The following is a 56,668-nucleotide window of genomic DNA, read 5'->3' on the forward strand; positions in this document are numbered from 1 at the left end:
AGTTTGGCCGCTTCCTTCTCCGTCGTCCCCGGCACGACGCCGTCCTCGATGTCGGCCTTCCTCGCCAGGTATGCAGGGCCGCCTCGGAGATGCCGAAGTCCTTGGCGATCTGCGCCGGCGGGGCCCCGTGCTTCCGGGCGACCGCGACGGCATCGCGCCGGAACTCGGCAGGGTAGGGCTTGGGCACGGGAACATCCTTCCTGCAAGGAATGAATCCTCACCAGTCAGGAGTCAACCGAACCGGGGGCAGTCCCGACGTTGCCCTTGAACTCAAGGCGAACCTTGCCGAGGCCGCTGAACCACATGTCGAGTTCCCCGTCCAGGTCTAAGGTGCCAGCCGTTTCGACTGAGAAGGCCTGGGTCTTCGAGTAGGGGAACGAGGTGAGGTCCCGCTTCTTACCAGTCACGCCTTGCATATTGACTGCGATGAGGCGCTTGTCTGTGAACACTAGAAAGTCGCGGATACCCCGGAAGGCGGCCACCGGGTTCTCACGTTGAATGAGCAGCACCAACGCCGACAGCTGACCCACACCTGCAGGTTTCCCCTGCTCCACGTGGGCTGAAAGGCCCTCACCCGCTGTTATCGGCCGGGCTGGTGAGTGCCTCCTACATATGAGGGGTAGGCAACAGTTTGAACAGGCCGCTCCTGAAACAGACGCCGTTCTACAAAAAAGTTCTTTCATACCAAACTTTTCTGAGGCTTTTTCAAAAATGTCTTCCGCTCAGCCGCTACTGACTGTAGGTTGTGGACAACAGACGGAGGTGCGGGGTGATTTCCAGCATGGCGGAAAAGCTGGGTGCCGGGCCAAGCAGTGGGCCTGATGCAGGCGGCGGAGAGGAACCGATCGGTTCCAGGCTGCGGCGCCGGCGCAAGGCGCTGCGGATGACGCTAAAGGACGTCTCCCAAGCGAGCGGACTGGCCGAGAGTTTCATTTCGCAGCTTGAACGGGGAGTGCATACCGGAAGCGTCCGGACACTTCAGAAGATTTCCGATGTCCTGGGGCTGGCCGTCGGTGACCTGTTCACTTCGTCGGAGGTCGCGGCCCCGAGGGTAAAGCGGTTTGTTGCCAGCGAGGGGTTCTCCTTCGGGGTCAATGCGAGCAAGCTGCGGCTGACGCCCCGGACCTTCGACCACCTCGAAGTTTTCCTGGGCGTGTTCGAGCCCCATGGCTCAACGGGCGTGGAGCCGTACTCCCACGGCGATTCGGAGGAACTGGTCCTGGTTGTTGAAGGGCAGGTCGACGTGACGGTCGGGGAGCAGACCTACCGGCTGGAGGCGCTCGATTCCATCCCCTACTTCAGCAGGGATGCCCACCGTGTCGTCGAAACGGCCGGTCGGCAGGCGAAGGTTCTCTGGGCCATGGCTCCGCCCAGTTTCTAGGGTGCCGGCGTGTACCTACCGGTCAATTTCGTCTAGACAGAAAGTACGCGAAGTCCCATGCGAATTGGTGTCGAATGCGGCGGTACGTTTACCGACCTGATAGTCCTGGACGACGATGGGCGGCTGGCGGCCACCGACAAGGTGTTTTCCGCCCCGGCCGAGCTGGCGCGGGCGGTGACCGAAGCCCTCGCCAAGCTCCCGGTCGCCATTGTCCAGGGCGCACGGTTGCTGCACCGCTCCATTGTGGCCACCAACGCCCTGATCGAGTGGAAGGGCGTCCAGGTCGGCCTGCTGGTGGCCAGGGGTTTCCTCGACATCGTGTTCCTGCAGCGCCAGGACCCGGTACGGATGTACGACCTGAAGCCCACCAAGCCCGAGCCGCTGGTCAGACGCGAGGACGTCTTCGAGGTTACCGAGCGGCTATCGGTGGTGACGATCTCGGGCGTGGCCATGGGTATCTGGAGCATTCCGGCGTTCGCGCTGATGCACACAGCGGTCCCCGTGAACCTCTACCGGGCCGTCGATGTCGCAATGTTCTTCGTGGGAACGTCCTATGGAGTTCTGGCCGGTGAAGTGGCCGAGCTGTTTACCCCGACCGTCCGGTACACCAGCATTGGACCTAACTACCACCTCTCAGGCGCGATCGGCGGCGGCTTGGCTTCGGCCGCCGCGACGGCCATGCTGGCAGCGGCCGGCAGCACCACCGGCGTGGTCATCGTCTGTCTGGCCGTGGCGGCCATCATGGTCTGGGCCTGCCTCCTGCTGCCCCGCTCCAACACGGCAAAGATTGTCACCCCTGCCGGTGCCGACGTCTGAGAAAGGCCACGGAAATGACCACGTCGTACGCAAACGGCCGACTCGGATTTTGGATGTCCAACGTGGAAGCGGAATCTCCAGAGTACGGCCAGTACCAGGGTGATTCGGACGTCGACATCGCCATCATCGGCGGAGGCCTCACCGGTTTGTGGGCGGCCTATTTCGCCAAACAGCTGGAACCGTCGCTGAAGGTGGCGGTCTTCGAGGCTGAGCGGATCGGATACGGCGCCTCCGGCCGTAACGGCGGCTGGGTCTCGGCCCTGGTACCGGGGAACCGCAAGAAGTTCGCGAAAGCGGTGCAGGGCGGCGTCGACTCGGCCAAGGCCTTTCAGCGTGAGTTCATTTCCTCGGTCAATACGATCTTGGCCACGCTGGAGAAGGAAGACATCCAGGCAGATCAGCACAAGGGCGGCACCTTGAGCGCGGCGCACACCGCTGCCGGGCTCAACCGGCTCAAGGCCAAGCGCAGCGCAGACCTCGCCTACGGACTGGACGAGTCCGAGGTCCAGCTCCTGAGCCCGGCGGATTTCCAGTCCAGGATCAACATCGCCGGCGTCCACGGGGGCCTCTACTATCCCGACGTCGCCCGGGTGAACCCGGCCAAGCTGGTCCGCGGACTCGCCGCGGCAGCCTCGCGGCTGGGAGTGGACATCTATGAGCACAGCCGGGTCATTTCCGCAGCCAGCGGGCTGCTCTCCTTGGGACGCGGTACGGTCCGGACCGGAAAGACGTTCATCTGCACCGAGGGCTATTCCGGCCCGTTCCTGGGCAAGCGCCGCCTCATCCCCATCAACTCGTCCATGATCGTCACCCGACCGCTGGATGAGGCGGCGTGGGAGCGGATCGGCTGGGCCGGGCTGGAATGCCTGAACGATTCGGCCCACACCTTTATCTATGCCCAGCGCACCGCCGACAACCGGATTGCGATCGGCGGCCGCGGCACCCCGTACCGCTTCGCATCCGGGACCGGGGGGCACGGCCAAACCGCCGCCTCGACGGTCAGGCAGCTCACGGGCAGGCTCGAAAGCTTCTTCCCCGGGATCCGGTTCGAACCGGAGCACGCCTGGTCCGGGGTCCTCGGGGTCACACGGGACTGGAACGGAGGCGTCAACTGGGACCCTGCTGCCGGCATCGGATCATCCATAGGCTATGCAGGCCATGGCGTCACCGCGGCCTTCGTGGGCGGCCGGACGCTGGCTGAACTTGCACTGGACCGCAATACAGTCCGGACCAGCCTGCCTTGGGTCGGCTACAGGGCCCGGAACTGGGAACCGGAACCGGTCCGCTGGCTCGGGGTGCACGCGATGTACAAGCTCTTCGGCATCGCCGACTCCTGGGAGGAAGCTAGGAAAGCACGGCAAACTTCGTTAATCGCGAAGTTCGGCAGCCGTCTTGCCGGACTGCACGAATAGCAACAATCCGTACATGAGGTGACCTGTGCACGGCGTGCCCGGCCTTCTCACCCTGCCGGGCACGCCGGTAATCCAGGCAATATATGTATGCATACCGGCAGCTGCAGAAGAAGCCAGCCTGTGTCTTCTTCAGTTGCCAGGCCACAACGCCGTCCTCATCCACGGCGGCACCGTCATCATGTCCACCTTCGACGCCGCCGAAGCGCTCCGGCTGTTCCAGGGCCGCGGCGGGGGCGCACGCACTTCTGCGGTGCACCGGCCAACTTCCAGTTCATCGCGAACCACCGCGCTACCGGGTGCCCCTCGAAGGATGCTGGTCGTGGCGGGCGGGAGGTCGTTAATGACAGAATCCGCCCCGCGGAATCCACCGCGGGATCGGACGTGCGCAGCCTGGGCATCGCGGCCCTCATCCTGGTTGTCGGTCCCGGGACAGTGGTCTTGGCACTGTTGGTGATCGGCCTCCAGTTCCCGGCCGAACTGTACATGGCATGCCACTGGGGCATCGCCAGGCTCTTCTTCACACCACGGGTTCTGATCGTGATGCAGCCCGCCTACCCGGTTGGCACAGCAACCCTCCTTATCAAGCGCCGGCTGGAAACGCTTATCCGAGCTGCAGCGGGCATCGCTGTTACCCTGGCGCTACCGGATGATCACCGCGCAGCCTGATCTGGGGACAGGCACGGCGAACAACAGCAAAGGAGGGACCGGTCTATCTCACTCAGGCACGTAAACGTGCTCGGCGGGTAAACCAATCCAACACGGCGTCTCTGGCACAGCTCTCGGCAGGATTGGCGAGGCCGGACAGCAAACGAAGGTTGCGGGATGCCCGGGGGCATCCCGCAACCTTCTAGCTGCGAAGACGGAGCATGTCCGGATCGTAAAGCGGCTCGGCGGCGACCTTGGCCGGAATCCGATCACCGAAATAACCAATGGCCAGTTCGGTGCCGGGGGCGGACAAATGGTCGGGAACCCATGCGTACGCGATTCCGGCATCGATGGTGTAGCCGTAGGCCGCGCTTGTTACGTAGCCAATGGCTGCGTCTCCATCAAGTACCGGTTCCCGTCCCGCTACGACCGCACCTGACTCCGTAAGGACAAGGGGAACGAGTTTGCGCTCTGCCGCTTCGCGCCGTTTCTCGACGGCCTTGCGCCCGACGAATTCCCGGTTGGACTTCAGGTTGACGGCGAAGCCAAGTCCTGCCTCAAACGGGTCATGTTCAAAGGTCATATCCTGGCCAAAGGAACGGTACCCCTTCTCCAGCCGCAGGCTGGTGAACGCCCCCCTGCCCGCCGCAATGACTCCCAACTCTTCTCCAGCTGCCCAAAGGGCGTCCCAAAGGCGTAGACCAAAATCAGCGGTCGTATACAGTTCCCACCCCAGCTCCCCAACGTAGGAGAGCCGCACGGCCGTGACCGGAATACCTGCGATGAAGGCCTGCCGAACCTGGAAATATGGGAAATGCTCGGAGTCGAGTTTCAGGTCGGTCAGTCTGGAAATGAGACTGCGTGAGTTGGGTCCCCACACGCCTACGCAGCAGGTGCCGCCAGTTACGTCACGGATGACCACCGCTTCACCATCACCGACGTGCCGGTGCATCCAGTCGAGGTCCAGCTGTCCATTAGCACCGACCTGGTATTTGTTTTCTCCCAGTCGAGCCACGGTTATGTCGCTGCGCACCCGCCCGCCTTCGTCCAGCATCAGGCAGTAGGTCACGGAACCTACGGGCCTGTCGACGCTTTTGGTGGTCAAGCGATCAAGGAAGGCCGTGGCCCCGGTTCCGCTGACCTCCAGCCGGGTTAGAGGTGTCATGTCAAAGAGGGCCACGTTCTCGCGGGTTGCCTTGGCCTCGGCGGCGACAATTGGGCTCCAGTACCTGGCCGCCCACGCATTTCTTTCCCGGACCTGCAGGCGCTTAAGGAGCGTCTCGTTGCTGCCGTACCACAGCGGCTGCTCCCATCCGTGTACCGGGACGAATTCGGCGCCCAGAGCGCGTTCCCGAGGATAGAACGCGCTGACGCGCAGGTTGCGAGGACTTTCGATCGGCTGCAGCGGATGCTTGATGGCATAGACATCGAGGTAGTTCTGGCCGGCACGATCAAGCACGTAGCTATCGTCAAGTTCGTGCGCTTCGAAACGGTTCAGATCACACTCATGAAGATCGAAAGATGACGAGTAACCATGCGTCAGACACTCGGCCACTGCCTTGGCCACGCCTGCGGAATGTGTAACCCAGACCGCCTCAGCCACCCAGAATCCTTCCACTTCCGGGGCCTGCCCGATCAACGGAAAGTCGTCAGCGGTGAAAGCAAAAACGCCGTTCATTCCCTGGGCTATCGAAATATTGGCTGTTTCAGGGAACAGACGGTTCGTTTCCTTCCAGGCTCCCTCGAAGTCCTCGGGTGTGAAGGGGAGCTGGCTGGGCATGACCTCGGCCTCGTCGACAGGCAGAAGCTCGCTGTAATGTACCGGGATGGGGCGGTGCTCAAACGAACCGATGTCCAGACGGTCGAAACGCTCACGGTAGTAGACCCCGCCGTCACCGTGGCGAATCAACGGTCCCTTGGCTTCGGCAGAAGCACCGGCAAGAGAGGGCAGCGGCTCCGAAATGGCGTCGCAGTGAGCCAGCGGCAGGATCGGCAGATTGAGACCCACCATTGACGCGATCTTCTGGCCCCAGATGCCGGCACAACAAACAACATAATCCGCGTCGAACTCGCCCCGGTCGGTCACTACGCCCGTTACCTTGCCGCCGGCAGTCCGGATATCCAGAACCTCGTGTCGTTCGAGGACCCTGACCCCATGTTCCCTGGCGCGCTCCAGCTGCGCGTTTACCGCTCGAACCGCTTTGGCGATCCCGTCGGTGGGCGTGTGGAGACCGCCCAGAACTATGTCCGCATTCAGCAGAGGCTGAATCTCCAGGCACTCTTCTGCAGACACCATCCGTGCTGCAACGCCACAGGCAGCTGCATAGCCTTGCCGGCGATGAAGCTCGGCCAGCCGCTCCGGCGTCGTGGCAATCTCAAGCCCGCCCACCGGAAGGAAACACGGCGCGTTTTCATAGGATAGGGACTTAAACTTATCGGCAGTGTACTGGGCCATCTTCGACATCGCCCTTGACGCATTTGTCTGAAAGAGCAGTCCCGGCGCGTGTGAAGAAGATCCCCCGGGCATGGGGAGGTCACCTTTTTCGAGCACCGTAACGTCGCTCCAGCCAAGTTGCCCGAGTTCGTCGGCCAATGCGGCTCCGACCACGCCCGCTCCAATAATCACGACACGCTTGTCCGTCATAAAAACTCCTCGAATATTGAGAACGGCGAACGCCTTGGTTCGCTGCCCAAGAACCCCACCGAGGGACAAATTCACCCGCAATTAGCGGCCAGCACTCCTCACCAGCACCTGACCGTCGTTTATAGGCTGGTGGCCGCGCTTCCCACGTTCCGCGTCTTAATAAATTATTATTGTGAGGTTAGCTATCCGGGCCGGCAGCGTCAATAGGCTCCAGGCATCCGGCGCGAGGCCCGGCACCCCCCAAAGGAGGGGTGCCGACGCGGCCTCGCACAGGACCTTGACCGGGGGATAATAAATTATTATTGTGGCTTGAGTCGCTCGGATGTTCGCGGTTCTTGGGACCAGGACGGACGGTTTCCCTTGCCTCCGGCTTCTTCGAGGAGCCCCTGATGCTGGGATGGGGGTCGCGTGGTCCCGGCATTCTCCCGGGTGGGAACGCCTTGGACTGGAAGCGGGCGCCCCATTTCACCATGGCCATAATTCAACCCTCCAGCCCGCGGCCCGCTCGGAGCATCGGGATGCTGCAGCGGCTTACCGCTTGACCCTTCCGGCGACCGATCACTTTGAACACCGTTCAAAGCCATGAAAGGACAAATCGAATGCTTGCTGCATACGCGACCAGGGTGGATCCCAATGATCCGATCAGCGGACTGGTTGTCGGCCAGAGGCCCGATCCGGAGCCCCGGGCCGGATGGGCAGTGGTGACCGTTAAAGCTGCTGCACTTAATCATCACGACCTCTGGACGCTTCGGGGGGTCGGCATCCGCCAAGAGCAGCTGCCGATGATTCTTGGCGGGGATGCCGCCGGCATCGACGAGAACGGAAACGAGGTTGTTGTCCACTCCGTAGTCTCCAGCCCCGAGTGGGCGGGGGATGAAACCTTGGACCCTAAGCGTTCGTTGTTGTCCGAAGTTTATGACGGAACGCTGGCAGAAAAGGTCCTGGTACCCAGCCGGAATCTCGTACCCAAGCCGGCGTCCCTGTCGTGGGCCGAAGCAGCATGCCTTCCTACGGCCTGGCTCACGGCCTACCGCATGCTCTTTGTCAAGGCGGGGCTCCAGCCCGGCATGACCGTTTTGGTGCAGGGATCTGCCGGGGGAGTGTCGACGGCCGCCATCGCACTGGCCAAGGCCGCGGGTGTCCGGGTATGGGTGACGGGCCGCAGCGAGCAAAAGAAGATGGCCGCGCTGGAGCTCGGTGCCGATCAGGCGTTCGATCCCAACGGCAGGCTTCCCGAAAGAGTCGACGTCGTCATTGACAATGTCGGCCAGGCGACCTGGGCCCACTCCCTCAAGTCCCTTAAGCCCGGTGGGACGCTTGTGACCTGCGGCGCTACCTCAGGCCCGAATCCGGGGTCTGATCTGTACCGGGTGTTTTTCCTTCAGCTCCGGATCTTGGGCTCAACGATGGGAACCCGCGACGAGCTTCAGCAGTTGCTCGCCCTCCTCGATACAACCGGCCTTCGCCCGATGATCGACTCCGTACTGCCTCTGGAGGACGCCGCAGCGGGGCTGAAGCGGATGAACGACGGCGACGTCCAAGGCAAGATTGTCCTCCAGCCGTAGCTGTCGGCGGGCAGATTGCCTTTGCGCTTGGGCAGGATTTTGCCGTGCACCCGGACCTGGGCGGCCCGCTCGACCGAGGGGACGAATAGTCCTTTTGGACCGGCGGGCCATCCTTGCAGCCGGGGCAACGGTCTAGGATGGTACACAAGATTTCGCGTAGACAGAAGGTTACCCGTGACAGGAACGAATGATGCTGCGATAGATCAAAATCGCCAAGCATCTCTTCAGCGTCAGGAGATACTTTCGGCCGCCGAACGGCTCCTGGCCAAGCGAGGGTTTGACGGGCTCCGGCTTCGCGACGTGTCGATCCATGCCGGTGTATCCATCGGCTTGATTCAACACTACTTCTATACACGCGATGAACTCGTGCGTGAGACTCTCGAGACCGCCAGCATTAGGAGGGCCTCGGAGTGGGCGGCAAGTGCCAGCCAGGCTGAAGACGGGCCCTCGAAAGTCAAGGCGCTGCTTCTGGGCTCGGTGACAGACAGGGAAAGATGCACGATCTGGCTGGAAACCTGTGCCGCCGCCAGCAGATACCCGGAGTTTCAGACTTTGACGGCCAACACGACGACAGTATGGCGGGACGCGCTGGGGCAGGCGATCGAACAGGGGGTTGCCGAAGGCCATTTTGAACTCAGTTCCCCGGTGGAGCATGTCGTAGGCATCCTTGTTGGCCTCATTGACGGCATGATGCTCGCCGTCGCCGTTCAGATTCCGAATTACACTCCCGACTACGTCAATTCGTTGCTGCTCGATGTGGCGCGGGCGCAGCTTGGCATGGACTTCCAGTCGTAAAGCCGAAACCCGAACGCACAACAGGAGTGTTTGGAAGCTGCCAGTCCAGGGAGATCAGAGATGTTACGGCGGGCACAACCACTTTGTCCTGGCTGGTTCTACCAACACCAGACACTGGTCTGATCGGACCAGAAGCGCACTCGGCCTTGGTGCGTCAGCGGATCAGGAGGGCCAGAAAGCAACTCGGCGGGAGGTGACCGGGCGTCTACGTGCCTCGCTGGTGATTCAGGGAGCGCAGTATTCGCCAACAAATCCGCTACTGGCTCAATATGTGGCCTGACTCATCGCCCTTGAACTGGAACAGCAGGCAAAAATCCTGGACGCGGGGCGGCAGGAAGGGGAAAGCTTCTCGCGGACCTTCGGGGCGGTGCCGTGGAGCTGAGCGTTCTGAATACTTTCCTGAAGCAACGACGCCGTGTCGGGGACAACGTGCTCGTTAGCATCACGTCAGGGACCAGTGGTGCGTATGATCCCGTCAGTCTTCATTTGGCCCTGCCTCTCAGGGACGCCGGCATTCCTTTGACTCCGGGGGACGGCGAATTCTTGGCTCTTGTGCCCGATGATGAGCAGGTCATCCATGCCATCTCGGAGCTTCTGGGGGCAGGAGCCTGCATTGGCTGCCGGTCAGACAACGCACCGTTGGCAGTCCTTCACGACGTGCTCGAACAGCGCAGCGAGGCGGGCCGCCCGGTCGAGCAGACCGCACCCGGCGCGCAGCCACTGCTGGACTCGGCGTCTGCTGGCTTCACTTAGCATCCGCTCGATCGAGGTATCCGGTCGTTGAAATAGTGCTGGATCCAGCCGATCGACACTTGTGCTTACCGAGCGGCATCCGCAAGCGGATCTTTTCAATATCACGGACCGTGTCCGGCCATCGTGCTGCGCGAAGGATCCGCATCGGCTTCCCCTGCACTGCCGGTTCATCACCCGTCAGGGCCGGGGCCTGTTCCGCTGCCATCGTGCTCCTTCTGCGTGCGCGAGTGGACCACTCAATGGATGCGGGATGTTGGCAGGTTCTTCAACCACGGCATCCATCTTGATCTTCCAATAATTTCTTATTATTGTGAGATCTGCGCCACATAAGCCCGGCCTGCGGGTGCTCCTCATTCTCTTGGTCGCTCACATACTCCTGGACGGAGATCTTCGATGCCGCCCCTCTCCCCGGCCCCTGTCATCTCTCGCAGAGACCTGACGCCGCTCTTTGACCCCGTGTCGATCGCCGTAGTCGGAGCAAGCAACGACCCGGCGAAATACGGCAATTGGCTCGCTTCCCGGGCGCTTGCCGGATCCCGCCCGGCTTATCTGGTGAACAAGACGCGGGCTAGCGTCTTGGGCCGGAGAGCATACCCGACTCTTGCGGACGTGGGTGAGCCCGTCGATCTGGTGCTGATAGCGGTACCGGCGGCCGGCTTCTACGATGCCCTCGATGAGGCCATCAACGCCCAGGTCAAAGCGGTAGTCGCGGTCACGGCCGGTCTAGGCGAAGCGGGGGAGCGGGAGCGGCTTCGCCAGGAAGCTGTAGTCCGCCGCCTTCGCGAAGCCGGGATATCCCTGCTCGGCCCGAACTGTCTTGGAGTCTTGGACCACACCACGGGCCTCGACGCGACGGTCAATGACTTCCCGTCCGGATCCATATCGATCATTTCCCAGAGCGGCAACGTGGCCATTGATGTAGCCGGGCACTTTTCGGGTCTCGGCCTGGGCGTTGCCAGGTTCGCAAGTCTGGGCAACTGTGCCGATCTGGACGTCTCTGACTTGATCGACAGCTGCGTCGATCATGGCGGCACCGAGGCAATCGGAGTCTACTGCGAAGGGTTCCAGGACGGACGCAAGTTCGCGCACGCTGCGGCCCGGGCGGCTGAGGCCGGCAAACCGGTCGTGCTGCTGTCCGTCGGGCGCGGTGCCGCATCGGCCAGGGGCGCCGCATCGCATACCGGTTCGATGGTGACCTCAGGCGTGGTCCTGGATGCGGTGTGCGAGGCCACAGGTACGGAGCTGGTGTCAAGCCCCAACGAAATGGCAAACCTGCTGCAGGCTCTGGTCCGAACCAATCCGTTGACGGGGAGACGCGTCGCTGTCTTGGCCGATGGCGGCGGTCACGCATCCTTGGCCGGCGACAGCCTCGAGGACGCGGGACTCCAAGTGGAAGAGTTCTCTCCCGAAATGCAGACTCAGGTGGCAGCAGAACTGCCTCCCACGGCTGCCGTCTCCAATCCCATCGATATTGCCGGCGGCGGGGAGCAGGACATCACCTGCTTCTCGCGGGTGGCCCGGCGCCTCATGGAGAGCCCGGAAATCGATGCGGTGTTGATGACGGGATATTTCGGCGGATACAGCCACTACGACATCGCGGTGGCACCTGCGGAAATTCAGCAAGGCCATGACATCGGCGCCCTCGCCGCCGAGACCGGTGCCAGCTTCGTGGTCCAGACGATGTTTGCAGATTCCGAGCCGGCAGCGGCGCTGCGCGAAAGCGGTGTTGCCGTCTACCGCAATGTCGAGGATGCAACGTGGGCGCTGGAGCGCCTGGCCCGACGCGTCCCTCGTGCTGTCGGACGCGTTCCTTCTCTTCCGCCTGCCGCTGCACCCCTGACCGAGACAGGTTACTGGCCTGCCCGGCGTACATTGTTGGACATCGGCATCCCCTTTGTGCCGGCTGCCGAGGTCGCAGACATCAGGGAGTTGCGGAGCGCAGCCGAACAACTGTCCTTTCCGCTCGTACTTAAGGCACTGGGAGACGAGCATAAGTCGGACCGCGGCGGTGTCGTCGTCGGCATAAAGGACAGGTACGAGCTTGAGCAGACCTGGGCAGATTTCCAGCATAGGCTTGAACCTCCAACCTGTTCTGTTGAACAGATGGCGGATCTCAGCGATGGAGTGGAGCTCATTCTCGGCATCCGACAGGATGCGGCATTCGGACCGATAGTTCTTGCGGGTATCGGGGGCGTCTATACCGAGCTGCTCAAGGACACTCGGTGCGCGCTCGGCCCGATCAGCACCGAGACCGCAAAAAATGTGCTGCTGTCACTGCGCGGTGCCGCTTTGCTGACCGGGTATCGGGGCAGGCCGGCCGTTGACGTTGATTCCGCGGCCCGGCTCCTGAGCGATCTGTCGGTCTTCGCAGCGGAACACCCGGAAATCGGTGAGCTGGAATGCAACCCCGTGGCGGTGACTCCCCGCGGAGTGGTAGCCCTGGACGCCCGGCTTATTCTCAGCCGCTGAGGGCGTGCCCACCGCCCGGCACTGCTGTGGGGAAGGAAGACGAATCCATGACCGAAGTGGCCGAAAAGGCGCACGTTACAAACCGAAGTCGTGAATACAGCCTCGTTCGCGTCGAGCGGCGTGGTCCTGTCGCCCTGATTACAATCGATCGTCCTGAGGCTCTCAATGCTCTGTACGAGGAGCTGATCGGAGAACTGGAAGGGGCGTTCGACGAGGTCGATCGCGATGATGAAGTGCGGGCAGTTGTACTCACGGGCAGCAGGAAAGCCTTCGCTGCCGGAGCAGACGTCGAACTCCAGCCGAGGGGCTTCACGAAAGTCTTCCTTGAAGACTTCAGAGGCAACTGCATACGGGCGGCCAGCATGCGAAAGCCCATGATCGCCGCAGTGGCAGGATACGCCTTGGGCGCCGGTGCCGAACCGGCGATGATGTGCGATTTCATTGTTGCGGCCGACACCGCCAAGTTCGGCCAGCCCGAAATCACATTAGGGGCGCTTCCCGGGGCGGGCGGCACCCAACGGCTGGCGCGGTTTGTCGGCAAATCCAAGGCCATGGAGATGGTGCTCACCGGCCGGATCATTGAAGCCGAAGAGGCCGAAAGGATTGGCCTGGTAGCCCGCATTGTGCCGGCCGAGGACCTGGTCGAAGAAGCAGCTGCAGCCGCCAGGAAGATCGCCCGTTTCTCCCACCCGGCCGTACTGATGGCAAAGGAAGCGGTCAACTGCGCGTTTGAAACCCCCCTTGCTGAAGGCCTGCGTCTTGAGCGGCGGCTGTTCCAGGCTGCGTGGGCCATGGACGGCCGGAAGGAAGGCATTCCGGCATACCTTGAGAAACGCCAGCCGCACTTCTCCCACCGCTGAACCGCCTAAGCACGGCGGCAGCCCTGGTGCGGAACCACTCGCCCGGACTGCAGGGCGGTCCCTGCCAGAGCAAAACGCAGCAGATCGCCGACCGATAAGCACCTAAGTTCGCCCGATATGAAAGGCATCAACCATGAACGACGTTGTCCTGTATGAAACCCGCGGGCCCATAGCACACATCACCCTGAACCGCCCCGAGAAGCTGAACGCGATCAACACAGAGGTCGTCCTTGAACTGAACAGGCGCATCGCCGAGGCGGGCGCGGACGACGATATCAAGGTTGTCCTTCTCGCCGCCAACGGCCGCGCCTTTTCGGCCGGATTCGACATCAACGATGAAATAGAAGATGGGACGGAGACGCCGTTGGAATGGCGGCCGGTTCTCAAACGCGATGTTGCCATGACCATGTCGATCTGGTCCTGCCCCAAACCCACCATCGCGGTTGTGCAGGGGTACTGTCTGGCTGGAGCATGTGAAATCGCCATGGCATGCGACATGATCATTGCCTCTGAGGATGCGCAGTTCGGAGAACCGGAAATCCAGTACGGTTCCGGCCCCGTTACGCTCTTGATGCCGTTCATCCTCGGACAGAAGAAAACCAACGAACTCCTGTTTACGGGTGACAAGATTAACGCCCGGGCAGCCCTTGAAGCGGGACTGATTAACCGCATTGTTCCCCGGGATGGATTGGATGCTGCGGCCGAAGAGCTTGCCATGCGTATAGCACCTACGCCCCTGGCCGTGCTCCGTCTTACCAAACTGGCGCTTAACCGAGCTTATGAAGCGATGGGGCTGCGCACGGCAGTCAACGCAAACATTGACATCTCGGCCATCTTGAACGGGGCCAACACGCCTGAACAGCAGGAGTTTGACAAGGTCGCGGCCGAGCAGGGGCTCAAGGCTGCCCTGGCTTGGAGGGATGCCCGGTACATGGTGGGATCGGCCTAAACCGCCGGCCGAGGCAGGCTGCTTCCCAAGCGGGGAGGCGACAGTCGACCTGGTTATGCCGGATGGGTCGGCGGTGTGGGTTTGGTTGGATCAGGGCAGGGGGCGCATCATGGTGCACAGGCAGGACAAAATAGACCTGTATCCAGAGGCTGGATGCGCCGCGGCGCTACCCTGATGCAGCCCTCTTCCCCAAGACCGGCCGGCCCCTCCCAGTAGCAGCCATACCCGCCCCTTACAGACACATGACATGCAGTCCGGACGGCCACAAACACTGCACTCCGGCCAACGGACATCCCGCCCGCTCGATCTGCCGGGGGTCAGTACCCAACCCCTGATGGCGCATCGTAGCTGGTCCGTACATCGCGTGAAGGAGAAACAATGCTTGAACGAGCCGGCGCACACGCCTTTCGCTACAACCTCCACGAGGGTTCCCCCCTTCAGATGCAGTGGCTCTTCTACGGCCAATCCGAGCTGCCGGTGGCGGTGCAGGCCTGGGAGTTGCCTCCCGGAGGATTCGAGGGCATGCATTCACATGCCGAACCTGATCGCCCCCTTGAGGAAATCTACGTGGTCACTGCAGGCACCGGTCAGATGACTGTCGATGGGCACGTCTACCCCGTCTCCGCCGGCGATGCCGTGCTGGCCAGGGTTGGAACGGAGCATGACCTGCGCAACACCGGTGACGAGCCATTGAAAGTGCTGGTTATCTGGGGCGAACCCGGCTCGGCGGACTACTCCAGCTTCGGATCGGCCAAGAGGGCGTTGGCGGCCAGAACCGAAGCAGATGAGGCGACGGATGGCCATCGCACCAGCCAGGTGGCTTCGGCTTCATCTGCTTCGAGCAGACGCGGGCCCGACATCGTCTAAATGTACTCCCTGAGAGCCGGGTACGCGGCTGGCCGGTGGCTGGCCCTGGGCGAGGTGTGTCCCCGGGGATGGTTGCACCGGGGAGCCAGGCGGGAAGGCAGCGGTAGGCTCGGCGCCGGAAGCATGCGGCCCGGCACGGGACGATTCCTCGGCCCTGCTCTGGTTGTAGCGTTCGGCCTTGCCGCTGGCCAGGAGACGGTAGAGGTGGGTGGAAAGTGTGCCTTATGTCCGGGCCAGCGCGGCGGACCCGCTCATCCGGTGTCCGGTCCCGGCCGCGCTGCAGACTGCAGGCCGCGGGCACGTGAAGGCACGTCTGAGGAAGCACGCACCCCGGGCCACAGACCGGCTCACCGGCGCCGCCAGCGCGACGCGGCCGCCGGGTCGAGGCCCTCGTAGAGGCCCGCCCTTCTTCACCAGGTCCTGACCTCGATGCCGGCGCAGGAACAGGAGGCTCAAAGCGTCCTGTTCCTCTCGTCGTTCGCCGCCCTGCACCACCCGCGCCCACGGGCGTACTACGACCGCAAGCGGGCCGAGGGCGGACGCCACCACCAGGCCCTCATCACCTTCGCCCGGCACTGCTCCGGGGTCCTCTTCGGCATGCTCCATGACGGAAGCCTGCTATGAAGATCCCCAGCCCGCGCCCATCTCATCGGCCGCCTGCCGAAACCGTGGAGGCACCCCCGGCTGCTGCTGCGTGGGTTTACCGGGGGAAGTCGGCGCTGATGTTGGCGCGGCGTTCCGCTGCTTCGATGACGTTGCGGAGCAGCATGGCCCTGGTCATGGGGCCAACTCCGCCAGGATTGGGAGAAATCCATTCTGCTACGCTGCCGGCGGCAGGCTCCACGTCCCCCTTGAGGGTAACTTTGCCCGTCGCCTCGTCCACGGTGCGCGAGACTCCCACGTCAAGCACGATAGCGCCCGGCTTTAGCTGATTCGCCTTGACCATGCCCGGCACACCTGCTGCCGCTATCACTACATCGGCGCGTCCGAGGTGCGCTGAGAGGTTGACCGTACCTGTGTGCGCGAGAGTGACCGTAGCGTTGACTGCACGGCGGGTCAGCAGAAGACCCAGCGGACGGCCAACCGTAACACCCCGGCCGAGGACGAGAACTTCCCGTCCTTTAAGGGAGATGCCATGACGGTCAAGCAATTCGATGATGCCCAAGGGGGTGCACGGCAGTGGCGAGTCGAGTGCGTCGTTGACGTTGAGGACGAGCTTGCCGAGGTTGACCGGGTGCAGGCCGTCGGCGTCCTTGCCAGGGTCGATTCTTTCCAGGATCCGGTTCTGATCGATGTGGGGCGGCAACGGCAGCTGCACGATGTAACCGCTGACTGCCGGATCATTATTCAATTCATCCAGCACCGTTTCGAGTTCGGCTTGAGGGATGTCGGCCGGCAAATCACGGCGGATAGATTCAATTCCAACCTCGGCGCAGTCGCGGTGCTTTCCCCCCACATAGGAATGACTGGCCGGGTCGTCCCCTACAAGGACCGTTCCAAGGCCTGGCCTGATTCCCCTGACCTTGAGAGCGCGCACCCGGTCAGCCAGCTCGGCCTTGACCGTAGCGGCCGTGCGTTTCCCATCGAGGACGCGGACCCCGCCGCTGACCCCGTCGCCGGCGTTCTGCGTGTGCGGTACCGGGTGCTCTCTCGTAAGCTGCTCCATGACTCTCCTGAGTTGGTTCATGATTGTCCTAACGGCCTGGTGCTGTTAAGGCACCAAGACGACTCATTGCTGGATAGGAAAACTGGTGCCGGCAGCGGTCATCCGGCTGCCGGCACCGGGCTTCGGGTCTAGCCGCGTAGCCGCTCGCCCTTGGGATCGTAGAAGGGACGGCGGGAAACTGTGGCCGGGAACATCCTGCCCTTTGACTGAACCTCGAACCGGCCGGAGAAATCGGTTTCCGGGTCAACCGCTGCGATTCCAACAGCCCTTCCGAGGGTGTGGCCGTAGCTGCCGCTGGTCAGCCTTCCAACTGCGGATCCGTTGCAGTACAGCGTTTCATCATGGACGAACAGCGGTTCGGGGTCATCGAGGGCGATGTAGACCGTACGGTGCTTTGGGGCGGCCGGATCGAGCTTGGTCAACGCGTCGTGTCCGACAAAGCCGCCGGGCTTGTCCATCGCAACTGTGAACCGCAGCCCGGCCGAGTAAGGGTCGTCAGCGGGCCCAATGTCATGTCCCAGGTGGCGGAACCCTTTTTCGCTTCGCAGCGAATCCAAGGCATGGTATCCGGCGAGCCGGACCCCCAGGTCCTGTCCTGCTTCCCAGAGGGCGTCGAACACGTTCACAGCCAGGTCTGCCCCGGCGTAGATCTCGTAGCCGAGTTCGCCGACGAAACTCACCCGCAGGGAGTAAGCGTAACCATCGGCGATTTCTACCCTGCGCCCCTCGGTGTATTTCTGTGCAGCGTCGGACCAGTCCTCGGGCGAAACGCGCTGCAGGAGTTTGCGGCTGAGGGGACCCATGACACCGATGGTTGCCAGTCCCGCTGTGGTGTCGAAGACCGCTGCCGCCTTGCCGCTGGCCAGCCGGGTCAAGTACGCCCGGCTCTTCTGCCGGCTGAAGGACGGAGTAACCACCAGGAACCGATCCCGGGCCAGTCGTGTGATGGTTCCATCCAGTTCAATGCCTGCGTTGTTATTGAGAAAGAGCGTATACACGGCTTTGTTGATCGGAACGTCGACGTCTGCCGTGCTCGCCAGCTGACAGACAGCCAGGGCGTCCGGTCCTGCGACCTCGAATTTCGCAAACGGGCTCAGGTCGAACAGTACCACCCCTTCACGGGCTGCTTTGTGTTCGGCGGCTACCCGGTCGAACCACTCGGTCCGGCCGTAGCTGTACGTGTAGACGGGACGAGTCCCAGGATCCCCGTACCAGTTGGCCCGCTCCTGTCCGTTGACTTCCCCGAAACAGGCGCCCAGTTCAGCCAACCGGGAATGGAGAGGTGTGCGCCGGACGTTCCTGGCCGTTTCGAGTTGCAGGTGCGGCCAGTGCATCGCGTAGAGGCGGCCAAGACCTTCCCTCGTGCGTTCATGAAGGTACCGGCGGTTGTTCTGATGTTCGGAAAAGCGCTGAACGTCCACCGATGATGAGTCGAAACCAGGTGCGCCGGTGATGATCCACTCCGCCAGCTCTTTGCCCACGCCGGGGGCATAGATGATGCCCTGGGAGTTAAACCCTGCCGCGACAAACAGGTCTCGGATCTCGGAAGTTTCCCCCAGGATGAAGTTGGCGTCAGGGGTGAAGCTTTCGGGAGCGTTCAAGAACCGGTCATAACCTGCTGCGGCAACCGCCGGCACGGTGGCTTCGGCCTTGCCTCGGATGGGCGCGAAGTGCTGCCAGTCAGGGAGAAACTCCGCAAAGCCATCCGTGGATATTTCCTTGACGGCGCGTGGCAGGCCTTCGGGTTCGAAGGCCCCGACCAGGAGGTGACCATCCTCGGGGCGGATGTAATAGCTGTTGTCGAGGTCGCGGAAGACGGGAAGCTCGGGGACGGCGCCCTCGATCTGCTCCGTGCGGACGTGGACATGTTCTGCTGGGTACAGCGGCACGGTAACACCGGCAGTGGCGGCAAGATCGCGAGTCCAGAGCCCGCAGGCGAGGACGACGCGGTCGCAGCACACTGTTCCCCTGCTGGTTTCGACTCCCGTTACCGTGCCCTCGTCGTGCAGAATTCTGTCGACTGCTACATGCTCGCGGATTTGCGCCCCGCGCTGATATGCCATTTTGGCGAAGGCGAGCGCGGCGTAGCCGGGATTGAGGTAACCGTCATCGGGCAGCAGCATCGAGCCCAGCACTCCTTCGGTGCTGGCAAGCGGCCAGACTTCTTTGAATCGCTTCTCGTCAAGCATCTCCGTCCGAACGCCTTGCTGCTCCGCGACGTCGCGGGCGTAAAGGATCTCGTCGAGCCGGCCTGGGGTGCGCGCAATGTTCAGGGAACCGGAGGGGCGGAACGAGATGTCGACACCTGATATCTGCTCGAGTTCCCGGTAGACCTCCAGGCCGTACTTTGCCAGGCCGGTCATGGGTGCCGAACTGCGCGCGCCGGTGACCAGGCCGGCCGCGTGCCAGGTTGTGCCGCTGCCCAGTACGTTGCTTTCCAGCAAGAGCACATCGCTTTCGCCAGCCAAAGTCAGGTGGTAGGCAATGCTGGCACCGACAATGCCTCCGCCAACAACAACGGTGCGCACCCGCTGCGGCAGAGGTTCAGTGGATGTATCGGTAAATACCGCGGCACTGATTGTTCGGTCGACAAGCCTGTCCATATTCCTTGCTCCTAATCGCTGAAAGACTTCTAATTGGCGGGACCATTACTTGAAAACCACTGTCCGGCTGCCGTGCAGGAGGACGCGGTGCTCGGCATGCCATTGAACGGCTCTGGCCAACGCAAGCCGTTCCGCGTCCCGCCCGGTGACGACCAGGTCCTCGGGCCCGTAGTTGTGATCGACCCTGAGGACCTCCTGTTCGATGATTGGCCCCTCGTCCAGGTCGGCAGTTACATAATGGGCCGTCGCGCCCACCAGCTTGACGCCGCGGTCATGGGCCTGGTGATAGGGTTTGGCACCCTTGAATCCGGGCAGGAACGAGTGATGGATGTTGATCGCCTTGCCAGCCAGTTCCCGGCACAGATCGTTGCTTAGGACCTGCATGTAACGGGCCAGTACCACGAGGTCTACCTGGTGCTCCTTGATGAGCGCCAGGAGCTTGTCTTCGGCTGCGGGCTTCGTCTCGGGCGTCACGGGGATATGGAAGAAGGGAATTCCGTGAGTTTCGGCCATCGGCTCGAGATCACGATGGTTGGAGACGATGAAAGGAATATCGACCTTCAGCTGCCCGGTCCGCCAGCGGAACAGCAGATCGTTGAGGCAGTGTTCAAATTTGGACACCATGATTGCCACCCGAGGCCGTTCTGTGCTGTCAGTCAGGGACCAGGACATCCCGTGGGTTTCAGCCGTCGCCTGGAATGCCGACTGCAGGGACTCAATGGAGGTCTTTCCGGGGTATGAAGCCTGTACCCGCATGAAAAAGCGGTTCTCCGCAACGTCGTCGAATTGCTGGCTGGTCAGGATGTTGCATCCGTGGGCCAAGAGAAAACCGGAAACCGCGTGAACGATTCCCATCCTGTCCTCACAGCTGATCGCCAAAACCAACTCGCGGTTGCTTACGTCTTCCACAGAAACTCCTAAATGTGTGAAACAAGCAGATTCTCCTGCCCGCTCATCGGCAGGCAGAGGGAAAAGGGAACAGGGCCGCCATTCGGCCGCCAGACCGCGGCTCCATTTCTCTCCCGCCGGCGTGGCCGGCAGCCGGCCAGGGATAATTTCCTAAAGCACAACGGTGGGGCGCCGGAAAACAGCAATCTATGGTTCAAATGCAGGACCTCTTACACCTCCTCATATGAATAAATAACGGCGCCGTTGGACGCCGACGCAGACCTTGGCATGCAGGTTCGTGCCGCCTGCGCTTCCGGCGCCCCGCGCGGCACGATGCCACGGTACGGATCCGCCCAGACAGGCTCTGCCCCAAGGGGAAATCGGCGTCGAACGCCCCTCTATGCCAAGAAGTTCAGGACCGGCCGGCCGTGGCGTTGTTCCTATCTCCCAAGCAACAATCCTTGAACTGGACAAAGCGGTCAGCCGCTGCCCGATAACCGGTTACTGACGGGGGAGCATACGGTCGGGACGGGCCGCAAAATGCACGGGATCCGGCCCTGTGGCACCTGCTCCCGGAAAGAACCGCCGTTCCGGACACCACACCAAACCGCTGATGCGGTGGTCCGGAACCAGCAGGGAGCCCTGTCGGCCGGCAGCAGTGGCCGCCGCGTCACTCCGAAGGGACTACCGCTACATGCTCCGGCGACCACGCCACATCAACACGATCACCTGGGCCGAGGCCGCTGTGCTCATGTTGCCGCGGAACACGGCTTTCAACTTCAAAGCCGGCATCTGTATCAACGTAATACCGGTACGAGGTGCCGAGGTAGATGACATCCTTGATGGTTCCGCTCAGGCAGGACCCACGCTGTCCCTGGGTATGGGCGGGGGAAATCGACACCTGCTCCGGTCGAAGAATCATCCCCAGGGAGGAGCCTTCGCGGAAGCGAGCAGCTGTACCGGCCGGGAGCATGAGGGCCAAAGTATCCGTGCGCAGCATGCCATGTTCCAGGACGCCGCGTAGGATGGTGGATTCACCCATAAAATCTGCAACGAACACCGAAGCCGGCCGCTCGTAAAGATCCTGCGACGTACCGAACTGCTCAATGCGCCCGTTGTTGTAGATAGCAATCTGGTCGCTCATGGTGAGCGCCTCTTCCTGGTCATGCGTCACGAAAACCACGGTTGCACCGATTTCCTTGGAGATGCGCTTGATCTCGATCTGCATGCTCTCACGCAGACGCTTGTCCAGGGCACCCAGCGGCTCATCCATCAAAAGCAGCTCCGGCTGGAATACGATGGCCCGCGCCAAGGCTACCCGCTGCTGCTGGCCACCCGAGAGCTGCCGCGGGTAGGACGTGGCGCGCGGGGACAGTTCAACCAGCTCCAGAGCCTCGTGGGCTTTGGCCAGGGCCGTCTTCTTAGTCATGCCGCGCACTTCCAACGGAAAGGCGACGTTCCTGACCGCAGTCATGTGAGGGAACAGCGAATAGTTTTGGAACACCATGCCGATGTTCCGTTTCTCCGGGGAGAGCGACGTCAACTCCCGGCCCCGCAACCTGATGGATCCCGAGTCGGGTTCCAGAAAGCCCGCAATCATATTCAGCGTGGTGGATTTCCCGGAACCTGACGGACCGAGCATGGTCAAGAACTGCCCCTTCTCCAAGGCGAAGGACACGCCGTCGACGGCGTTGCCGGCCCCGAAGTCCTTCGAGACGGCATCGACGATAAGGGTCGGGCCGTCATTCGCAGGGCCTGTGACAGGTCGTGATCCTGCTGTTTTGATCTGCATTATTTCCTACTTCCTTGTGCGCTGTAGGCGGAACATGCCTACCAACGCCAGGGTCGAAACCACCATCAGGACCGTGGATAGTGCGGCAAGAACCGGGGTAACGGTGGTGCGGGCCTGAATCCACATCTCAACAGGAAGGGTCCTGAAATTCGGGGAAACCAGGAACGTCGAAACCACCACCTCGTCCCACGACGTAACGAATGCAAACAGGGCCCCTGCCACAATCCCCGGCAATATCTGCGGGAAGACGACCCGGCGAAAGCGGGTCCATGGACGGGCGCCGAGAATGGCGGCGGCTTGTTCCTGACTCGGGTCGAACTGGGCCAGGCTTGTACTGACCGCGACGATTACAAACGGAATCGACAGCACTGCGTGGCCGATGACGAGTGACTGTAATGTCCCAAAGAGACCCAGCTTAAGCATCAAGATGTAGACCCCGATGCCAATGATCACCGGCGGGATGATCAGCGGCGCCATGCTGGTGCCCTGCATGAAGGCCCGGACCCGCGGGCTGAGCTTGAACAATCCGAAGGTCGCCGCGGTGCCAAGGACAGTGGCCAGAATGGTAGACAGCGCGGCGACCTGCAGGCTCACGCCGGCAGCCCTGGCCCAGTCCTTTTTCTCTACGAGCTCCTGGTACCACTTCAATGTCCAGTGCCCGCTGATCCGGCCGAGCGATGAAGAGTCGCTGAAGGACATGGGAATGATTAGCAGCGTCGGTAGGATCAGGTAAAGTCCCACGAGCGATGCGACGGCCGTCAGCGCAATCCACCGGACCGAGATGTCCCGTTTTTTCCGTGGCCGGGCGGCAAGTGCTTCATCCACCCGTGGTGCTCCGATGCCAGCAATATCCTGTGTGTTGGTACTCATGTCCTCGTCCTCCGGCTTGAGACCCTCCAGACGGCTGCGAGCAGTCCCATGGACACCAAGGTCCCGGCCAGCAGCAGCATTCCAAGTGCACTCGCCCTGGTAGAGCCGATTTTCTGGGTTTCCTGGATGAGAAGCTCGCCGACCATCATGTTCTCCGGTGCGCCGAGCATTGCAGGAGTGATGTAGAAGCCCAGGCTCAGGACAAATACGAGCACGCAGCCTGCCGCAATCCCGGGCAGCGACAGGGGCAGGAACACCCGCAGAAACCTCTGCAGCGGGGTTGCGCCCAAGCTCCGGGCGGCTTGGAGCTGTCCCCTGTCTATGTCGGACATCGTGTTCACCAGCGGAAGCACCATGTACGGAAGTAGCACATGGACCATCCCGATGAGCACACCAACAGGGGTGCGAATGAGGGGTATGGGGCTGCTGGTTAGCCCCCACGCCTGCAGGAACGTGTTGATGATTCCGCTGTCCTGCAGCAGGCCGACCCAAGCAAAGGTCCTGCTCAGCAGGCTGACCCAGAACGGCATCAGGACCAGGATGATCATCAGCAGCTTCAGTCGGGGGCCGACCCGGTTCAGCACATATGCGTACGGGTAGGCAACGAGCAGGCAGACCAGCGTCGTCACGACGGCCACCCAGGCCGTGTTGCGGAATACCCGCCCATACACCGCGGAGTCAAAAATGGCGGCGTAGGTTCCAGCGCCGGCCTTCATTGACTCCTGGTACATCATTCCGAGCGGTATGAGGAAGAATGCACAGAAGAAAAGGAATGCCGGCAGGAAGAGCAGCCATCCGCGCAGCCTGTCCCTCCTGTTGCGAAGGGCCGAACCTGCGGACATTACTGCGCGATCCAATCGTTGAATCGCTCGGCGATCTTCGCGTAGTTAGCGGCCCAGTAGTCGTCGTCAACCTTGATCTGCTTCTCGAGATGGTTGGTCGGGCGGTTCACTTCGCTCGTGACCGTCGGGTCCTTGGCCGCCTCTTTGTTCACGGGTCCGTAGACCATCAGCTGGGACCAGGCGACCTGCTTCTTCTTGTCGTTCATGCAGTTGATCAGCTTGTTCGACAGTTCGGCGTTCTTGGCACCCTTGGGGATCCCCCAGTAGTCGTCGATCTGAAGCCACTGGTCGTAGGAGACCTTGACCGGGGCCCCGTCGGTTTTGGCTGCGTCAACGGCGCGGCCCACCCACACCAAGCCCATTGCGGCTTCCCCTGAAGCAAGCATGCTCTGTGAAGCGGCGCCGGTTTCCCACCAGATGATGTCCTTCTTGATGGTGTCCAGCTTGGCAAAGGCCCGGTCGAGATCCAGCGGGTAGAGATCCTTCGGCGCCACGCCGTCGGCAATCAGCGCAGCTTCCAGCACGCCGGAGGAGACGCTGCGGTAAAAGGTCCGCTTGCCGGGGAAGGTCTTTGTGTCGAACAGGTCGGCGAAGGAATGCGGTGTGCCGGAGATTTTGTCCGTATTGTATGCGACCACCGTTGCTTCGATGTCCGAGCCGACACGATACTTGTCCGCGTAGCCGTCGACGAGCTGGGATTTATCAACGATGGAGTAGTCAATCGGCTCCAGGTAATCTCCGCCGGCCGCATCGCTGCCGAAGTCATTTGTGAAATTAACCACATCCCACGGGACATTATTGGCCTCAACCGCGGTGCGGATCTTGGAGAAATCCGTCGGCTCATCCGTTTTGATATTGACGCCCAACTCCTCGGCGCAGGGGGCGAAGTACTCCTTCTCGTGCGCCTGCTGATACGGGCCGCCGTAGTCAAGGACGGTCAGGGTGGTGGCCGCAGAGCCTGCCGCTTGATCCGAACAGCCCGCGGTTGCGATGACCAACATCCCCGCCAGGCCAATTGCACCGTGCTTCATTCCGCGAAAATTCTTCATGGGGCTAAAGCTTCCTTTTCTTTGCCGCCTGCCCAAGCATGGGCCGAACTGTTCATAATCAAATAATTGCTGCTACTTAATTTGACTAAGCTTTGAACCAAGTTGGGAATGTTCGTCAATCAAACCGCGTGTTCGAATATCAATTGCTTGGATTTGTGGAAGTAGCTTGCAGACATATCTTTGAAAAGCTGTCGCTGTTCAGGGATGTTTCCACATCATTTCGGCCATTTTTCCAACACGTAGGTCCCCGCCAGGTACCCCTGATCCCCCTTCATCCCGGGCCACGCCGACCTGTTCCAGTAACAGTAATATTTTATTATGGGAGGGTCAATAGGTTGGTAGAAACGGCTCAAGAAGCTCTTCCGCCGGGGACGCAAACTGTTCTCACTACAGATTCCGCCTCGAAAGCATCACCATCGAGGACCGGACAACCTTCCCCTGAACGGACTCATCTCCGTTGCGGGCCGTAAAGCTTAGGACCGACAAGATGCTCACGATGGCAATCGACGGGAAGCTACGAAGGCGCGCTGATTTGATAAGCAATGTTGACCCCCCAGTGCTACTACGCGAAGAGCGTTGAGAAGCTGTCCGCTCGAAACTGATCGCACCTCTAAGTTGTGGACTGGCAGAGGTGGAGCTGGCTGAGCGCGTCTTTGGTGCATGCATGTCTGATGCTCCCGTCAGGTTGGGCCGACGGGAGCATCAATGTCTCGATTCAGGCCGAGACTCGGACGGCTGTTCCTACTGCCGCCGTCCTCCAACCACAACCGTCGCCCGGATCTCGACCTTCATCCCCTCGACCAACAACACCCGGCCCCTGTCAGCATGCAAGCGGAGAACGGCCTCGAGGTGGCGGAAGGTCTTCCATCAGGACGATGAACTCGTCCCCGGCGTATTCGCCGGCGAAGTACAGCCCGCCCACGTGCTTGCGCAGCAGTTCCAGGCCGGTCTTCTGCCAGGCGGCTCGGGTTCTGCGTAGGCGCCGCGGGCCAGCGGGTCCTCGGCCCAGTGGACAGCAGCGGGTCGGCGTTCGCGATGTCCAGATCGGTGCGCATCTTCCCGACGCATCATTCCGGCCCCCGCGCCCCGTCTGCGCAACTCCTGAAATTGCCCCTAGCCAAAAGTGAACCGCGTCACTAGAATCAACATTCTAGAACTTTGAATCCAGAACACTCACCAGCCGTAGCACCGCAATCAAGAGGTCCGACGGGCCTGAAGGGAAATGACTCAATGACGCTTGCAGTGGCCGCAATGTCCCACGCTCCCTCGTTCGGGAACGTGGATCCGGGCGGGGGGATCTTCGCCGAAATCAATACCGCCATTGATGAGGTCCGCACGTTCGTCGAGGACTACGCCCCCGACGTCACCATCGCGTTGGGGCCGGATCACTTCAACGGCGTGATGTACGAGATGATGCCGCCGTTCTGCGTCGGCGCCCAGGCCAACGGGGTGGGGGACTGGGGCACCGCCGCAGGACCGCTGCCCGTGGACGGGGAAACCGCCCGGGAGCTGCACCGGATCATTCTCGAGGACGGCATCGATATCGCCCGGTCCGAGCGCCTGCAGGTCGACCACGGCGTGCTGCAGCCGCTCGAGTTCATCTACGGTCACGGGTTCACCCATCCGTTCGTGCCGGTTTTCGTGAATTCCGTGGGCCTGCCCCTGACGCCCATGAACCGGGTCCGCCTGTTCGGCGAGGCCCTGGGGCGCGCGGCCCGGAAACTGGATAAGAAGGTGCTGATCCTCGCCTCGGGCGGGCTCTCGCACAACCCGCCGATACCGGTGTGGGGCTCCGCGCCGGACGAGGTGAAGGAACGGCTCGTCCATTCGGAGATGACCCCGGAGCAGCGCGCAGTCCGCGAATCCACCATGATCGAAAACATCCGGAAGTTCGCCGAGGGGAAGGCCACGACCCAGCCGCTGAACGCCGCGTGGGACACCAAGATCCTGGATGCGTTCCGCGGCGGCGACCTGAGCGTCGTCGACTCCTGGACCAACGAGTGGTTCGGCCGCGAAGGCGGCAGCGGCGCCCATGAGGTGCGGACCTGGATTGCGGCCTTCAGCGCGCTGGCGACGCAGGGCAGCTACAGCTTCGTGGTCGACCGGTACTGGCCGGTCGAGACCTGGGGTGCCGGTTTCGGCGTCGTCGCGGCCATCACGGACGGCGCCGCATGAGGCCGGAGCTCCCGACGTTCTGGCAGGAGATCGGAGACCTGCCCCACAGCGTGAGCTACGTCCAGGTCGGCGCCTGGCGCACGCGGGTGCTCTCCGCGGGCGAGGGCGGGGACACGGTCGTGTTGATGGCCGGCACCAGCGGCCACATCGAGGCCTTCACCCGGAACATTCGGGCACTGGCCAAGACGCACCGGGTCATCGCCTACGACTACCCCGGACACGGTTTCTCGACGTTGGCCGAGGCTGACCTGGAGATCCCGGACTACGAGGAGCACCTGGCCGGGCTGCTGGACGCCCTGGGCCTGGACCGGGTGCACCTGTGCGGCGAGTCGCTGGGCGGGTGGATCGCCCTGAAGTTCGCCCAGTCGCATGCCGAACGGATGAAGACGCTCATCCTGAGCGCCCCGGGCGGACAGGTCATCGGCGGGCAGGCCATGGACAAGGCGCGCTCGGTCAGCCGAGACGCCGTCGAAGACCCGACGTTCGAGAACGTCAAAAGACGGCTGCAGGTGGTCATCCACGATCCGGAGCTGATCACCGACGAACTTGTGCGCATCCGCCAGGCCGTCTACAGCCGGGAGGGGTTCGCCCGGTCCATGGGTCACATCCTGGCTTTGCAGCAGCCCGAGATCCGTTTCCGCAACCGCGTCACCGAGGAAGACTATGCGGCACTGAAGGTGCCGACGCTGCTCGTCTGGACCGACCACGAGCCGTCCGGCGGGATCGAGGCGGGCGAACGGTTCGCGGCCGCCATCCCCGACGGCGAACTGCTCGTCATCCGGAACGCCGCCCACTGGCCGCAATGGGAGGACCCGCGGGCCTTCAACGAGCGGGCCGTCGATTTTCTCGCCAGGAAAGGCTGATCAAGGTGTCCCAAATCATCCGGAAGCTCGCCGATGACCTCTACGAGGCGCGGCGGAACCTCACGCCGATCGACCACATCCGGCATCAGCTCTCCGACGGCGATCTCGATGCCGCGTACGCGATCTCGGAGATCAACACGCAGCGCCGGGTGCAGGAACACGGGCTCAGGCGCGTGGGCCGCAAGGTGGGCCTGACCAACCCGATGGTCCAGCGGAAGGCCGGCGTGGACCAGCCCGACTACGGGATCGTCCTGGAGGACATGGTCTTCGCCGACGGCGTCGTCCGCCCCCGGTCCGCCTTCATCAAGCCGAAAATCGAAGCTGAGCTCGCCTTCGTCCTCAAGCAGGATGTGCTCCGCGCAGACCTCGAGTCGATCAAGGCCGCGATCGACTACGTCGTTCCGGCCATCGAGCTCGTCGACTGCCGGTACCACAACTACGGCATGAGCATCCTGGACACCGTGGCCGACAATGCCGCGTGCGAGGGACTCGTCACCGGTACGGTCCGCAAGGCTTATGGGGAGGTCGACCTGAACGAGGTGGAGATGGTGCTCTACCGCGGCGACGAGGAGGTCACCCGGGGCGTCGGCAAAAACGTCCTGCAAGGGCCGATCAATGCGATCCGGTGGCTCGCGGAGACCTCCTTGCGCGTGGGCAAGCCGCTGCGGGCCGGCGAGATCCTGCTCTCCGGATCCATCGGCATGATCGTCGACTGGGACCCGGACATCACCTACACCGCCGAATACTCGCACGGATTCGGATCCGTGTCGGCCAGGCTCGAAGGAGGCCGCTAATGCCTGAAGTGACAAATGAGATCCGCGTCGAGATCGAACAGCTCGTCGCCGAGCACCACTGGCTGCTCGACCACGGCCACGCCGACAGGCTCCACACCCTCTACGCCGAGGACGCGGTCTCCGTCGGCCCGCTCGGCACCATGGTCGGCCGCGAGGCCATCAGGTCCTGGGGCGAACGCCGCGTGAAGATCGACGCCGGCGTGGTCCGCCACTTCTCGGGCGGAACGCGCCTGGGCTTCGAGGACGGCGTCCTGTGCGGCACCACCTACTACATGACCTTCCGGGACAGCCAGCCCGATCCGCTCCATCCGGCCAGTGTGGGCGAATTCCGCGAGCAGTACGTGCGGACCGACGGGCGGTGGCTGATCCGGCGCCGCGAGATCGTTCCGGTCTTCGGCGGGGACAACGCCGCCGCCCATGCGCAGCGCGTCGCTGCAGGAGGCGGCGAATGAGCGCCCGGGAGGCTCCGGTGCCGGCCCTGCTGCACGTCACGACACCGTCGATGGCCGTCGTCGAAAGTGCGCTGGATGCAGGGTACGACGGCGTCATTATCGACCTGCAGCACGGCGAGGTCGGACTCGACGCAGCGTGCAGGATGCTCCGGGCGATCCCGCGCGGCAACGCCCATGCCTTCGCCCGGGTGGCCAGCATCGATTCCGGTGCCATCGGGCGGCTGCTTGACAGCGGCGCCCGGGGCATCGTCGCTCCCACCGTCGAGACGGGCGGCCAGGCGCGCGCGCTGGTCTCGGCCACGAAGTACCCGCCGCTGGGCGGACGCAGCCTCGGCCCGAGCCGCCCGGCGCTGTACGGGGGCGGGGACTACTGCGCAGCCGGCAACGCCGCAGTGGCGACGGTCGTGCAGATCGAATCGGCTGCCGGCGTCGAGGCCGCCGATGACATCCTCGGCGTTGACGGTGTCGATTCGGTCTACGTCGGGCCCGCCGACCTGGCGGTCTCCTACGGATTGCCGGGACGGCCGGACTGGACCAGCGGTCCGGTTGCCGACGCCGTCGTCCATCTGGCCGAACGGGCCCGGGCCCACGGCGTGACGCTTGGCCTGTACTGCAGCGATCCGGCGTTCGCGGCGGAGCAGGTACTCCGGGCCGGGCTGGACTACGTGGGGTTGGGCATCGACCTGATGTTCGTGGGACGGCACGCCCGCGCAGCCGTCGCGGCGTTGAAGGAGGCGTCATGATCGAGCAGACGGACATTCTGATCATCGGGGCGGGACCGACCGGGCTGACCCTGGCCAACCTGCTGGGCCAAAGCGGCATCCGGACGGTCCTCGTGGAGGCGAGGACGGAACTGATCGACTACCCGCGTGCCGTGGGCATCGATGACGAGTCCCTGCGGGCGATGCAGGCGATCGGGCTGGTCGAGGAAGTGCTCGAGCACACGGTGCCGGACCAGCAGATCCGGATCGTCAACGGCGCGGGCAAGGTGATCGCCGGGATCAACCCGACCACCCGGGAGTTCGGGTGGCCGCGCCGCAACGGGTTCGTGCAGCCCCTCGTGGACCAGGTCCTGCTGGACGGCGCCCGCCGCTTCGGCTGCGTCGACGTCCGGCTCGGCGTCGAAGCCACGGATCTGGTCCAGGACGAGGACGGCGTCACTGTCACCGTACGTTCGCAGCAGCAGGAGGCGTCGGTCCGCGCCGCCTACGTGGTCGGCTGCGAGGGCGGCCGCTCGTTCACCAGGCAGAAGCTCGGGATCCCGTTCACCGGGCAGACCCGGCAGCAGCGCGGCCTGGTGATCGACGTCGCCAATGACCCGCTGGGGACCCCGCACGCCGTCTTCGGCGGCGATCCGACCCGCGGCTACGCCACCCTGAGCCTGCCGCACGGCACCCGCCGCTGGGAGTTCATGCTTTTGGAGGGAGAGAGCGACGAACTGGCCACGAGCGACGAGTTCCTCCACCGGCTGCTGAAGGACCACGTCGCCGATCCTGCCTCGCTGGATGTGATCCGCCGCCGCGTCTACGCCCACCACGCCCGTATCGCGGAGCGGTTCCGCCTGGGCCGGGTCCTGCTGGCCGGCGACGCCGCGCACGTGATGCCGGTGGTGGCAGGGCAGGGCTGGAACTCGTGCATCCGGGACGCCTTGAACCTGGGTTGGAAGCTGCCGGCCGTAGTGCGCGGCGTGGCGGGCGATGCGCTGCTGGACACCTATGCCGAGGAGCGGCGCGACCACGTCAAGGCGATGGTCGAACTCTCGGTCGGCATGGCCAAGGTGGTCACGAACCGGAGCAAGGTCACCTCCGCCGTGCGTGACGCCGCCGCCGCGGTCATCGACCACCTGCCCAAGCTCAAGTCGTACGTCTCGGGGCAGGGATTCAAGCCGATGCCCAAGTACACCCGCGGCGTGGTCGTGCCGAGCCGGTGGCCGGATTCGAAATCCGTGCCCGTCGAGGACGGGATCCAGCCGGGCGCGGGCACGCTCTTCCCGCAGCCGCGCGTCCAGGCGCCGGGGCACGGCGACGTCCTGCTGGACGATGCCACGGGCGCCGGGTGGCGGGTCTTCGTCTGGAACAACGACCCGGCGAACTTCCTCTCCGACCAGGTGCGCGTCCAGCTGGATGCGCTGGATGCCACACTGGTCCAGCTGGTCCCGTCAACCCAGCTGCGCTGGGCTGCGGACAGCGCGTCACCGGGCGTCCGGGTTGCCGGGGACGTGTCCGGGAGCCTGAAGTCCTGGTTCCATGCCCGCCCCGTTTCGGCCGTCGTCGTCCGTCCGGACCACGTAATTGCCGCGGAATGCCTGGCCCAGGACCTCGACAACACGCTCCGGCAGGTCTTCGCCAGCGCCTGCCTGCTGCCGGCGGCCGGCGCGGCAGCAACGAAGGCCTGCCCGGCCGAAGCCGGGGGCGGGGGAGCGGGAATCGGCACGCATAACGATGCCCGCCAAGCCCTTGCCTCTGCCCGCGCGACAACACATTGAGTCCATAGAATATTTTTTCAAACCAAGAATGCGTAATTGTCGCTATAGTGGTGCTTTGCTCGAGCCCCACGGACATCTCATTGCGCTTCGTTCACTCAAGGAAGAGGGAACACCATGAAAACAACGACCACCCGCCTGCTGTCCGCAGGCGCTCTCGCCGCTGCCTTGATGCTCTCCGGCTGCGCCTCCGGCTCGATCTCGGGAGGGAACGCCGAGGCCGCGCCGAGCGGCGGTTCGGCGAACTCGGACCTCCGCGACGTCACGATCGGCCTGTTCCCCTCGTCGGCCGTGGGCGCAATCCAGCTCGGCATCGACAAGGGCTACTTCAAAGAGGAGGGCATTAATCTCAAGATGCTCCTCGGACAGGGCAGTGCCGCCCAGCTGCCGGCGCTGAGCTCCGGCAGCCTCGAGTTCATGCTGGCCAGCCCGACGACGCCGCTCGTGGCGGCTGCCCAGGGGCTCGACGTCAAGATCGTGTCAGGGTACGCCCGCAACCGCCCGGACATGGTGGAGGACTCCGTGGCCGTCCTGGTCGGCCCCGGCTCGGACATCCACCGTGCCAAGGACCTGGAGGGCAAGACCGTATCCATCAACGCGCTCGGCAGCATCGGCGAGATCGGCATCAAGGAGGCCGTGGAGCGCGACGGCGGCGATCCCGGCAAGGTGACCTTCGTGCAGCTCGGCTTCAATGAGGTTGCGGCCCAGCTGGAGAGCGGTGCGATCGACGCCGGCATGGCCGGTCCGCCGTTCATGCAGCAGATCGTCGCAGACGGCGGTGCCGTCATCAGCGACTTCATCCAAAAAGCCGGGCTCGGCGGCGCCGAACTGGTCATCGCATCCAGCGGTGCCTTGACCAAGAACGACCCGGAGCTGGTGGAGGATTTTACCGCCGGGCTCGATAAGACCCTGGACTACGCCGAAAAGCACCAGGACGAGGTGCGCGATCTGCTGCCGGCGGCCCTGGGCACCTCGCCCGAGGCCGCAGCCAAGACCGAGTTCATCGAGTGGAACGCCGAGCTCGACGTCGACGCCCTCAACCAGTTCGCGGACCTTATGACCAAGCACGGTGTCCTCGAGACCCGCCCCAACGTCGAAAACACGGTCTGGACGAAGTAGCGGCACCGGAGTGCGGCGTCCGGCGACCGGCCGCCGCACTCCACCGTTCCAGTTCGACCGTGAGACTTGAAAGGGGGACTGGTCACGATGGCCAACCCAGCAATGTCAGCGTCACCAGCCGCTCGACGAAACATCCTGTGGCTCAAGATGGGGCCGGCGGCGCTTGGGACCTTCGGGTTCCTCGGATTTCTCGGCCTCTGGCAGATGGTGTCAACGTTCGGGATCGTCGATCCCCGGCACATGCCGCCGCCGGCCGCGGTTTTCGAGCGGTTCGCCGCCAACTTCGCCTACACCGAATTCTGGGTGGCGACGGGCCATACCCTGCGTGCCTGGCTCCTCGGGGTGCTGATCTCGACGGCGGCCGGGCTGATCCTGGGCGTCATCATCGGATCGAGCCGGGTCCTGGTCCGTGCCACGCATTCGACCATCGAGTTCCTGCGGCCGATTCCAGCCGTTGCGCTGATTCCCCTTGCCGCCTTGCTCTTCGGCCCGCGCCTCGGATCCGAGCTCATGATCATCATCTATGCGTGCTTCTGGATCATCCTCATCCAGGTGCTCTACGGCATTGCCGACCTCGATAAGGTCGCTCTCGATACGGCGCGGACCCTGCTCATGACTTTTCCCCAGCGCGTCCGGTACGTCATCTTCCCGACGCTGCTGCCGTTCCTCATGACCGGCCTGCGGCTGGCGGCAACGGTGGCCCTCATCCTCGCCATCAGCGTCGAGCTGATCGTGGGCACCCCCGGACTGGGCCAGGAGGTCGCGTTCGCACAGATCAACGGCTCGGCCCCGGCGATCTACGCACTCATCATCACCAGCGGCCTGCTCGGCATCGGGATCAATACCCTCATGCGGTTGGTGGAGCGCAAGACCCTGTTCTGGCACGAATCGGTACGCGGAGGGAAAGCAGCGTGACACTACTGAAGAAAACCGGGTATTTCCTGGGAATCCCGCTGCTCCTGCTGGCTGTGTGGACCGTCTATACATCAACCACGACGAACTTCTTCATACCCGAGCCCGCCAAACTGATGGACCGGTTCTTCAAGATCTGGTTCTCCGAACGCTTCGTCTCCGACGTGCTGCCAAGCCTCGGCCGCCTCCTGGCGGGCCTCGGGCTGTCCATCGTGATCGGCGTCGCCGTCGGGGCGGTCATCGGCTACGTGCGGTGGATCCGGTGGCTGTTCGAGCCGCTCTTCGAGTTCATCAGGGCGATCCCGTCGACGATCCTGATCCCGGTGCTGCTGCTGCTGATCGGCATCAACGACACCATGAAGATCACGCTGATCGTCCTGAGCTGCGTCTGGCCGATCCTGCTCAACACGGTCTCCGGCGTGACCTCCATCGACGAGGTCCTGCAGAACACCGCCAAAGTGATCGGGCTGACGAAGTTCGACCGGATGCGCTACCTCGTGCTCCCGGCGGCCTCCCCCCAGATCATGGCCGGAATCCGGCAGAGCCTGGCCGTCGCGCTCATCCTGATGGTGGTCTCCGAGATGTTCGCCTCCACCGACGGCATCGGCCACTGGACCATCAACTTCCAGAACCGCGTGGCCATCGCGGAGATGTGGAGCGGCATCCTGCTGCTCGGCATCATCGGCGTCGTCCTGTCGGTGGTCTTCCAGTGGTTCCAGAAGCGGGTTCTCGCTTGGTACGAAGGATTGAAGGAGAACGAAAATGACTAAGGCACAGAAGCCGGTCCGGCTCAAGGTCGACCAGGTCCGGAAGATCTACCAGACAGGAGCCGGCACCGAATTCGAGGCCGTCAGGTCCCTGACGTTCGATCTGCACGACGGCGAATTCGCCTGCCTCGTCGGCCCGTCCGGCAGCGGGAAGACCACGCTGCTGAAGTGCATCGCCGGTCTCATGCGCACCACCTCGGGCGAGGTCGTGCTGGACGGGCAGACCGTCAACGGTCCGGCCAAAGGGATGGCTGTCGTATTCCAGGAGTACGGGCGCAGCCTGTTTCCCTGGATGACGGTCGAGGCCAACGTGGACCTGCCGCTGAAGACCAGCGGGGTCCCCAAAACGGAGCGGGCCGAGCGCGTCCGCGATGCCTTGGAATCCGTGGGGCTGGACAAGGCCGGGGCGAAGTACCCCTGGCAGCTCTCCGGTGGCATGCAGCAGCGCGTGGCCATCGCCCGGGCGGTGGCTTCGCAGCCGAGCGTGCTGCTCATGGACGAGCCGTTCGCCGCCGTCGACGCCCAGACGCGCGCCGACCTCGAGGACCTGGTGCGCAGGATCTGGCGGAAGCACCACATGACCATCCTGTTCGTCACCCACGACATTGACGAGTCCGTCTACCTGGCCGAACGCGTGCTGGTACTCTCCAGTTCGCCGACGGTCATTCAGAATGACATCGAGATCGATCTGCCCCAGGAACGTGACCAGCTCGTCACCCGGTCCGCGGCCCGCTTCGCCGAGCTGCGGGCCGAGGTCTACGAGCGCGTGCAGTTCGCCAAGACCAACGTCCACGCCGTGGTCGAGCCGGCCCGGCTCGCGGAGGCGCACGCATGAGCACCACCGGCGCCGACGTACTGCAGGTCCCCAAGGACGATCTGTTCTGGCAGGACAACTATGAGCCGGTCACCGAGTCCGACGCGGAGCTGCTGCGGATCGTCGAGGGGGCCGACCTGCCCGCGCTCCTCGCGGCCCTCGCGGCGGCCACCGGCGACACCGGCGCCCTTTCCCCGGACCTGCGGCCGCCGCTGACGCCCGTGGACACGGTCAACCACCCGCACGGCGGCATGAGCGAAGCCCAGCAGGAGCGTGGCAGGCAGCTGGCGCTGGCGGGTTTGCGCCGGCTGCGCGACGAGCGGATCACCGGCGTCGACACCCTGCCCGACGCCGTCGTGACCTCCATCCTGGAGTACCTTGCCAACGGCCGCCGCGAGTGGATCGGCATGCTCAAGCACGAGCTCGACCTGGCGCCGGACAAGGGCGGCGTCCCCCAGTGGCAGTACGACGACGTCGCCGCCGGCCGGGACTTCTCCGTCCTGATCGTCGGCTCGGGTGTGGCCGGCATCGCCGCCGCCTACCGGTTCGCCCAGGCGGGCGTCCCGTTCACGATCATCGAGGCCGGCGAGCGCCTGGGCGGCACGTGGCAGAAGAACCGCTACCCGGGGGTGCGCCTCGACACGCCGACCTTCGGCTACTCCTACTCGTTCGCGCAGCGCCCGGACTGGCCGCACCAGTTTGCCGAAGGGCACGAGATCCGCGAGTACCTGGAGACGGTGGCCCGCAAGGCAGGCCTCAGCGAGCGGATCGAGTTCGGCAGCCGGCTGGTCCGCGCCGAGTGGGACGAGGCCGCCGGCACGTGGGCGGCGACCACCCGCACCCGGGACGGCGCCGAGCAGACCCGGCGGTTCAATGCCGTCGTCAGCGCCACCGGCCAACTCGATATCCCCAACATCCCGGAGTTCCCGGGACAGGACTCGTTCACCGGCATCGCGATGCATTCGCAAACTTGGGACGAGTCCGTCGACTGGCGGGGAAAGCGCGTGGCTGTCATCGGCACCGGCGCCAGCGCCTACCAGATCGTCCCGGCCGTTGTCGACGATGTCGGGAGCATGGTGGTCTTCCAGCGGAGCGCGCCCTGGATGCTCCCGGCACCGGCCTATCACGAGGGCATGACCGACACGTTCGCGTGGCTCGTCCGCAAGGTGCCGCACTACGCCCAATGGTTCCGGCTCTGGGTCACGCTCCTGGGGATTCCCGGGCGCTTCCACACCGTCCGCGCGGAAGAAGGCTGGCCGGCGGCGCCGCTGAGCGTGTCGAAGAAGAACCACGAGGTCCGCGAGGAGCTGCTCGGCCGGCTCGCCGAGCAGTTCGCAGGGCACCCTGAACTGCTCCAGCACGCCATCCCCGGCTATCCGCCGGGCGCCAAGCGGATGCTGCGGGACAACGGGGTCTGGGCCAGGGCGCTCACCGCGGACCAGACGACGCTCGAAACCTCCCCGATCCGGGAGTTCACCCCGGACGGCATCGTGACCGAGGACGGGACCGAACACCGCGTCGACATCGTCATTTACGCCACAGGCTTCCGGCCCTCGGAGTACCTCGAGGGCATCGAGATCGTCGGCCGCGAAGGACGGGAGATCCACGACTTTTGGCAGGGGGACGCGCGCGCCTACAACGGCGTTACCGTCCCGGGGTTCCCGAACTTCTTCATGGTCTACGGGCCAAACGTCGGCGGCGTCGTCGCGGGGAGCCTCCACTTCATGCTCGAGCGGGCAAGCGAATACTCGCTCAAGGCGGTCCGCGAGGTCCTCGAGCGCCGGGTGAAGGCGCTTGACGTCAAAGAAGCCGCACTGGACCGGTTCGTGGAGTGGGTCGACCGGGAGAACCGGAAGATGGCATGGGGGCAGCCGTACGTGCGGACCTGGTACCAGAACGGCCGCGGCCGCGTCTCGCAGATCTGGCCGTACACCAACGTCGAGTACTGGAACGTCACCGAGTCAGTGAGGCCGGAGGACTATGACTTCCTTTCCTGAGCGGCACCTGCTGACCGGCGGCCGTCCCTCCGCTGATTCACCATCACGTGATGGCGTATCGTCGGCGTATACGGACGGTAGCGAGAAGAAGGAAAATCCACCCGTGGCGAAGAGAAGCCGTGTCCATCAAAGCACCCCGGAAAATGAGCGCGCCATCCTGGAGGCCGCGTTGACGCTCGCCGTCACGGCGGGCTACGAGGGCACCACGATGGCGGAGGTGGCGCGCCTGTCCGGGCTGCCGACGGGCTCCGTCTACTGGCATTTCAACAACAAGGAACAGCTCTTCTCCGAACTGATCGAGTACTGCTTCGAGAAATGGAAGAAGGACCACACCGGCCCCACCAACCGGGACCTGCTCCGGAGGAGCATCGCCGGCTCTGCGGGCGGATCGACCGATCCGGAGAACAAGGCGGAGGCGTTCTGGATCCTGGCGCTGCTCTTCGCGCTGGAGAAGCGCCTGGCGGACAACGCGGCCCGCAAGAAGTACCTGGAGGTCCGCAAGCAGATGTTCGAACTCATGGTCGAGCGGGTCGAACCCCAGATCCCCGACGCCGTACTGGCGGCCGACCCGGATTTTGCGCGGAAGATGGTGGTCCTCGGGCGGGCCCTGACGGACGGTTTCTATATCGCCGCGTCCGCCGGTGACGACATCGACTTCATGGAGTTCGCGGACCTGTCCGCGTCCGCGGTGGAGGCTCTCATCGCCCGCCAAGCCGCGCTGGTCACCGGGGAGCCGGAGAAATGACGGAACCGCACAAGGCGGCCGTGGTCATTGCGGGCGGCTCGGGCATCGGCGCCGCCGTCGTACGCGAACTGGCTGCCCACGGCTACCGCATCGCGGCGCTCTCGCCCTCCGGGAGGGCACGGGCGCTCGCCCAGGAGTGCGGCGGCGTGGGCCTGGACGGCTCGAACCGTTCGGCCGAGGACCTGCAGGCGGTCGTCGATCTGGCGCTGTCCGAGTTCGGCCGCGTCGATACCGTGGTCAACGGGTCCGGGCACGCGGCCTCGGGCCCGGTGCTCGAGCTGACGGATGCGGACTGGGAGGACGGCATGAACGCCTACCTGATGAACGTGATCCGGATGTCGCGCATCATCACACCGCACTTCGAGGCCGCCGGCGGCGGGTCGATCATCAATATTTCGACGAGCTCGCCGTTCGAGCCGAACCCGCGCTATCCGGTGTCGGCGACGTTCCGTGCGGCGCTGGCCTCGTTCACCAAGCTCTACACGGACGAGTACGGGCCGGCGGGGATCCGCATGAACAACGTGCTGCCGGGGTTCACCAAGGAGGATCCGGGCACGGTCCCGCCCGAGTGGACGCAGCGGATCCCGCTGCGCCGTGCGGCGAGCGCCGAGGAGATTGCCAAGGTGGTACGGTTCCTTGCCGGCGATGATTCGAGTTACATGACGGGCCAGAACATCCGCGTCGACGGCGGTGTGGCGCGCGCCGTCTGAATTCCGGCTGAGGGGCGCCTCCAACGAGCGCTGGGGCGTACGCTGCCACAGCCTCGGACACTACGCGCCCGGAACGTGAAGAGTCCCGCCGAACTGCGTCGGCAGGACTCTTCACCGGTGCTGGCCCCGGTCAAACGCGGACGATAAGCCGTCCCTGCCTACCGTCGCTTCCCGCCCGCCACGGCCGTCGCCTGGATCTCGACCTTCATGCCCTCGACCAGCAGCGTCCCGGCGCCGACGGCCGTGGAAGCGGGGAACGGATGGGAGAGGAATTCGGAGCGCACCTGCTTGAACACCTCGTAGTCGGCCGGGTCGGCGATGTAGACGGTCATGGCGGCGACGGCGTCCAGGGTCTCGCCGAACTGGGCGAGCACGGCCTGGAGGTTGCGGAAGGTCTGGCGGGTCTGCTCGGCGGTGTCGGTACTGACGAGGTTGCCGTCCTCGGTGAAGCCGCCCTGCCCGCCGGTGAGGATGGTGTCCCCGATGCGCACGGCCTGGGCGTACTGGGCGTCCTTGGCCCAGGGCCACGGTCCGTGCAGGGTTTCGATGGTGGTTTCGGCTGCCATGAGGGGTGTTCCTTTCGTATTACGTATTGAGAGGGGTCAGTTGAGACGGTCTGCGACCTGCCGGGCGGCGTGTTCGCCGCTGCGCAGGGCGCCTTCCATCAGGCCGATAAACTCGTCCCCGGCGTATTCGCCGGCGAAGTACAGGCCGCCCACCGGCTTGCGCAGCAGGTCCAGGTCGGTGTCCTGCCAGGCGGGTCCGGGTTCGGCGTAGGCGCCACGGGCCAGCGGGTCCTCGGTCCAGGTGGACAGCACCGGTTCGGCGTCGGCGATGTCCAGGTCGGTGCGCATTTTCCGCACCAGCTCGGCCCAGGTCTCCGGCCCCTGCGTCACGTCAATGCGGTCCAGTGCGCCGGGGGAGCCGGCGAAGCAGCTGATCACGGGCGGGACAACGCCACCGAGCCGGCGGGCGGTCCAGGTCCAGAACCGGTTGTGCACGCTCATGATGGCGCTGGTCTCCGGTTTGGCGTCCAGCAGCAGGTGCAGCTTGGCGGCATGGCCCTGGGTGAGCCTGCCGAAGGCTTCCCGCTTCCAGGCCGGCAGGTCGACCTCCACGCCCCCGCCGGTGAGGACCCCGAGCGGCAGGGCGACGATTACGGCGTCGTACTCAAAGGTGCCGGCGGCGGTCACCACGCGCACGCCGTCGGCCGTCTGCCGCACCGCCTGCACGGGGGCCTGCAGCCGGACCCGGTCGCCGAGGAACCGGTGCATGGCCAGGGCCAGGGCCTGGTTGCCTTCGCCGATGCGCCAGCTGGGCACTTCCTCGAAGGAGGAGACATTGCGCAGCACGGAGGCATTGACGGTCCCGGCCGCGCTGGCGGCGGAGATTTCCACCCGGGCGCTCAGGCACTCGCGCACGTCGTCGTCGACCTCCAGCCGCTGAAGCAACTCGCCGGCGCTGACCCCGGAGGCGCCGGCCATCTCGGCCGCGCGCCGGCCGGCTTCGGCCAGCTGTCCGGTGGTGATGTCCGGGTATTCATAGGTTTCGCGGATGTAGTAGCTCATGCCGGTTTCGCTCAGGGTGAGGCCGAAGCGCCCGCACAGGGTGGTCAGCCGTTCGTAGCCGGTGAGCACGAATTCGGCGCCGCGCTCGATGGTGACGGGGCCGGCGGGGTGGTCCAGCTGCTCGGACCAGACCCGCCCGCCGACGCGGTCGCGGGCCTCGAACACGGTGACGTCGACGCCGGCGTCGGCCAGGGCGGTGGCGGCGGCGAGTCCGGCGAAGCCGGCGCCGAGGACGGCAACGGTGGGGGAGTGGGGCTGGGGGTTGTGCATGGTTCTCTCTTATTCAGGGGGATCAGTGGCTGGCGGTGAACTGCCGGGACCGCGGGGAGGGCAGGGACGACGTGGCTTCCAGGGACTGGCCTTTGGTCTCCGGGGCCCAGGCCAGGCAGACCAGGAAGCCGGCGACGGTGATGATGGCGCCGATGAGCATAGTGGGGCCGACGCCGATGGAGGCCAGGCCGATCGGCAGCAGGTAGGTGCCGGTGGCGGCGCCGATCCGGCTGATGCCGACGGCGAGCCCGACGGCGGTGGCCCGGATCTCGGTGGGGAACAGCTCGTTCGGGTAGACCCATTCGAGCAGGCTGGGGCCGCCGGAGGTGAAGGCGTAGAAGCAGAAGGCCAGGATCACGAACCAGGCCGGGCCGGCGGGGAAGAGCCACAGGGCGATCAGCGGCAGGGCCATCAGGCCCAGGGACACCACGGTCATGGGGCGCCGGCCCCAGCTGTCCATCAGCTTCAGCGCGGGCAGGTTGCCAAGCACGAACAGGCCGCTGATGACGGCGGAGCCGACGATGTCCAGGCTGCCGCCGGCCAGGCCGAAGGCGAGCAGGATGGCCGGGCCGAAGGTGTAGAGCGCATACTGCGGGGTGATCTGGGCGAAGTAGAGGGCCCCGCACATGATGGTCCGCTTCAGGTAGCCGCCGCGCAGCAGCATCCGGAACGCGGCCGTGCCGGAGAGGGCGGCCGGCTCCTCGGCCGGGTGGACGGCGGAGAGGTCCAGCCGCTTGCCGTAGACCTGCTCGATGACGTCCTCGGCCTCGGTGATCCGGCCCTTGTTCAGCAGCCAGCGCGGGGATTCGGGGATGCCGCGGCGGGCGAGCACCACGATCACGCCCAGGATGGCGCCGCTGAGCAGCATCCAGCGCCACAGCCCGTAGCCGCCGGAGAGTTCGACCATGGCCCAGCCGACGGCGAAGGCGAGCATGGCGCCCAGGCTCCAGGAGATCCCGGTCAGGCCGATCATGAAGCCGCGCTTCTTGCTCGGGGTGAACTCGGTCAGCAGCGAGGTGGCGATCGGGTAGTCGGCGCCGATGGCCAGGCCGAGGATGAAGCGCAGCGCGATCAGCTGCCAGGCATCGGTGACGAAGGTGGCCAGGAAGCAGGCCAGGACCAGCACGGTCAGGTCCAGCGCGTACATCTTCTCGCGGCCGATCTTGTCCGTCAGGGCACCGAAGATCGTCGCGCCGAAGAAGATGCCGATCAGCGAGGAGGCGCCGATGAGTCCGGCCTCGACCGGGCCGACCTGCAGATCGGCGGTGAGCCCGACCAGGGCGACGCCGATCAGGCTGAGCACGTAGCCATCCAGGAACGGCCCGCCGCAGCAGGCAATGAGGAGTTTGCGGTGGAACTTCGAGACCGGGGCCTCGTCCATGATGTTCAGCGAGCTCAACAGGTCTCCTTTGACGGCTCGTTGCGGGTAATTTGCTGCATCGACAGTACGTGGGTGTGAGCACCCGCACTATCGGTCTGCAGTACAGGTACCTTTTACTTTTCGTGCTGCGGTACAGTCTGGGTATGAGTGAGAGCCTGCGCGTGCGCAACCTGGTCGGCATGGAAGCACTCGGCACCTCGCTGTTGGCCGGCGCGGACGGGCTGGACCGCGTGGTGCTCTGGGCGCACAGCTGCGAGATGCCCTCCCCGGAGCGCTGGCTTGGCCCGAACGAACTGCTCATGACCATCGGGCTGTGCATCCCGCCGGGCGAGGCAGATCAGGTCGAGTTCATCCGCCGCCTGCACCAGGCCCAGCTGGCCGGCGTCACCGTCGGGGATGACCAGATGGCACCCGAAATCACCCCGGGCATGCTCGCCGAGGCGGATAGGCTCGGTTTCCCGGTCATGCTCACCGCGCACACGGTGCCCTTCGCCGTCATCGGCCGCACCGTGGCCGCGGCGAACTCCACGACGCAGACCCAGCAGGTGCTGACCCTGAGCCGCCTCTACCACGCGCTGATCAAGGACACCGGCGCGCCGGAGGAGTTCCTGCAGAACCTGGAGCGCGTCTTCAACGTGCGCATGGCCGTGCTGGACACCGCGACCAATGCGGTGCTGCTGCCCGGCTCCCTGACCCTGGATCCGGAGACCGTCCAGGCACTGGCCGGGCTCGCCGGAACGGCCCCGGGCGCGGGCACCGTCCGGCTCGGGGCGGTGGGCGAGGACCGGTTCAGCGTCTGGAGCGTGCCCAGCCGGCGCCGCACCCTGCTGGTGGTAGACGAAAGCCACGGCTCCATGCTGGACGCCTTCACTGTGGTCCACCTCGGCCAGGCCGTTTCCGTGGAAGCGGACCGGCGCGCCGCCCGGGCGCTCGCCGACGGCGCCAAGGGCGCCGGTGTCGTCGCCGCCGTCTACGCCGGGGATGCGAACCTGACCAGGCTGGAGGCCGAGGCCGCGGAGCTGGGCCTGGACACCGCGGACCTGACCGTGCTGGTCACCGTCGACGGCGACAACGGGCTGCTCGGCGAGGCCCTGTCCCTGGCCGGCATCGTCCACGGCTCGGTGCTTCGCCGCGGCTACCTGGTCACCTGCCTGGCCACCCGCGACGTCGACGCCGCGTGCGCCGCGCTGCTGCTGCACGGCAAGCGGGTGGGAGTGTCGGATCCGTTCGAGGGCCTCGGCGGGCTGCGCGAGGCGGCGCTGAACGCGCAGTGGGCGCTCGGCACCGTGCGGGATACCGCGCAGGGGGTGATCCGCTACAACGACGCGGAGTTCTCCGTGCTGCCGCGCTCGGAGGGCGAGGCGCACGAGGTGATCCACCGGGTGCTCGGACCGCTCATGGACCGGGACGGGGAGGCCTCGGTGCTGGTGGAGACGCTGTGCAGCTACCTGGATCACGACCGCAACTGGACGGCTGCCGCGGCGCAGTTGGGCATCCACCGGCAGACGCTGGGGTACCGGCTGCAGCGGATCGAGAAACTCACCGGCCGGAGCCTGAAGAACACCCGCGACCTGGCCGAGCTGTGGATCGCCCGGACGGCGCTGAAGCGGGCGTAAAGCAGCCGGCGGTTCCGGCCTCCGTCTCGGCAACGGGCAGGATCGCCGGCCCAAAGACGTAGAGCGGGGACCGGGACGTGGTCCGGACGCGGAGAGCCCCCGCATATGAAGGTCTGCTTTGGCCGGGCTTTTGCCGGAACTTTGCTCCGGTACTGCGGGAGTCTGGTAGTCCGGGATTTCGATCCGGGCGTGGGAAGCCCGGCGGCGTAGCCCAAAGAAGGCCCGGCGATGGTGGATTGTGCGCTTTCGATTCGACGGTATCCTCGGCTTTTGAATATCGAGTGAGGTGTTCGGCCGGACACTGAGGCCGCACATCGAGTGGATGAAACGCTGGGCGAAGGGCATGGCGCGGGTGCAGGAGGCGCAGAACCCTTCTCGGGCGGGGTAGGTTGAGAAAAAGGAGAGTTCAATGAGCGGGAAATTGCGTTGGGGCGTCCTGGGTGGCGCCCGCATCGTCCGCAAGACAATTCCGGCGCTGCAGGAAACGAAAAACGGCGAGGTCGAAGGGATCGCTTCCCGCACCGAGGAAAAGGCCAGGGAGTACGCCGACAAGCACGGCGTCCCGCAGGCGTTTGGCTCTTATGAGGCACTGCTCGCGTCCCCGGACATCGATGCTGTCTACATTCCGCTGCCGAACGCACTGCACCTCGAGTGGATTCTAAAATCCCTGGATGCAGGCAAGCACGTCCTGTGTGAAAAACCTCTGGCGATGAGCGCCGCCGAGTGCGAGGAGATTGCGCGGAAGGCAGGCGAGACCGGGCTCAAAGTCTTGGAAGGCTTCATGTACCGTTTCCACCCGCGTTTCGAGAAGCTGCAGGAGCTGCTCGCGGCCGGTGCGGTGGGCCAATTGACATTTGTCCACGTCGCTCACTCCTTCGACGCGGGTGGGGAGGACAACATCCGCTGGTATGCCGGGCTCGGCGGGGGCGCGCTATTCGATACGGGGTGCTACTGCGTCAACGTGAGCCGGATGGTCACCGCGCAGGAGCCGGCTCACGTTGCGGCCTTTGGCAATTACCGCGACGCCAACGACGGCGGCCGGATCGACACCAGCATTGCGGGCATGCTGCGCTTTCCCGGCGGCGCCACCGCGCTTTTTGATACGGGAGTGAACCTCGAGCGCCGCAACTTTTTGGAACTCACGGGCACGGAGGGCCGGCTTTACTTGGACAATCCTTTTGGGCTCCTGGAGGAGGATTCGGTCCTGGAGGAGCATCACTTCGGGCAGGACACCATCTACCACAAGGTCACGGGCGAAAACCACTTCGTCCGGATGGGCGAACACTTCGCCGACAGCGTCCTAAACGGTACGCCGCTCCGCTACGATCTCGCGGACGCGGCCAACAACGCCCGGGTGCTGGAAGCCCTCGACACCGCAGCGCGGAAACAAGACGGGGCGCCTGCACCGGGAGCACATTCCGGCGCCGGCCCAGGCGTTAGCTGACCGGGCATCCCCGGGCAGCCGGGCCCTGGGGAACTTCCCCTTGCGGGCAGCGTGAGCTGCTCCTTTTGGGAGCTGGAGTTGCACAGACGACTTCGGAGAATGACAGCCGCGGCCTTCGCTGCGGGCAGGACCGCCGGAATGAATCCGGTGGGGGAGGCGTTGAACTCCGGCGGACCGTGAACACCTTGCGAGGCTCGGAAGCAAAGCACTGGTCCGGAGCCGGCGAACGAAAGGTAGGGGACCGATGTCTTTCCCTGTCATCCTCCAGGGCACCAAGCATCCCGTCCACCTCTGGGCGCACGAGCACGACGTCGAGCCGGCCGCGCTGCAGCAGTTGCGCAACATCGCCTCCCTGGACTGGGTCCACGGCGTCCGTGTCATGCCCGACGTCCATCTGGGCAAGGGGGCGACGGTCGGCTCCGTCATCGCGATGAAGCAGGCGGTCTCCCCGTCCGCCGTCGGCGTCGATATCGGCTGCGGCGTCTCCGCCGTGAAGACCTCCCTGACCGAGCACGACCTGGACGGGCTGCACCGGCTCCGGCTGGCCATCGAGGCCGCCATCCCGGTCGGCTTCAACGCCCACAAGCAGGACGTGGACCTGAGGCGGCTGGGACTGGAGGCGGGGATGAAGAACTTCTGGGGCAGGTTCAAGGACCTGCACCCCGCCGTCCGGAAACTCGAGTCCCGCGCGCTCGCCCAGCTGGGAACGCTCGGCGGCGGCAACCATTTCATTGAGGTGTGCGTGGACGAGGTCGGCGCCGTCTGGCTCACCCTGCACTCGGGCTCGCGGAACATCGGAAAGTTATCCGGACTTTAGTGCGCGAAGTCTCGACTCTCCCAACCAATATCTGCTGGTGGTGGCTCCGCATGTGCCATGACTTACTCAGGTGGGGCTACCGCTTCATTGAGAAGATCTCCCGGCCTGACGCTAAGCACCTCGGCGATCCCGACAAGAGTTGATGTCCTGGGATTGGAACCGGGTAGGGGGTCTCCAGGGGATCCCCGGCCTGCCTCTATCAGCTGCATTTGGTTCTTGGTGATCCCCGCACGGTGCGCCAGGGATTCCTGCGTTAGACCGTTCAGCCGTCTGAGCTCTCGGATGCGTAGTCCAAGTTGGAGCGAGTGTTGCTTGGTCCAGGGCATGTATTGAACATGTCAATATGGCCTAATACAATCGACCCTATATATATGGATTTTTAAGCTGCGGACGTGATGCTCGTCCCAGAGTGCGCCTCATGTGGTGAACACCGCCACCGCAGCCTGGAGGTCGGTTATGGGACAGGTCAGCATCCATCTGGATCTCGCGCACGGAACCATTGCGCAGCTTTGGCCGCCGGGCACAATCAGGGCTGGGCGGCCGATCCGCGATCCGGAACAATGAGCAGCTCAGCAACTCCCCGCAGGCTGGCAGCCCGGCTGGTTGGACCGCTGGCTGCATCCGGGGTCGTGGAGTTGATCGAGGCCAGCCTGCCCGGGATGGACCAGCTGGAGACCACGGAGAGGTACGAGCTGGTCGGGGAGCTGCTGTTCCTGGCCCGGGAGGTCTCCCGGACGGATGACACCACGCCTTTGGCCGAGGCCATCGACATCTGGGGCAACCGCCGGGGCCGGGTCATGCCCTGGTTCTCCGGAGATGAGGCGGACCGACTCGATATGCCGCTGCGGGCCCCTGCACCGGACGGGAACGACTCGGAGCAGACGGACACCGTCAGTCTCCGGGAAGCAAAGCTCAGGCGGTCCCAGCGCCGGGCGCTGCGGAAACAGCAGGCCCGGCACGAGGCCGAGGTGGCCCGCGACGCAGCCCGCCTCGAGGAAACATTGGCCACGCTGCGCCGGCTGCTGGAGATTGCCCACCGGATGGGGCTGGCGGATCGGGACGCGTTGGGCTGGGTCGCGGACCCGTCGGGCTACTTCGGCGGCAAAACCGGCCTGGACTATCTGGGAGACCCGGAGAAGCTGCTGGACGTGGCGCAGCAGGCGTGGGGAGTGGAATGGTGAGACCTCGAGAACGAGCCGGTGACTTTCTGCCACAGCCTGTGGCACGAATTGTCCGGCACGCTGTTGGACAATTCGTGCCTCAGAAGGTGGCACCAACGGGAAGGAAGCCGGCTGTGGTCGGACCCGGCGATGTGCAACTTGTGCAGGTCCTGCGCGCCGCCCGGGACACCGGCATCGACCGTGTATGGATCATTCCTGAACCCATGCTCAGGCGTATAAGCGGGCCGGTGGATCTGTACCTGCTCGTAGCCTGCGACGAAGGCCTTGCCGTCCCGGAGGATGCGCTGTGCCGATTCCGCGATACCGCGGAGCAGATCATGCCCGCTGTCCGGGTGGGGGTGGACCGTATTGAGGATCTCGACGGGATGGGCGATCCGGAAGACCTCCAGGTCCTGCTGACCATGGTGGAGCTGACCGACCGCCTCACCGACCGCGAGGAGGGCCTCTGGCGGGTCACCACAGCCTCCGGCACGGTCTATGTCCTGGACCTCACCCCGGGCCGGCGCACCCTGACCCGCCTGCCCGGCCGGGACCGGCCGCAGGCAGGCTACGCCCGGATTCCGGCGGCCGACCTGCGGCGCGACGGCGAAACGCTGCCCCTGCTGGCCATCGGGCAACTGCAGCTCGGCCGGCCCGGTGCCCTGGTCATCGACGTGCGCCGGGACGGCATTCCCACCGTGCGCGGCACCACCCCGGTGGTTTCGATCGAACGGCTCGAGGAGGCATAGGAAGCCCATGGAACTGACCGCTCACGTGCACCGGTCCGGTGACTGGTGGGCCGTGGAAGTACCGGAAGTCCCCGGCCTGGTCACCCGGGCGCGCCATGTCTGCGAGGTGGTCGATGCGGTCGCGGCAGAGTATGAGCGGCTGACCGGCGCACTGCCCGAACCCTTCCTGGTCGCGCTCGAGGTGGACTACGGCAACTCGTGGCTGCACCGGCCGCCCTGGCCCGTCCGCAGCAGGTGGAAGGAAATGTGGTGACCGGCGGGCAGATCCCGGGGCAGACGCCGGCGATTGCAGGCTTCACTCCCGCCGCAGGGCAGATCACGCAGTCCCTAGACGACCATATCCGGCGCCATCCGGCCACATACAGCGCTACACGACCGGGTGGGACGAACCGCCCGCGGTCAGGTCCGGATAAGCGGGCTGAGGGCTTTGCGGTACAGCCGTAGTCCGCCGCTTCCGACGGGCGGAACCCCGCATGGGGGTCGCTGTTACTGCAGGGAAGGCTTCTGCGGGAAGGGGTGTCATGAGGCAGGCTGACATCGGCGGCGAAGTGCCGTCCCGGTACCGATACGAGGGCGTGCGCCTCACGCCCAGGGTCATGGCCGGCCTTGCCCGGAACGTCGTGACAGAGCCGGTGTTCCGCCGCGGTGCGCTGGGGAAAGCACAGGAGTACCATCTGGCACGGGGCGGAGCGCCCACCGATACCAGCCTCACCTCGCTGGTCCGGAAGGCCGCGACCATACTGGCGCGTGCCGGGCTGATCGAGGGGGCCGGCATCTACGGCTGGTGGCGGTGGCGGGAAGGGCCGGACGTCCCGGCCGGCCTGCAGATCGGCCCTGAACCCGGGACAGACCTTGCCGCCGGGGAACTCGAAGTGGCCACTGAAGGAACCAATGAGGGCGAGGGGTCCGGGTGCGTCTACGTGTACTACTTCCCCGGCTACAAGGAACTGGCCGGCTTCAGGAAGGAGGCACGGTGGCCGGTGAAAGTCGGGATGACGTCTGCAAGCGATTCCCATATCCGGGTGTCGAACCAGCAGGGCACCGTCATGCCCGAAGCCCCCGTGATTGCCTACGCCCGGCAGACGGACACGCCCCGGAAATTGGAACAGACCCTGCATGCCATCCTCTCCTGCAGAGGCCTGCAGCTGGATGATGCCCCCGGTGCCGAATGGTTCCTCTCCAGCCCCGATGAGATCAAGGCGATCGTGGACTGGCTGTTCGGCCCCGGTCCTCGGCGCTAAAAGGCGGCGGTAAAGTCTGCGGCAACCCCTGGCCGCTACGGTCCAGAAGGAGAAGACATGACCGGGAATCCGTTCGACGGCCTTCCCGGACGGGAGGAAGTACTGCCCGGGCCGCAGGCCACCGGCGGGATCCGGCCCCTGACAGCGACGGGCCTGTATGCGCGCATCAGGTCCGAGCTGGGCGGCCGCGGACCGGACTCGGAGGACCTGGCGGTCCTGTGCGGGGAGCTTCTGGCGGCGTTCACCCCGGACGCGGCCTGGCTCTGGCTGCAGGGCTACGAACCGCACCTCGGAGCCCGGCCCCTGGATGTGCTGGCCGTCGCCGGCACGGACCCGGTCCGGGATGCCATCCGGACCTACCTCCAGGGCGCCTTCGAATAAAGGCATCCGGCTGCCCGGCAGGATGAACCGCGGTGACCTGGCCGGCGACAGACAAAAGGAGCAGGCATGACAGACAATCCGTTCGACGGGCTCTTGGAACGGCCGGAGAAGCGCATCGACCTGCTCCTGGCACTCGTGGCGCAGGACTGGAAACGCACCGGGATTGACCTGCATTTCTTCCAGTATGTGGCCAACCTGGCCCACGACCTTGGCGCCGGGGAGGATCCCTTCATGGTCGAGGATGACGTCGTGATCGAGGCCCTGCTGGCCCGGATCGCAGACGCCAGCGGACAGGACGGACAGGATGCCACGGACTACCTGTTGTCCAGTCCGGCCAATGCTCGGCACCTGCTGGAAAGCATCCGCCGGCTCGAACGGGGCCGGGCGCGGGGTGAGGCCGTGCGGCGCAGGATCCGCATCAGGGCTGCCCGCCTCAGGTGCATCACCGACTCCCGTCTCGGCAAGGAGACCCCGCAGTGGGTGATCGATCTGGCCCGGCAGGACCTTTAGGGGCCCGGGCAGCACTCCGCCGTCACGGTCCCGGCCCCGAAGTCTTTATGGACACGAACGGAACCACGACAGGAGCCTGGAGTCATGAAGCTCTTCGACACTGCACCCGTCTCGCCCCAGCTGGCCCGCAGCCTCCAGGCATGCACCAACGCCTGGAAGCGCATCGAGAGTGAGTTCGGACTCCTCAGCAGCGGCCAGGTCGCCGAGCTGCTCGGCCGCAGCGCGGAGAACCGGAACCTCGCCTCAAAGAAGCGCCGGGCCGGGAAGATCCTGGGTGTGGCCCGCGGGAACACCTACCGCTACCCGGGATTCCAGTTCGACCGCGATCGCGGCACCGTCCGCAGGGTCATTGAGCCGCTGATCGCCCTGGCCGGAGAGAACGGCTGGCCGCCCGAGGACGTCGTGCTGTGGCTGTGCGCCCCGTCGACGTACTTCCACGAGGCGGACCGGCCGGTGGACCACCTGGAGGAGCCCGAGAGACTGCTGGCAGCGGCCCAGGACCAGTTCGAAGCCGACTGATGACGGAGCCCACTCCGGGTAGACCCGAGGCGATCAATGACAGTAGTCACCGGATCAACGGGACCAGCCACGCTAACGATCAGCGTTGGCGCAGCGTCAGGCCTCCAAGCCGCACGGCCGGAACCGGCGGCCGGGGGTGCTTCGCTGTCCAGGATACCGAGGCGGTCTGCTGCACCGTTAGCCTCATGCCATGAACTACGACCCGGACGATGTCGAACGGCTGGCGCTCGGCGGTGACTGGCTCGCGCAGGTCACCGCCGTCACCCGTCCCGACCTCAGCGCTGACCTGCTCGCCGCCATCATGGCCCGACCCGAGGTGGACGAGCAGGTGCAGTTGGCCATCGTGGAACGCCGGGACGTCACCGTCCAGACACCCGACTGGGCAGCAGGCTCCGATTCTCCCAGTCGTTTCCGGCCGCCGGTATTTGGCCAGTTCGGCGAGGCGGCGCCGCCACCGGGTCTCGTCGGCTGTGGCCAGTCCCGCTCCTGCCAGCGCGGAAGTGATGCCAGTCCGTCCCGGAACGCACGAGCCAGATGTCCTTCGGCTGCGCCCCCGCGCCAGCGCTGCAGCCACTCGCCAACCCTTTTGGCGGGTTGTGCGGACTTCAATGAGGGATGGCGACCCTCGGACTGCACCATCACGATGAACTGGTCCATTCGCTGCAGCCCCTCGGCGTCATCTTCGGAAGGGCGTCCACCCCGGCGGAATCCTCCGGTCCAGAGTCCGGGTCCGGGCGATGGCCGGGTGGCGAGCCACGGTCCGTACCGGTGCCCGGACAAGGTTCGCGATCCGGCCCCGGCTCAGTCCGGCCGATACATCAGCACGCATTCCGGGTCAGGCCCCATGCGGTCGTCTGCCCATTGTGGAGCCCATCCTGCCATTGCCGTTCCCGGCATCGGCAGGTCACGGCCGGTTGGGAACAAAGCACTTCGGGCATCCGCTGCGCGGCCGGCTAGGGGTCCGGACCCGCCGTCACAGAGCTCCGCGATTCCCGGCTTTCGTCTGTCTGGACCCTTCCCGTCACTGTATTCCTAGTCGTTCGGCCGTTGCGTCAATGGTTGACCGCTTATGGGTCAAGCCGAAGCCCGAACGGTAAATCAAACGGGAAGGAGCGCGATGAGCAGCCGCCGAATGACGAACCCGACCAGCTAGCCAAAGCTAGCGGGGGCCACCTCCCGGTCTGCGGCGCCGGGATCGAATGTACGAAACCCAGAAGACAGCTGCAAGCATCCCAATCAGCCCACCGATAAACAGATCACTGGACACTGGCCTGCCAATAGACAGATCCAAGCCGGTCAGGATAAGGCAGCCCGACACTGTGGCCGCGCATACAACGGCCAGGATCAACAAAACTCTCGGCAGCAGCCCCTTGTTTAAGTTTCCGGCCTCCCGGTAGGCGCTGGCAAGGTTGTTGCGGACGGTCAGGGTGTGTGGGTGGTCCGTCCCCAGTACCCGTTCCGCGTCGGTGAGGAGTTGTTCGTACAGTTCGGTGGCCCGGGTGGGGTTTCCGGCCTCCTTGTAGGCGAGGGCGAGGTTGTTGCGGACGGTCAGGGTGTGTGGGTGGTCCGTCCCCAGTACCCGTTCCGCGTCGGTGAGGGTTTGGTTGAGCAGTTCGATGGCCCGGGTAGGGTTTCCGGCCTCCCGGTAGGCGCTGGCAAGGTTGTTGCGGACGGTCAGGGTGTGTGGGTGGTCCGTCCCCAGCACCCGCTCCCGGTCGGTGAGGGTTTGTTCGTACAGTTCGGTGGCCCGGGTGGGGTTTCCGGCCTCCTGGTAGGCGCTGGCAAGGTTGTTGCGGACGGTCAGGGTGTGTGGGTGGTCCGTCCCCAGTACCCGTTCCGCGTCGGTGAGGAGTTGTTCGTACAGTTCGATGGCCCGGGTGGGGTTTCCGGCCTCCTGGTAGGCGCTGGCGAGGTTGTTGCGGACGGTCAGGGTGTGTGGGTGGTCCGTCCCCAGCACCCGCTCCCGGTCGGTGAGGGTTTGGTTGAGCAGTTCGGTGGCCCGGGTGGGGTTTCCGGCCTCCTGGTAGGCGAGGGCCAGGTTGTTGCGGACGGTCAGGGTGTCGGGTTGGTCCGTCCCCAGCACCCGCTCCGTGTCGGTGAGGGTTTGTTCGTACAGTTCGGTGGCCCGGGTGGGGTTTCCGGCCTCCTGGTAGGCGAGGGCCAGGTTGTTGCGGACGGTCAGGGTGTGTGGGTGGTCCGTCCCCAGTACCCGTTCCGCGTCGGTGAGGGTTTGGTTGAGCAGTTCGATGGCCCGGGTGGGGTTTCCGGCCTCCTGGTAGGCGCTGGCAAGGTTGTTGCGGGAGGTCAGGGTGTGTGGGTGGTCCGTCCCCAGTACCCGTTCCCGGTCGGTGAGGGTTTGGTTGAGCAGTTCGATGGCCCGGGTGGGGTTTCCGGCCTCCTGGTAGGCGAGGGCGAGGTTGTTGCGGACGGTCAGGGTGTGTGGGTGGTCGGGGCCTATCCGGTTTGTGGCCTCCTCGGATAGCCATTTATAGTGCCGGGTGGCGGCGGCAACCATTCCCGCGTCAAGCATGCTCTGCCCTGCCCGATCGAGCAGAGCGTGAGGCCGGTCATTCCAGAGCGCATCGTTAGCTGCGCTGATCAGGTGCTCGGTGTTGGCCAGCAGCAAGGCCAGCGCGTCCCGCTCGCTGGCCGTCCACACCGCGTCCAAGGAGTCCGCAGCCACTTGGACTGCGTCCTCGAACTCCGGTGCCGTTATCGACTCGCGGACGGCCCGCTGGGTCAAGGCGTGCATCCGCACGGTCGCCGGGGAGCCGGACTGGTGCTCGATCAGGGACAGGGAGTGCAGGTCCCGTAACGCCGAGCGGGCTTGGGCGGCGCTCACCGAAGAGGAGGAGACATCCCCGGATTCCTTCGGAGGAGGAGCGCCGGCCAGGAAGATCAGGGAGGGTTCGGCCAGGAACATCGCCTCGGGGGCCCCGGCGGGATCCGTCACGGCCGCCAGTCGGACCATGCGGTTGGCCAGCCCCGCCGGGGGCAGCGTGCCGGCCTGCTCCATGGCCAGAGACCAGGTGGTGGCCACCGTGCGCTCGTACTCGTCGGCGGGCAGGCGGTCCGGAAAAAGTTCCGCAAGACGGTTGGCACGGTCGGTGAAATCCGCAAGATAGTCGCTGGAACGGATCGCTTGGTGAAGGATGACGGAGACAGCCTGGGCCAAGGCCACCGGCAGAAACCCCAGATCCCGGGCCAGCTCCCCGGCCCCGTCCAGTACACCTGCGGCGGTCCCCGTCCCGTTCCGCTCGGCGTCCCGGACGCGCCTCTCCATATACGCCCAGGCCTCCTCGGGAGTGAATACGCCCAGCCGCACGGTGGTGCCAGCCCCGATCACCAAAGCGGCGTCCCGGCGGTAGGTGGTGGCAAGCACCCGCCCTGGACCTCCCGGCCACAGCCCGCTCAGCTGCCCCGGATCATTGGCATTGTCGAACACCACGAGCCAGGACCGGTCGGTGACCGAGAGCCAGCTCAGAAAAGCCGCAGCCTTCTGGTCGGCGTCCGCACCTTCCGGCACCGGCGCCTGCACACGGTCCGCGGCCTCGGCGAAGGCCGTCACCACCGATGTCCGGGATTCCGCCCGGACCCACAACCGCAGATCCACATCAGCATTGGCCGGATCCTCGAAGATGCTGACCGCCAGCTGTGTTTTGCCCACGCCACCCGGGCCCGTGATGAGCACGGCCCGGGCAGCCCCCGGTCCCCGGTCCCCGCCCTTGTCCCCCCACGCGGCGTGAACTTCCTGGGCCTGTTTCCGAGGCTGAAACCCGGCTGCCTGCTTTGGCGGTACCCCCAGCTTCACGGGCCAGGTAACCGGCCGGATTGGCAGCAGCATCTGGGCTTTTTCGACAAGGAGCTGTCCGCCGGGACCCATAATGACATCAACTTGGCTTGCTAAACCGACGGCTGTCGCGTCATTCTTGGCGACTATTGCGCCGATGTCGGTGTACATGGGCTGCGGTTTAGGGCCCCTGGTGCTGCGCGGGCCAGGGGCGGGTCCGGTGTCCTGGCCCGCTAGGAGGGGTTTGGCTTATTATCCCCAGTTGGGTGGTAGCCCGCGTGCACGTTGCCTTGGATGTGGCCTGCCGCGACGCCGCCGCGGTCGGCCTTAATTGTCCCAATGTTGTAGACGCCGGCGCGGGTTCCCTCGGGGTCCGCCACTGCGAGCAGCTTCTTTGCGGCCTCCAGCACCTGGGCGTCCTGCGCTGCTCCGCTCTCCCGCACCTGCTTTTCCAAGGGAGCCTGATACGTGGCCGGATCCGTCCCGTGCTCTTCCAACACCATCTCGGCGGCCGGCCGGTCCTTGAAGAACTTTTTCACCAGGTTTTTCAACCCGGCGTAGGCGTCCTTCAGGCTCTGTTCCGCAACGCCTTCGGCGCTTCTGGCTGCCCCCGCCGCCAGGGCCGCGACTATCAAAGTCACCGGATCCATGGCACACCCCTTCTCCTGCTGCTGGCCGATAAAACCAGCGTGGCAGATCGCGGGGATACAGTCGAGAGTCGATTCCAATGAACCCGTGGTCTGAGTGGTCGGAGAACTGACAAATGCTTCTTTGAGCCGACTGAAGTTCGCCGGAATTCAGGCCTTCCAGTTAGCGACGGCAGGACCTTCGCGGGCTCATGGAAGGAGTTAGGCACTTTTCTTCTCCCTCGACGGCACGCACTACAAAATCACTCTAATGGAAACCCATGCAGTAGAGCTGCCAAACCGGGGCGCTGACCAGGTCAACGATGCGCTGCTGCTCGTCCAGCGGCGGCAAGTTGATGGGAATGGATTGAAATGCCGCGACAAAGAGTGTTTTCCGCCTGAGCACAGTTCCGGTGCATCGCTCCGACATGGCCTCATGAAACTCAGGGAAAGTTGTCATCAGGGACATGAATTCGGGCAAGATGCGGTTCGCATCAAACCGAAAGACTGGGAAGGCCTGCGGCGTCACGAATGTCCCGGCGAATTCCGGACCCACGACTGCAGACGGCGCTTCGAAGGCGGTTATAGTCCGGTAGACGAGGTTGCCCTCTTCCAACTGCATAAGCTTGCTGAATTGCATGCTGTCGCCCCGGACTGGCTCACGGCGAACAAAACCCCATCCGCTTCGTTGGACTCCGACAACAGCGTATTCAGCCTCAGGGCTGACCGGAGTATAGTCGGTCCGCTTTGTCAGCAAGTCTCCGAGGAGCACTCTCTCCCAGTTAAAAGTCAAAGCCGGCCGCCTTCAGCTTGTCGGCCAGGAGGGCCTCGGCCACGCTCAGCCGTTCGCAGGCTTCCTGGTAGGCAATGAGGGTTTCTTCGACGTTGGCTTCGGCTACGGTCTCGTTCCTGACGTAGCGGCCGATGTTCGGGTCGTACCCGTTGTTCTCGATCTCGGCCAGGTCCACCAGACACAGGCTGAGGCCGTCTTCACCGTCGATGTCCACGCCCTGCCTGTAGGCGGCGTCGATGACCTCGATGTCCTCCTCGGACATGGTGTTCTGGTTCTTGCCGGGCACGAAGCGCTTGGACGCATCGATGAACAGCACCTTGTTGTCCCGCCCGGCCGGCTTGTGCTTGCGGAAGATCAGCAGCGCCACCGGGATGGACGTGGAGTAGAACAGGTTGTTCGGCAGGCCGATGACGGCTTCGAGCAGGTTCTTGCGAACCAGGCACTCCCGGATCGCGCCCTCCTTGCCGCCGCGGAACAGGACGCCGTGGGGCATGACGACCCCGCCCGGTGTCCTCCTTCATGGAGGCGATCATGTGCTGGATCCAGGCGTAGTCGCCGTTCTTGGCCGGCGAGACGTCGCAGACGACGCGGCCGTAGGGGTCGTTGGCCCAGGTGTCGGAGCCCCAGTTCTGCAGGCTGAAGGGCGGATTGGCGATCACGACATCGAACTTCTGCACGCCGCCGCCGTCGATCAGTTTCGGTTCGTGGAAGGCAAGTTATCCGGACTTTAGTGCGCGAAGTCTCGACTCTCCCAACCAATATCTGCTGGTGGTGGCTCCGCATGTGCCATGACTTACTCAGGTGGGGCTACCGCTTCATTGAGAAGATCTCCCGGCCTGACGCTAAGCACCTCGGCGATCCCGACACGAGGCCGAGGTGGCCCGCGACGCAGCCCGCCTCGAGGAAACATTGGCCACGCTGCGCCGGCTGCTGGAGATTGCCCACCGGATGGGGCTGGCGGATCGGGACGCGTTGGGCTGGGTCGCGGACCCGTCGGGCTACTTCGGCGGGAAAACCGGCCTGGACTATCTGGGTGACCCGGAGAAGCTGCTGGACGTGGCGGAGCAGGCGTGGGGCGTGGAATGGTGACACCCCCGGAACGGACCG

52 protein-coding genes and 3 pseudogenes are annotated in these 56,668 nt (G+C 64.7%); 36 read left to right on the forward strand and 19 right to left on the reverse strand.

Translation table 11 applies throughout. The features are described 5' to 3' along the window. The coding region (locus tag ACFQ36_RS01385; RefSeq protein WP_377009830.1) for a transposase at positions 1 to 187 on the reverse strand (187 nt) is incomplete at its 3' end. Positions 188 to 224: 37 nt separating this feature from the next. After that, a complete protein-coding gene (locus ACFQ36_RS01390) occupies positions 225 to 509 on the reverse strand; it encodes a PH domain-containing protein (RefSeq protein ID WP_377009975.1) in 285 nt (94 codons plus the stop codon). A 272-nt stretch (positions 510 to 781) separates the two neighbouring features. Here ACFQ36_RS01390 and ACFQ36_RS01395 point away from each other — a divergent pair, with 272 nt between their 5' ends. From ACFQ36_RS01395 to ACFQ36_RS01410, 4 genes are all read left to right on the forward strand, one after another. Then, positions 782 to 1,381 carry a helix-turn-helix domain-containing protein gene (locus tag ACFQ36_RS01395; protein ID WP_377009977.1) on the forward strand — a complete coding sequence of 200 codons (600 nt, stop codon included), beginning with the start codon at positions 782 to 784 and terminating at the stop codon, positions 1,379 to 1,381. Positions 1,382 to 1,438: 57 nt separating this feature from the next. Then, positions 1,439 to 2,197, forward strand: a complete 759-nt coding sequence (locus tag ACFQ36_RS01400) for a hydantoinase/oxoprolinase N-terminal domain-containing protein (protein ID WP_377009832.1) — start codon at positions 1,439 to 1,441, stop codon at positions 2,195 to 2,197. Between the two features lie 53 nt (positions 2,198 to 2,250). After that, the gene (locus ACFQ36_RS01405) at positions 2,251 to 3,609 is read left to right on the forward strand and encodes an NAD(P)/FAD-dependent oxidoreductase (RefSeq protein ID WP_377009834.1); all 1,359 of its coding nucleotides are present in this window, start codon (positions 2,251 to 2,253) and stop codon (positions 3,607 to 3,609) included. 381 nt (positions 3,610 to 3,990) lie between these two features. Then, positions 3,991 to 4,275, forward strand: a complete 285-nt coding sequence (locus ACFQ36_RS01410; RefSeq protein ID WP_377009837.1) for a hypothetical protein — start codon at positions 3,991 to 3,993, stop codon at positions 4,273 to 4,275. A gap of 181 nt (positions 4,276 to 4,456) precedes the next feature. Here the strand turns inward: ACFQ36_RS01410 and ACFQ36_RS01415 are convergent, their stop codons facing one another. Further along, positions 4,457 to 6,898: an FAD-dependent oxidoreductase gene (locus ACFQ36_RS01415; protein WP_377009839.1), complete on the reverse strand. Its 2,442-nt coding sequence runs from the start codon at positions 6,896 to 6,898 to the stop codon at positions 4,457 to 4,459. 599 nt (positions 6,899 to 7,497) lie between these two features. Between ACFQ36_RS01415 and ACFQ36_RS01420 the strand changes: the two genes are divergently transcribed. From ACFQ36_RS01420 to ACFQ36_RS01455, 8 genes and pseudogenes are all read left to right on the forward strand, one after another. Beyond that, the gene (locus ACFQ36_RS01420) at positions 7,498 to 8,463 is read left to right on the forward strand and encodes a zinc-binding dehydrogenase (protein ID WP_377009841.1); all 966 of its coding nucleotides are present in this window, start codon (positions 7,498 to 7,500) and stop codon (positions 8,461 to 8,463) included. 174 nt (positions 8,464 to 8,637) lie between these two features. Continuing rightward, positions 8,638 to 9,258 carry a TetR/AcrR family transcriptional regulator gene (locus ACFQ36_RS01425; RefSeq protein WP_377009843.1) on the forward strand — a complete coding sequence of 207 codons (621 nt, stop codon included), beginning with the start codon at positions 8,638 to 8,640 and terminating at the stop codon, positions 9,256 to 9,258. A 372-nt stretch (positions 9,259 to 9,630) separates the two neighbouring features. Beyond that, complete coding sequence (locus tag ACFQ36_RS01430) at positions 9,631 to 10,011, forward strand: hypothetical protein (RefSeq protein ID WP_377009845.1); 381 nt, start codon at positions 9,631 to 9,633, stop codon at positions 10,009 to 10,011. A gap of 393 nt (positions 10,012 to 10,404) precedes the next feature. Beyond that, a complete protein-coding gene (locus ACFQ36_RS01435) occupies positions 10,405 to 12,480 on the forward strand; it encodes an acetate--CoA ligase family protein (RefSeq protein WP_377009847.1) in 2,076 nt (691 codons plus the stop codon). A gap of 47 nt (positions 12,481 to 12,527) precedes the next feature. Continuing rightward, positions 12,528 to 13,340, forward strand: a complete 813-nt coding sequence (locus ACFQ36_RS01440) for an enoyl-CoA hydratase-related protein (protein ID WP_377009849.1) — start codon at positions 12,528 to 12,530, stop codon at positions 13,338 to 13,340. A 133-nt stretch (positions 13,341 to 13,473) separates the two neighbouring features. Beyond that, positions 13,474 to 14,289, forward strand: a complete 816-nt coding sequence (locus tag ACFQ36_RS01445; protein WP_377009851.1) for an enoyl-CoA hydratase/isomerase family protein — start codon at positions 13,474 to 13,476, stop codon at positions 14,287 to 14,289. A gap of 378 nt (positions 14,290 to 14,667) precedes the next feature. Then, complete coding sequence (locus ACFQ36_RS01450) at positions 14,668 to 15,156, forward strand: cupin domain-containing protein (RefSeq protein WP_377009853.1); 489 nt, start codon at positions 14,668 to 14,670, stop codon at positions 15,154 to 15,156. Positions 15,157 to 15,618: 462 nt separating this feature from the next. Next, positions 15,619 to 15,780, forward strand: a pseudogene (locus ACFQ36_RS01455) (IS110 family transposase); the annotation flags it as partial. Positions 15,781 to 15,856: 76 nt separating this feature from the next. Here the strand turns inward: ACFQ36_RS01455 and ACFQ36_RS01460 are convergent. The 7 genes from ACFQ36_RS01460 to ACFQ36_RS01490 form a co-directional block, all read right to left on the reverse strand. Continuing rightward, positions 15,857 to 16,822: a bifunctional methylenetetrahydrofolate dehydrogenase/methenyltetrahydrofolate cyclohydrolase gene (locus ACFQ36_RS01460; RefSeq protein ID WP_377009855.1), complete on the reverse strand. Its 966-nt coding sequence runs from the start codon at positions 16,820 to 16,822 to the stop codon at positions 15,857 to 15,859. 128 nt (positions 16,823 to 16,950) lie between these two features. Continuing rightward, positions 16,951 to 19,425, reverse strand: coding sequence for an FAD-dependent oxidoreductase (locus ACFQ36_RS01465; protein WP_377009857.1), 2,475 nt, complete (start codon positions 19,423 to 19,425; stop codon positions 16,951 to 16,953). Between the two features lie 45 nt (positions 19,426 to 19,470). Further along, positions 19,471 to 20,334, reverse strand: coding sequence for a formyltetrahydrofolate deformylase (gene purU, locus ACFQ36_RS01470; protein WP_377009859.1), 864 nt, complete (start codon positions 20,332 to 20,334; stop codon positions 19,471 to 19,473). Between the two features lie 649 nt (positions 20,335 to 20,983). Then, entirely contained in the window at positions 20,984 to 22,105 is a 1,122-nt protein-coding gene (locus ACFQ36_RS01475; protein WP_377009861.1) for an ABC transporter ATP-binding protein, read from the reverse strand. Positions 22,106 to 22,111: 6 nt separating this feature from the next. Beyond that, on the reverse strand, positions 22,112 to 22,975 hold the full coding sequence (locus ACFQ36_RS01480) for an ABC transporter permease (protein ID WP_377009863.1): 864 nt from the start codon (positions 22,973 to 22,975) through the stop codon (positions 22,112 to 22,114). Continuing rightward, entirely contained in the window at positions 22,972 to 23,817 is an 846-nt protein-coding gene (locus ACFQ36_RS01485; protein ID WP_377009865.1) for an ABC transporter permease, read from the reverse strand. Before ACFQ36_RS01485 ends, ACFQ36_RS01480 begins: the two co-directional genes overlap by 4 nt. Next, positions 23,817 to 24,866 carry an ABC transporter substrate-binding protein gene (locus ACFQ36_RS01490; protein WP_377009867.1) on the reverse strand — a complete coding sequence of 350 codons (1,050 nt, stop codon included), beginning with the start codon at positions 24,864 to 24,866 and terminating at the stop codon, positions 23,817 to 23,819. Before ACFQ36_RS01490 ends, ACFQ36_RS01485 begins: the two co-directional genes overlap by 1 nt. A 1,230-nt stretch (positions 24,867 to 26,096) precedes the next feature. Here ACFQ36_RS01490 and ACFQ36_RS01495 point away from each other — a divergent pair. The 13 genes from ACFQ36_RS01495 to ACFQ36_RS01555 all read left to right on the forward strand — a co-directional run bounded on the left by ACFQ36_RS01495 (position 26,097) and on the right by ACFQ36_RS01555 (position 38,696). After that, complete coding sequence (locus ACFQ36_RS01495; RefSeq protein WP_377009869.1) at positions 26,097 to 27,041, forward strand: 3-carboxyethylcatechol 2,3-dioxygenase; 945 nt, start codon at positions 26,097 to 26,099, stop codon at positions 27,039 to 27,041. After that, the gene (locus ACFQ36_RS01500; RefSeq protein ID WP_377009871.1) at positions 27,038 to 27,904 is read left to right on the forward strand and encodes an alpha/beta fold hydrolase; all 867 of its coding nucleotides are present in this window, start codon (positions 27,038 to 27,040) and stop codon (positions 27,902 to 27,904) included. The genes ACFQ36_RS01495 and ACFQ36_RS01500 overlap by 4 nt, the downstream gene beginning before the upstream one ends. 5 nt (positions 27,905 to 27,909) lie before the next feature. Beyond that, a complete protein-coding gene (locus tag ACFQ36_RS01505) occupies positions 27,910 to 28,698 on the forward strand; it encodes a 2-keto-4-pentenoate hydratase (RefSeq protein WP_377009873.1) in 789 nt (262 codons plus the stop codon). Beyond that, positions 28,698 to 29,150: a nuclear transport factor 2 family protein gene (locus ACFQ36_RS01510; protein ID WP_377009875.1), complete on the forward strand. Its 453-nt coding sequence runs from the start codon at positions 28,698 to 28,700 to the stop codon at positions 29,148 to 29,150. The genes ACFQ36_RS01505 and ACFQ36_RS01510 overlap by 1 nt, the downstream gene beginning before the upstream one ends. After that, positions 29,147 to 29,893, forward strand: coding sequence for an HpcH/HpaI aldolase/citrate lyase family protein (locus tag ACFQ36_RS01515; RefSeq protein WP_377009877.1), 747 nt, complete (start codon positions 29,147 to 29,149; stop codon positions 29,891 to 29,893). Before ACFQ36_RS01510 ends, ACFQ36_RS01515 begins: the two co-directional genes overlap by 4 nt. Beyond that, complete coding sequence (locus ACFQ36_RS01520) at positions 29,890 to 31,635, forward strand: bifunctional 3-(3-hydroxy-phenyl)propionate/3-hydroxycinnamic acid hydroxylase (RefSeq protein ID WP_377009879.1); 1,746 nt, start codon at positions 29,890 to 29,892, stop codon at positions 31,633 to 31,635. Before ACFQ36_RS01515 ends, ACFQ36_RS01520 begins: the two co-directional genes overlap by 4 nt. 114 nt (positions 31,636 to 31,749) lie before the next feature. Further along, positions 31,750 to 32,751, forward strand: a complete 1,002-nt coding sequence (locus tag ACFQ36_RS01525) for an ABC transporter substrate-binding protein (RefSeq protein WP_377009881.1) — start codon at positions 31,750 to 31,752, stop codon at positions 32,749 to 32,751. Between the two features lie 102 nt (positions 32,752 to 32,853). After that, a complete protein-coding gene (locus ACFQ36_RS01530; RefSeq protein ID WP_377009883.1) occupies positions 32,854 to 33,666 on the forward strand; it encodes an ABC transporter permease in 813 nt (270 codons plus the stop codon). Continuing rightward, the gene (locus ACFQ36_RS01535; RefSeq protein WP_377009885.1) at positions 33,663 to 34,433 is read left to right on the forward strand and encodes an ABC transporter permease; all 771 of its coding nucleotides are present in this window, start codon (positions 33,663 to 33,665) and stop codon (positions 34,431 to 34,433) included. Before ACFQ36_RS01530 ends, ACFQ36_RS01535 begins: the two co-directional genes overlap by 4 nt. Further along, on the forward strand, positions 34,426 to 35,265 hold the full coding sequence (locus ACFQ36_RS01540; protein ID WP_377009887.1) for an ABC transporter ATP-binding protein: 840 nt from the start codon (positions 34,426 to 34,428) through the stop codon (positions 35,263 to 35,265). The genes ACFQ36_RS01535 and ACFQ36_RS01540 overlap by 8 nt, the downstream gene beginning before the upstream one ends. Then, on the forward strand, positions 35,262 to 37,241 hold the full coding sequence (locus ACFQ36_RS01545) for a flavin-containing monooxygenase (protein WP_377009889.1): 1,980 nt from the start codon (positions 35,262 to 35,264) through the stop codon (positions 37,239 to 37,241). The genes ACFQ36_RS01540 and ACFQ36_RS01545 overlap by 4 nt, the downstream gene beginning before the upstream one ends. 103 nt (positions 37,242 to 37,344) lie before the next feature. Continuing rightward, positions 37,345 to 37,986: a TetR/AcrR family transcriptional regulator gene (locus tag ACFQ36_RS01550; protein ID WP_377009891.1), complete on the forward strand. Its 642-nt coding sequence runs from the start codon at positions 37,345 to 37,347 to the stop codon at positions 37,984 to 37,986. Next, positions 37,983 to 38,696 carry an SDR family oxidoreductase gene (locus ACFQ36_RS01555; RefSeq protein ID WP_377009893.1) on the forward strand — a complete coding sequence of 238 codons (714 nt, stop codon included), beginning with the start codon at positions 37,983 to 37,985 and terminating at the stop codon, positions 38,694 to 38,696. The genes ACFQ36_RS01550 and ACFQ36_RS01555 overlap by 4 nt, the downstream gene beginning before the upstream one ends. A 158-nt stretch (positions 38,697 to 38,854) precedes the next feature. Here ACFQ36_RS01555 and ACFQ36_RS01560 read toward each other — a convergent pair whose 3' ends face one another. The 3 genes from ACFQ36_RS01560 to ACFQ36_RS01570 are packed head-to-tail and all read right to left on the reverse strand — an operon-like array spanning position 38,855 to position 41,933. Then, positions 38,855 to 39,262 (reverse strand): RidA family protein, encoded by a 408-nt coding sequence (locus ACFQ36_RS01560; RefSeq protein ID WP_377009895.1) that lies wholly within the window; start codon positions 39,260 to 39,262, stop codon positions 38,855 to 38,857. 36 nt (positions 39,263 to 39,298) lie between these two features. Then, a complete protein-coding gene (locus tag ACFQ36_RS01565) occupies positions 39,299 to 40,534 on the reverse strand; it encodes a flavin monoamine oxidase family protein (RefSeq protein WP_377009897.1) in 1,236 nt (411 codons plus the stop codon). 22 nt (positions 40,535 to 40,556) lie between these two features. Further along, complete coding sequence (locus ACFQ36_RS01570; protein WP_377009900.1) at positions 40,557 to 41,933, reverse strand: MFS transporter; 1,377 nt, start codon at positions 41,931 to 41,933, stop codon at positions 40,557 to 40,559. 125 nt (positions 41,934 to 42,058) lie between these two features. Here ACFQ36_RS01570 and ACFQ36_RS01575 point away from each other — a divergent pair, with 125 nt between their 5' ends. The 3 genes and pseudogenes from ACFQ36_RS01575 to ACFQ36_RS01585 form a co-directional block, all read left to right on the forward strand. Further along, the gene (locus tag ACFQ36_RS01575; RefSeq protein WP_377009902.1) at positions 42,059 to 43,531 is read left to right on the forward strand and encodes a PucR family transcriptional regulator; all 1,473 of its coding nucleotides are present in this window, start codon (positions 42,059 to 42,061) and stop codon (positions 43,529 to 43,531) included. Between the two features lie 409 nt (positions 43,532 to 43,940). Beyond that, positions 43,941 to 44,975, forward strand: a complete 1,035-nt coding sequence (locus ACFQ36_RS01580; protein ID WP_377009904.1) for a Gfo/Idh/MocA family protein — start codon at positions 43,941 to 43,943, stop codon at positions 44,973 to 44,975. Positions 44,976 to 45,219: 244 nt separating this feature from the next. Then, positions 45,220 to 45,777, forward strand: a pseudogene (locus ACFQ36_RS01585) (RtcB family protein); the annotation flags it as partial. Positions 45,778 to 45,854: 77 nt separating this feature from the next. Here ACFQ36_RS01585 and ACFQ36_RS01590 read toward each other — a convergent pair. Then, positions 45,855 to 46,118, reverse strand: a complete 264-nt coding sequence (locus tag ACFQ36_RS01590; RefSeq protein ID WP_377009906.1) for a helix-turn-helix domain-containing protein — start codon at positions 46,116 to 46,118, stop codon at positions 45,855 to 45,857. Positions 46,119 to 46,352: 234 nt separating this feature from the next. On the opposite strand from ACFQ36_RS01590, the gene ACFQ36_RS01595 reads away from it, so the two are divergent. From ACFQ36_RS01595 to ACFQ36_RS01625, 7 genes are all read left to right on the forward strand, one after another. Next, positions 46,353 to 46,973, forward strand: coding sequence for a hypothetical protein (locus ACFQ36_RS01595; RefSeq protein ID WP_377009908.1), 621 nt, complete (start codon positions 46,353 to 46,355; stop codon positions 46,971 to 46,973). A gap of 113 nt (positions 46,974 to 47,086) precedes the next feature. Continuing rightward, the gene (locus ACFQ36_RS01600; protein ID WP_377009911.1) at positions 47,087 to 47,701 is read left to right on the forward strand and encodes a hypothetical protein; all 615 of its coding nucleotides are present in this window, start codon (positions 47,087 to 47,089) and stop codon (positions 47,699 to 47,701) included. Positions 47,702 to 47,708: 7 nt separating this feature from the next. Continuing rightward, on the forward strand, positions 47,709 to 47,954 hold the full coding sequence (locus tag ACFQ36_RS01605) for a hypothetical protein (protein WP_377009913.1): 246 nt from the start codon (positions 47,709 to 47,711) through the stop codon (positions 47,952 to 47,954). A gap of 268 nt (positions 47,955 to 48,222) precedes the next feature. Continuing rightward, positions 48,223 to 48,942, forward strand: a complete 720-nt coding sequence (locus tag ACFQ36_RS01610) for a GIY-YIG nuclease family protein (RefSeq protein WP_377009915.1) — start codon at positions 48,223 to 48,225, stop codon at positions 48,940 to 48,942. Between the two features lie 57 nt (positions 48,943 to 48,999). Continuing rightward, a complete protein-coding gene (locus ACFQ36_RS01615; RefSeq protein WP_377009917.1) occupies positions 49,000 to 49,323 on the forward strand; it encodes a hypothetical protein in 324 nt (107 codons plus the stop codon). A gap of 66 nt (positions 49,324 to 49,389) precedes the next feature. Then, entirely contained in the window at positions 49,390 to 49,833 is a 444-nt protein-coding gene (locus tag ACFQ36_RS01620) for a hypothetical protein (RefSeq protein WP_377009919.1), read from the forward strand. 84 nt (positions 49,834 to 49,917) lie between these two features. After that, complete coding sequence (locus ACFQ36_RS01625; protein WP_377009921.1) at positions 49,918 to 50,352, forward strand: hypothetical protein; 435 nt, start codon at positions 49,918 to 49,920, stop codon at positions 50,350 to 50,352. Between the two features lie 1,159 nt (positions 50,353 to 51,511). Here ACFQ36_RS01625 and ACFQ36_RS01630 read toward each other — a convergent pair. The 5 genes and pseudogenes from ACFQ36_RS01630 to ACFQ36_RS01650 form a co-directional block, all read right to left on the reverse strand. Beyond that, a complete protein-coding gene (locus ACFQ36_RS01630) occupies positions 51,512 to 54,019 on the reverse strand; it encodes a tetratricopeptide repeat protein (RefSeq protein ID WP_377009924.1) in 2,508 nt (835 codons plus the stop codon). A 356-nt stretch (positions 54,020 to 54,375) separates the two neighbouring features. After that, positions 54,376 to 54,870: a hypothetical protein gene (locus tag ACFQ36_RS01635; RefSeq protein ID WP_377009926.1), complete on the reverse strand. Its 495-nt coding sequence runs from the start codon at positions 54,868 to 54,870 to the stop codon at positions 54,376 to 54,378. A 166-nt stretch (positions 54,871 to 55,036) separates the two neighbouring features. Continuing rightward, on the reverse strand, positions 55,037 to 55,540 hold the full coding sequence (locus ACFQ36_RS01640) for a hypothetical protein (protein ID WP_377009979.1): 504 nt from the start codon (positions 55,538 to 55,540) through the stop codon (positions 55,037 to 55,039). Between the two features lie 10 nt (positions 55,541 to 55,550). Next, positions 55,551 to 56,054, reverse strand: a complete 504-nt coding sequence (locus tag ACFQ36_RS01645; RefSeq protein ID WP_377009928.1) for an N-6 DNA methylase — start codon at positions 56,052 to 56,054, stop codon at positions 55,551 to 55,553. A 76-nt stretch (positions 56,055 to 56,130) separates the two neighbouring features. After that, positions 56,131 to 56,238 (reverse strand): annotated as a pseudogene (locus ACFQ36_RS01650) (N-6 DNA methylase); the annotation flags it as partial. 199 nt (positions 56,239 to 56,437) lie between these two features. Between ACFQ36_RS01650 and ACFQ36_RS01655 the strand changes: the two are divergent. Beyond that, entirely contained in the window at positions 56,438 to 56,650 is a 213-nt protein-coding gene (locus tag ACFQ36_RS01655) for a hypothetical protein (RefSeq protein ID WP_377009930.1), read from the forward strand. Positions 56,651 to 56,668 lie beyond the last annotated feature (18 nt).

It is taken from the genome of Arthrobacter sp. GCM10027362, assembly GCF_042679445.1.
Taxonomy (GTDB): Bacteria; Actinomycetota; Actinomycetes; order Actinomycetales; family Micrococcaceae; genus Crystallibacter.

What these genes read in the sequence shown, in the direction of transcription:
- ACFQ36_RS01415 (WP_377009839.1), bottom strand. Translation starts at nt 6,898, where the DNA reads ATGACGGACAAGCGTGTCGTGATTATTGGAGCGGGCGTGGTCGGAGCC.
- ACFQ36_RS01440 (WP_377009849.1), top strand. Translation starts at nt 12,528, where the DNA reads ATGACCGAAGTGGCCGAAAAGGCGCACGTTACAAACCGAAGTCGTGAA.
- ACFQ36_RS01465 (WP_377009857.1), bottom strand. Translation starts at nt 19,425, where the DNA reads ATGGACAGGCTTGTCGACCGAACAATCAGTGCCGCGGTATTTACCGAT.
- ACFQ36_RS01615 (WP_377009917.1), top strand. Translation starts at nt 49,000, where the DNA reads ATGACCGGGAATCCGTTCGACGGCCTTCCCGGACGGGAGGAAGTACTG.
- ACFQ36_RS01520 (WP_377009879.1), top strand. Translation starts at nt 29,890, where the DNA reads ATGATCGAGCAGACGGACATTCTGATCATCGGGGCGGGACCGACCGGG.
- ACFQ36_RS01420 (WP_377009841.1), top strand. Translation starts at nt 7,498, where the DNA reads ATGCTTGCTGCATACGCGACCAGGGTGGATCCCAATGATCCGATCAGC.
- ACFQ36_RS01645 (WP_377009928.1), bottom strand. Translation starts at nt 56,054, where the DNA reads ATGCCCCACGGCGTCCTGTTCCGCGGCGGCAAGGAGGGCGCGATCCGG.
- ACFQ36_RS01610 (WP_377009915.1), top strand. Translation starts at nt 48,223, where the DNA reads ATGAGGCAGGCTGACATCGGCGGCGAAGTGCCGTCCCGGTACCGATAC.
- ACFQ36_RS01405 (WP_377009834.1), top strand. Translation starts at nt 2,251, where the DNA reads ATGTCCAACGTGGAAGCGGAATCTCCAGAGTACGGCCAGTACCAGGGT.
- ACFQ36_RS01450 (WP_377009853.1), top strand. Translation starts at nt 14,668, where the DNA reads ATGCTTGAACGAGCCGGCGCACACGCCTTTCGCTACAACCTCCACGAG.
- ACFQ36_RS01475 (WP_377009861.1), bottom strand. Translation starts at nt 22,105, where the DNA reads ATGCAGATCAAAACAGCAGGATCACGACCTGTCACAGGCCCTGCGAAT.
- ACFQ36_RS01545 (WP_377009889.1), top strand. Translation starts at nt 35,262, where the DNA reads ATGAGCACCACCGGCGCCGACGTACTGCAGGTCCCCAAGGACGATCTG.
- ACFQ36_RS01395 (WP_377009977.1), top strand. Translation starts at nt 782, where the DNA reads ATGGCGGAAAAGCTGGGTGCCGGGCCAAGCAGTGGGCCTGATGCAGGC.
- ACFQ36_RS01580 (WP_377009904.1), top strand. Translation starts at nt 43,941, where the DNA reads ATGAGCGGGAAATTGCGTTGGGGCGTCCTGGGTGGCGCCCGCATCGTC.
- ACFQ36_RS01500 (WP_377009871.1), top strand. Translation starts at nt 27,038, where the DNA reads ATGAGGCCGGAGCTCCCGACGTTCTGGCAGGAGATCGGAGACCTGCCC.
- ACFQ36_RS01595 (WP_377009908.1), top strand. Translation starts at nt 46,353, where the DNA reads ATGAGCAGCTCAGCAACTCCCCGCAGGCTGGCAGCCCGGCTGGTTGGA.
- ACFQ36_RS01620 (WP_377009919.1), top strand. Translation starts at nt 49,390, where the DNA reads ATGACAGACAATCCGTTCGACGGGCTCTTGGAACGGCCGGAGAAGCGC.
- ACFQ36_RS01480 (WP_377009863.1), bottom strand. Translation starts at nt 22,975, where the DNA reads ATGAGTACCAACACACAGGATATTGCTGGCATCGGAGCACCACGGGTG.
- ACFQ36_RS01590 (WP_377009906.1), bottom strand. Translation starts at nt 46,118, where the DNA reads ATGCCCTGGACCAAGCAACACTCGCTCCAACTTGGACTACGCATCCGA.
- ACFQ36_RS01575 (WP_377009902.1), top strand. Translation starts at nt 42,059, where the DNA reads ATGAGTGAGAGCCTGCGCGTGCGCAACCTGGTCGGCATGGAAGCACTC.
- ACFQ36_RS01445 (WP_377009851.1), top strand. Translation starts at nt 13,474, where the DNA reads ATGAACGACGTTGTCCTGTATGAAACCCGCGGGCCCATAGCACACATC.
- ACFQ36_RS01605 (WP_377009913.1), top strand. Translation starts at nt 47,709, where the DNA reads ATGGAACTGACCGCTCACGTGCACCGGTCCGGTGACTGGTGGGCCGTG.
- ACFQ36_RS01625 (WP_377009921.1), top strand. Translation starts at nt 49,918, where the DNA reads ATGAAGCTCTTCGACACTGCACCCGTCTCGCCCCAGCTGGCCCGCAGC.
- ACFQ36_RS01435 (WP_377009847.1), top strand. Translation starts at nt 10,405, where the DNA reads ATGCCGCCCCTCTCCCCGGCCCCTGTCATCTCTCGCAGAGACCTGACG.
- ACFQ36_RS01510 (WP_377009875.1), top strand. Translation starts at nt 28,698, where the DNA reads ATGCCTGAAGTGACAAATGAGATCCGCGTCGAGATCGAACAGCTCGTC.
- ACFQ36_RS01555 (WP_377009893.1), top strand. Translation starts at nt 37,983, where the DNA reads ATGACGGAACCGCACAAGGCGGCCGTGGTCATTGCGGGCGGCTCGGGC.
- ACFQ36_RS01485 (WP_377009865.1), bottom strand. Translation starts at nt 23,817, where the DNA reads ATGTCCGCAGGTTCGGCCCTTCGCAACAGGAGGGACAGGCTGCGCGGA.
- ACFQ36_RS01565 (WP_377009897.1), bottom strand. Translation starts at nt 40,534, where the DNA reads ATGCACAACCCCCAGCCCCACTCCCCCACCGTTGCCGTCCTCGGCGCC.
- ACFQ36_RS01400 (WP_377009832.1), top strand. Translation starts at nt 1,439, where the DNA reads ATGCGAATTGGTGTCGAATGCGGCGGTACGTTTACCGACCTGATAGTC.
- ACFQ36_RS01530 (WP_377009883.1), top strand. Translation starts at nt 32,854, where the DNA reads ATGTCAGCGTCACCAGCCGCTCGACGAAACATCCTGTGGCTCAAGATG.
- ACFQ36_RS01460 (WP_377009855.1), bottom strand. Translation starts at nt 16,822, where the DNA reads ATGGAGCAGCTTACGAGAGAGCACCCGGTACCGCACACGCAGAACGCC.
- ACFQ36_RS01540 (WP_377009887.1), top strand. Translation starts at nt 34,426, where the DNA reads ATGACTAAGGCACAGAAGCCGGTCCGGCTCAAGGTCGACCAGGTCCGG.
- ACFQ36_RS01525 (WP_377009881.1), top strand. Translation starts at nt 31,750, where the DNA reads ATGAAAACAACGACCACCCGCCTGCTGTCCGCAGGCGCTCTCGCCGCT.
- ACFQ36_RS01560 (WP_377009895.1), bottom strand. Translation starts at nt 39,262, where the DNA reads ATGGCAGCCGAAACCACCATCGAAACCCTGCACGGACCGTGGCCCTGG.
- ACFQ36_RS01495 (WP_377009869.1), top strand. Translation starts at nt 26,097, where the DNA reads ATGACGCTTGCAGTGGCCGCAATGTCCCACGCTCCCTCGTTCGGGAAC.
- ACFQ36_RS01490 (WP_377009867.1), bottom strand. Translation starts at nt 24,866, where the DNA reads ATGAAGAATTTTCGCGGAATGAAGCACGGTGCAATTGGCCTGGCGGGG.
- ACFQ36_RS01515 (WP_377009877.1), top strand. Translation starts at nt 29,147, where the DNA reads ATGAGCGCCCGGGAGGCTCCGGTGCCGGCCCTGCTGCACGTCACGACA.